The organism is Bacillus sp. DB-2 (genome assembly GCF_003315125.1).
In the GTDB taxonomy this organism is placed as follows: domain Bacteria; phylum Bacillota; class Bacilli; order Bacillales; family Bacillaceae_G; genus Bacillus_A; species Bacillus_A mycoides.
On sequence record NZ_QNRN01000025.1, the window covers coordinates 1 to 48,450 of the forward strand.

General features: G+C 36.3%; 50 protein-coding genes, 2 tRNA genes and 1 rRNA gene. 1 reads left to right on the top strand and 52 read right to left on the bottom strand.

What is annotated here, in order from left to right:
- Positions 1 to 319 precede the first annotated feature (319 nt).
- From lysS to metG, 42 genes are all read right to left on the bottom strand, one after another.
- Positions 320 to 1,819, bottom strand: a complete 1,500-nt coding sequence (gene lysS, locus DET63_RS28565) for a lysine--tRNA ligase (RefSeq protein ID WP_002009709.1) — start codon at positions 1,817 to 1,819, stop codon at positions 320 to 322.
- 160 nt (positions 1,820 to 1,979) lie between these two features.
- The gene (dusB, locus tag DET63_RS28570) at positions 1,980 to 2,978 is read right to left on the bottom strand and encodes a tRNA dihydrouridine synthase DusB (protein ID WP_113938515.1); all 999 of its coding nucleotides are present in this window, start codon (positions 2,976 to 2,978) and stop codon (positions 1,980 to 1,982) included.
- Positions 2,979 to 3,001: 23 nt separating this feature from the next.
- Complete coding sequence (locus DET63_RS28575; RefSeq protein WP_000387027.1) at positions 3,002 to 3,205, bottom strand: helix-turn-helix domain-containing protein; 204 nt, start codon at positions 3,203 to 3,205, stop codon at positions 3,002 to 3,004.
- The gene (gene folK / locus DET63_RS28580; protein WP_002138868.1) at positions 3,157 to 3,672 is read right to left on the bottom strand and encodes a 2-amino-4-hydroxy-6-hydroxymethyldihydropteridine diphosphokinase; all 516 of its coding nucleotides are present in this window, start codon (positions 3,670 to 3,672) and stop codon (positions 3,157 to 3,159) included. Before folK ends, DET63_RS28575 begins: the two co-directional genes overlap by 49 nt.
- A complete protein-coding gene (folB, locus tag DET63_RS28585; protein ID WP_000358063.1) occupies positions 3,669 to 4,031 on the bottom strand; it encodes a dihydroneopterin aldolase in 363 nt (120 codons plus the stop codon). The genes folK and folB overlap by 4 nt, the downstream gene beginning before the upstream one ends.
- Positions 4,032 to 4,892, bottom strand: a complete 861-nt coding sequence (gene folP / locus DET63_RS28590; protein WP_113938516.1) for a dihydropteroate synthase — start codon at positions 4,890 to 4,892, stop codon at positions 4,032 to 4,034. It abuts the gene before it with no gap.
- Positions 4,867 to 5,739, bottom strand: a complete 873-nt coding sequence (pabC, locus tag DET63_RS28595; RefSeq protein ID WP_113938517.1) for an aminodeoxychorismate lyase — start codon at positions 5,737 to 5,739, stop codon at positions 4,867 to 4,869. Before pabC ends, folP begins: the two co-directional genes overlap by 26 nt.
- A complete protein-coding gene (gene pabA, locus DET63_RS28600; RefSeq protein WP_002113273.1) occupies positions 5,733 to 6,320 on the bottom strand; it encodes an aminodeoxychorismate/anthranilate synthase component II in 588 nt (195 codons plus the stop codon). The genes pabC and pabA overlap by 7 nt, the downstream gene beginning before the upstream one ends.
- 5 nt (positions 6,321 to 6,325) lie before the next feature.
- Entirely contained in the window at positions 6,326 to 7,723 is a 1,398-nt protein-coding gene (trpE, locus tag DET63_RS28605; protein ID WP_113938518.1) for an anthranilate synthase component I, read from the bottom strand.
- A gap of 223 nt (positions 7,724 to 7,946) precedes the next feature.
- The gene (gene cysK / locus DET63_RS28610) at positions 7,947 to 8,870 is read right to left on the bottom strand and encodes a cysteine synthase A (protein ID WP_113938519.1); all 924 of its coding nucleotides are present in this window, start codon (positions 8,868 to 8,870) and stop codon (positions 7,947 to 7,949) included.
- A gap of 117 nt (positions 8,871 to 8,987) precedes the next feature.
- Positions 8,988 to 9,863 (bottom strand): redox-regulated molecular chaperone HslO, encoded by an 876-nt coding sequence (hslO, locus tag DET63_RS28615; protein ID WP_002091564.1) that lies wholly within the window; start codon positions 9,861 to 9,863, stop codon positions 8,988 to 8,990.
- A 6-nt stretch (positions 9,864 to 9,869) separates the two neighbouring features.
- A complete protein-coding gene (locus DET63_RS28620; protein WP_002009692.1) occupies positions 9,870 to 10,658 on the bottom strand; it encodes a type III pantothenate kinase in 789 nt (262 codons plus the stop codon).
- A gap of 222 nt (positions 10,659 to 10,880) precedes the next feature.
- The gene (gene ftsH, locus DET63_RS28625) at positions 10,881 to 12,782 is read right to left on the bottom strand and encodes an ATP-dependent zinc metalloprotease FtsH (protein WP_002091565.1); all 1,902 of its coding nucleotides are present in this window, start codon (positions 12,780 to 12,782) and stop codon (positions 10,881 to 10,883) included.
- Positions 12,783 to 12,867: 85 nt separating this feature from the next.
- Complete coding sequence (hpt, locus tag DET63_RS28630) at positions 12,868 to 13,410, bottom strand: hypoxanthine phosphoribosyltransferase (protein WP_002124550.1); 543 nt, start codon at positions 13,408 to 13,410, stop codon at positions 12,868 to 12,870.
- Complete coding sequence (gene tilS, locus DET63_RS28635) at positions 13,407 to 14,837, bottom strand: tRNA lysidine(34) synthetase TilS (protein ID WP_113938520.1); 1,431 nt, start codon at positions 14,835 to 14,837, stop codon at positions 13,407 to 13,409. The genes hpt and tilS overlap by 4 nt, the downstream gene beginning before the upstream one ends.
- A gap of 203 nt (positions 14,838 to 15,040) precedes the next feature.
- Positions 15,041 to 17,512: a stage II sporulation protein E gene (spoIIE, locus tag DET63_RS28640; RefSeq protein ID WP_113938521.1), complete on the bottom strand. Its 2,472-nt coding sequence runs from the start codon at positions 17,510 to 17,512 to the stop codon at positions 15,041 to 15,043.
- Positions 17,513 to 17,773: 261 nt separating this feature from the next.
- Positions 17,774 to 17,845 (bottom strand) — tRNA-Glu (locus DET63_RS28645).
- 13 nt (positions 17,846 to 17,858) lie between these two features.
- Positions 17,859 to 17,932, bottom strand: a tRNA-Met gene (locus tag DET63_RS28650).
- A gap of 159 nt (positions 17,933 to 18,091) precedes the next feature.
- Positions 18,092 to 18,580 (bottom strand): S1 domain-containing RNA-binding protein, encoded by a 489-nt coding sequence (locus tag DET63_RS28655; RefSeq protein ID WP_002063394.1) that lies wholly within the window; start codon positions 18,578 to 18,580, stop codon positions 18,092 to 18,094.
- Positions 18,581 to 18,667: 87 nt separating this feature from the next.
- The gene (gene divIC / locus DET63_RS28660; protein ID WP_002124547.1) at positions 18,668 to 19,027 is read right to left on the bottom strand and encodes a cell division protein DivIC; all 360 of its coding nucleotides are present in this window, start codon (positions 19,025 to 19,027) and stop codon (positions 18,668 to 18,670) included.
- Complete coding sequence (gene yabQ / locus DET63_RS28665) at positions 19,024 to 19,677, bottom strand: spore cortex biosynthesis protein YabQ (RefSeq protein WP_113938522.1); 654 nt, start codon at positions 19,675 to 19,677, stop codon at positions 19,024 to 19,026. Before yabQ ends, divIC begins: the two co-directional genes overlap by 4 nt.
- The gene (gene yabP, locus DET63_RS28670) at positions 19,674 to 19,982 is read right to left on the bottom strand and encodes a sporulation protein YabP (RefSeq protein ID WP_001059101.1); all 309 of its coding nucleotides are present in this window, start codon (positions 19,980 to 19,982) and stop codon (positions 19,674 to 19,676) included. Before yabP ends, yabQ begins: the two co-directional genes overlap by 4 nt.
- A gap of 58 nt (positions 19,983 to 20,040) precedes the next feature.
- A complete protein-coding gene (locus tag DET63_RS28675) occupies positions 20,041 to 20,316 on the bottom strand; it encodes an RNA-binding S4 domain-containing protein (protein ID WP_002009677.1) in 276 nt (91 codons plus the stop codon).
- A gap of 14 nt (positions 20,317 to 20,330) precedes the next feature.
- Positions 20,331 to 21,791: a bifunctional methyltransferase/pyrophosphohydrolase YabN gene (yabN, locus tag DET63_RS28680; RefSeq protein ID WP_113938523.1), complete on the bottom strand. Its 1,461-nt coding sequence runs from the start codon at positions 21,789 to 21,791 to the stop codon at positions 20,331 to 20,333.
- 12 nt (positions 21,792 to 21,803) lie between these two features.
- The gene (locus DET63_RS28685; protein ID WP_113938524.1) at positions 21,804 to 23,405 is read right to left on the bottom strand and encodes a putative polysaccharide biosynthesis protein; all 1,602 of its coding nucleotides are present in this window, start codon (positions 23,403 to 23,405) and stop codon (positions 21,804 to 21,806) included.
- A gap of 231 nt (positions 23,406 to 23,636) precedes the next feature.
- Positions 23,637 to 24,173 carry a stage V sporulation protein T gene (gene spoVT / locus DET63_RS28690; RefSeq protein ID WP_002009670.1) on the bottom strand — a complete coding sequence of 179 codons (537 nt, stop codon included), beginning with the start codon at positions 24,171 to 24,173 and terminating at the stop codon, positions 23,637 to 23,639.
- Between the two features lie 135 nt (positions 24,174 to 24,308).
- On the bottom strand, positions 24,309 to 27,839 hold the full coding sequence (gene mfd / locus DET63_RS28695) for a transcription-repair coupling factor (protein WP_113938525.1): 3,531 nt from the start codon (positions 27,837 to 27,839) through the stop codon (positions 24,309 to 24,311).
- A gap of 105 nt (positions 27,840 to 27,944) precedes the next feature.
- On the bottom strand, positions 27,945 to 28,169 hold the full coding sequence (locus tag DET63_RS28700; RefSeq protein WP_002091576.1) for an anti-sigma-F factor Fin family protein: 225 nt from the start codon (positions 28,167 to 28,169) through the stop codon (positions 27,945 to 27,947).
- Positions 28,170 to 28,239: 70 nt separating this feature from the next.
- Positions 28,240 to 28,800, bottom strand: a complete 561-nt coding sequence (gene pth, locus DET63_RS28705) for an aminoacyl-tRNA hydrolase (protein WP_002144538.1) — start codon at positions 28,798 to 28,800, stop codon at positions 28,240 to 28,242.
- A 72-nt stretch (positions 28,801 to 28,872) separates the two neighbouring features.
- A complete protein-coding gene (locus DET63_RS28710) occupies positions 28,873 to 29,826 on the bottom strand; it encodes a ribose-phosphate diphosphokinase (RefSeq protein WP_002091580.1) in 954 nt (317 codons plus the stop codon).
- Positions 29,827 to 29,844: 18 nt separating this feature from the next.
- Positions 29,845 to 31,224, bottom strand: a complete 1,380-nt coding sequence (gene glmU / locus DET63_RS28715) for a bifunctional UDP-N-acetylglucosamine diphosphorylase/glucosamine-1-phosphate N-acetyltransferase GlmU (RefSeq protein ID WP_002091584.1) — start codon at positions 31,222 to 31,224, stop codon at positions 29,845 to 29,847.
- A 324-nt stretch (positions 31,225 to 31,548) separates the two neighbouring features.
- Positions 31,549 to 31,842, bottom strand: a complete 294-nt coding sequence (spoVG, locus tag DET63_RS28720) for a septation regulator SpoVG (RefSeq protein ID WP_000454042.1) — start codon at positions 31,840 to 31,842, stop codon at positions 31,549 to 31,551.
- 152 nt (positions 31,843 to 31,994) lie between these two features.
- Positions 31,995 to 32,369, bottom strand: coding sequence for a RidA family protein (locus DET63_RS28725; RefSeq protein ID WP_000869819.1), 375 nt, complete (start codon positions 32,367 to 32,369; stop codon positions 31,995 to 31,997).
- Between the two features lie 123 nt (positions 32,370 to 32,492).
- Positions 32,493 to 33,341, bottom strand: coding sequence for a pur operon repressor (gene purR / locus DET63_RS28730; protein ID WP_002091587.1), 849 nt, complete (start codon positions 33,339 to 33,341; stop codon positions 32,493 to 32,495).
- A gap of 54 nt (positions 33,342 to 33,395) precedes the next feature.
- Complete coding sequence (gene ispE / locus DET63_RS28735) at positions 33,396 to 34,265, bottom strand: 4-(cytidine 5'-diphospho)-2-C-methyl-D-erythritol kinase (RefSeq protein ID WP_012260164.1); 870 nt, start codon at positions 34,263 to 34,265, stop codon at positions 33,396 to 33,398.
- Positions 34,266 to 34,461: 196 nt separating this feature from the next.
- Positions 34,462 to 34,641 (bottom strand): acid-soluble spore protein SspF, encoded by a 180-nt coding sequence (gene sspF / locus DET63_RS28740; protein ID WP_002094215.1) that lies wholly within the window; start codon positions 34,639 to 34,641, stop codon positions 34,462 to 34,464.
- Positions 34,642 to 34,733: 92 nt separating this feature from the next.
- Positions 34,734 to 34,997, bottom strand: a complete 264-nt coding sequence (gene veg / locus DET63_RS28745) for a biofilm formation stimulator Veg (RefSeq protein WP_002009653.1) — start codon at positions 34,995 to 34,997, stop codon at positions 34,734 to 34,736.
- A gap of 238 nt (positions 34,998 to 35,235) precedes the next feature.
- Complete coding sequence (yabG, locus tag DET63_RS28750) at positions 35,236 to 36,099, bottom strand: sporulation peptidase YabG (RefSeq protein WP_113938526.1); 864 nt, start codon at positions 36,097 to 36,099, stop codon at positions 35,236 to 35,238.
- Between the two features lie 117 nt (positions 36,100 to 36,216).
- On the bottom strand, positions 36,217 to 37,095 hold the full coding sequence (rsmA, locus tag DET63_RS28755; protein ID WP_002091590.1) for a 16S rRNA (adenine(1518)-N(6)/adenine(1519)-N(6))-dimethyltransferase RsmA: 879 nt from the start codon (positions 37,093 to 37,095) through the stop codon (positions 36,217 to 36,219).
- Positions 37,092 to 37,649, bottom strand: a complete 558-nt coding sequence (gene rnmV / locus DET63_RS28760; protein ID WP_002029323.1) for a ribonuclease M5 — start codon at positions 37,647 to 37,649, stop codon at positions 37,092 to 37,094. The genes rsmA and rnmV overlap by 4 nt, the downstream gene beginning before the upstream one ends.
- 260 nt (positions 37,650 to 37,909) lie before the next feature.
- Positions 37,910 to 38,677: a TatD family hydrolase gene (locus DET63_RS28765; protein ID WP_113938527.1), complete on the bottom strand. Its 768-nt coding sequence runs from the start codon at positions 38,675 to 38,677 to the stop codon at positions 37,910 to 37,912.
- A 165-nt stretch (positions 38,678 to 38,842) separates the two neighbouring features.
- On the bottom strand, positions 38,843 to 40,825 hold the full coding sequence (gene metG, locus DET63_RS28770; RefSeq protein WP_235661827.1) for a methionine--tRNA ligase: 1,983 nt from the start codon (positions 40,823 to 40,825) through the stop codon (positions 38,843 to 38,845).
- A gap of 521 nt (positions 40,826 to 41,346) precedes the next feature.
- On the opposite strand from metG, the gene DET63_RS28775 reads away from it, so the two are divergent.
- Positions 41,347 to 41,631, top strand: coding sequence for a transition state genes transcriptional regulator AbrB (locus tag DET63_RS28775; protein WP_000843037.1), 285 nt, complete (start codon positions 41,347 to 41,349; stop codon positions 41,629 to 41,631).
- Positions 41,632 to 41,651: 20 nt separating this feature from the next.
- Here the strand turns inward: DET63_RS28775 and rsmI are convergent, their stop codons facing one another.
- The 10 genes from rsmI to rrf form a co-directional block, all read right to left on the bottom strand.
- The gene (rsmI, locus tag DET63_RS28780; protein WP_113938529.1) at positions 41,652 to 42,527 is read right to left on the bottom strand and encodes a 16S rRNA (cytidine(1402)-2'-O)-methyltransferase; all 876 of its coding nucleotides are present in this window, start codon (positions 42,525 to 42,527) and stop codon (positions 41,652 to 41,654) included.
- Entirely contained in the window at positions 42,496 to 42,786 is a 291-nt protein-coding gene (locus DET63_RS28785) for a GIY-YIG nuclease family protein (RefSeq protein WP_002130207.1), read from the bottom strand. The genes rsmI and DET63_RS28785 overlap by 32 nt, the downstream gene beginning before the upstream one ends.
- The gene (locus DET63_RS28790; protein ID WP_002138893.1) at positions 42,773 to 43,513 is read right to left on the bottom strand and encodes a tRNA1(Val) (adenine(37)-N6)-methyltransferase; all 741 of its coding nucleotides are present in this window, start codon (positions 43,511 to 43,513) and stop codon (positions 42,773 to 42,775) included. The genes DET63_RS28785 and DET63_RS28790 overlap by 14 nt, the downstream gene beginning before the upstream one ends.
- Before the next feature lie 120 nt (positions 43,514 to 43,633).
- Positions 43,634 to 43,984 carry a DNA replication initiation control protein YabA gene (yabA, locus tag DET63_RS28795; RefSeq protein WP_002009639.1) on the bottom strand — a complete coding sequence of 117 codons (351 nt, stop codon included), beginning with the start codon at positions 43,982 to 43,984 and terminating at the stop codon, positions 43,634 to 43,636.
- A 14-nt stretch (positions 43,985 to 43,998) separates the two neighbouring features.
- Positions 43,999 to 44,826: a PSP1 domain-containing protein gene (locus tag DET63_RS28800; protein WP_002009637.1), complete on the bottom strand. Its 828-nt coding sequence runs from the start codon at positions 44,824 to 44,826 to the stop codon at positions 43,999 to 44,001.
- Positions 44,827 to 44,831: 5 nt separating this feature from the next.
- A complete protein-coding gene (gene holB, locus DET63_RS28805) occupies positions 44,832 to 45,815 on the bottom strand; it encodes a DNA polymerase III subunit delta' (RefSeq protein WP_113938530.1) in 984 nt (327 codons plus the stop codon).
- A gap of 35 nt (positions 45,816 to 45,850) precedes the next feature.
- Entirely contained in the window at positions 45,851 to 46,477 is a 627-nt protein-coding gene (gene tmk / locus DET63_RS28810; RefSeq protein WP_113938531.1) for a dTMP kinase, read from the bottom strand.
- 1 nt (position 46,478) lies between these two features.
- Positions 46,479 to 47,900: an aminotransferase class I/II-fold pyridoxal phosphate-dependent enzyme gene (locus DET63_RS28815; protein ID WP_113938532.1), complete on the bottom strand. Its 1,422-nt coding sequence runs from the start codon at positions 47,898 to 47,900 to the stop codon at positions 46,479 to 46,481.
- Between the two features lie 79 nt (positions 47,901 to 47,979).
- Positions 47,980 to 48,159, bottom strand: coding sequence for a sigma factor G inhibitor Gin (locus DET63_RS28820; RefSeq protein WP_002091596.1), 180 nt, complete (start codon positions 48,157 to 48,159; stop codon positions 47,980 to 47,982).
- A gap of 199 nt (positions 48,160 to 48,358) precedes the next feature.
- A 5S ribosomal RNA gene (gene rrf / locus DET63_RS28825) occupies positions 48,359 to 48,450 on the bottom strand; the annotation flags it as partial.

The window sequence follows — 48,450 nt, forward strand, 5'->3', positions numbered from 1 at the left end:
TTGCGACTTCCTTATGTTAACATCTTCATTTTTCGATGTCAACTAAGTTTTTCAATTTCTTTTTTGCCGTTTTCTGCGTTTCTGCATCAGCGACGGTTATTAATATATCATGTAGAAAAATGAAATGCAATAGTTTTTCTAATAAAATTTTTAACTTAGTAAAAAAGCATAAAAACAGCACCTTTCTTCTATATAAGTATAGTTTTTTTAATCTGGCATCCATTTAACGAGTAATAATCTCGCGTTCCTTTTAATAGAAGGTTTCTCTCCCCTCAAATAAATAAAGAAATAAAAAAAGCTTTGGAGAAATCTCCAAAGCTTAGTCTTGTTTATGGCGCATAGCTGGGAATAATAATACGTCACGAATAGATGGTGCGTTTGTTAATAACATAACAAGACGATCAATACCGATTCCTAACCCGCCCGTAGGAGGCATACCGTACTCAAGAGCTTCGATATAATCATCATCCATCATATGAGCTTCGTCATTACCTTGCTCGCGCTCTTTTAGTTGAGCTTCAAAACGTTCTTTTTGATCGATTGGATCATTTAACTCAGTGAATGCATTTGCATGTTCACGTGCAACGATAAATAACTCGAAACGATCTGTGAATCGTGGATCTTCGTCATTCTTTTTCGCAAGTGGCGAAATTTCTACCGGATGACCGTAAATAAATGTTGGTTGGATTAATTTATCTTCTACTTTTTGTTCGAAGAACTCATTAATAATATGACCAACTTCCATTGTATTCTTAATTTCCACATTATGTTCTTTTGCAAGTTCACGCGCTTCTTCTACACTCATTGGATTCCAGAAATCTGCTCCAGAGTGTTGCTTAATTGCATCTACCATATGAAGACGTGTCCATTCTGGCTCTAAATTAATTTCATAATCACCATATTGGATTGTTGTTGTACCCAATACTTTTTTCGCGATATGAGCAACCATATTTTCTGTCAGTTTCATAATATCATTATAATCAGCGTACGCTTCATATAATTCAATCATCGTAAACTCAGGGTTATGACGAGTTGATACACCCTCATTACGGAATACACGGCCGATCTCATAAACCTTTTCTAATCCACCCACAATAAGACGTTTTAAATGAAGTTCAATTGCGATACGCATATATAATTCCATATCTAACGCATTATGGTGTGTAGTGAAAGGACGAGCAGACGCTCCACCTGCAATCGCGTGCATCATAGGCGTTTCTACTTCAAGATAACCGTTGTCATCTAAATATCTTCTCATTTCACGAATGATTTTACTACGTGTAACGAACGTTTCACGGCTTTCCATACTTGTAATTAAGTCCAAGTAACGTTGACGATAGCGTTGTTCAACATCTTTTAATCCATGGTATTTATCCGGTAATGGACGAAGGGATTTCGTTAAAAGTGTAAATCCTATTGCTTTTACTGAAAGTTCTCCAACGTTTGTTTTGAACACTTTACCTTCAATACCTACTAAGTCACCTAAATCTGCTGTCGTAAATAACTCGTACTCTTCATCTCCAACAGTATCTTTACGAACATAAATTTGAACTTGCCCCTGTAAATCTTGAATATGCGCAAATCCTGCTTTTCCTTTACCGCGTTTTGTCATAATACGACCAGCGATAGAAACAGTGATTTCTTTCTCTTCTAATTCTTCTTTAGAGAATTCTCCATATAGACTTACTAAGTCAGTTGTTGAATTTGTGCGTTCAAATCGTTTACCGAACGGATCGATTCCTTGCTCACGCAAATTATGTAGCTTTTCACGACGAACAAGCAATTGGTCGTTTAATTCTTCGTGGTTCATGTTATCCATGATATTAATATCACTCCAGCTCTATTAATTTTTACAATATATACAGTATAGCATTTTCTACTCAACTAGAAAAACTGCCAGCAACTAACTGGCAGTTCTTCTTTCTTTCACGTAATTATAGGAAGTGTATAGAAGAATGTCAATCTCCTATGCCCCCTTATTAACCAACATAAATTGTTTGTTGTTTCGCTTCTACTTCTTCTACAAATGCACCTAATACATTCGCAAGGTCTTCACGTGTGTCGCAAGTATTGATACCATTACGCACACTCGCATTACCACGAACACCTTTTAAATACCAAGCTGCATGCTTTCTCATCTCTCTTACGGCAACATTTTCGTTCTTTAAATCGATAAGACGATCTAGATGCAACATACATACATCAATTTTCTCACGCACTGTTGGTTCCGGCATTAACTCACCTGTCTCTAAATACTTTACCGTACGATAAATCATCCACGGATCTCCAAGAGCAGCGCGACCAATCATAACACCATCTACACCAATTTCATCAAGCATACGCTTTGCATCTTGTGGTGTTTCGACATCACCATTTCCGATAACCGGAATATTTACAGCCTGCTTTACTTGTTTAATAATATTCCAATCTGCTTTACCTTCATACATTTGTACTCGTGTACGCCCATGAACCGCTATCGCTTGTCCACCAGCACGCTCAACAGCTCTAGCATTTTCTATTGCGAAAATATGTTCTTCATCCCAACCAATACGCATTTTAACTGTAACTGGCTTTTCAACAGCATCTACAACCGCCGCTACCATCTCATATATTTTATTTGGGTCTAAAAGCCACTTTGCTCCTGCATCACACTTAGTGATTTTCGGTACTGGGCACCCCATATTAATATCAATAATGTCTGCTGTCGTATATTTATCTACGTATTTCGCAGCATCCACAAGAGTTTCTTTCTCTCCACCAAAAATTTGTAAGCTTAATGGCTTTTCTCTCTCATCGATATATAGCATATCTAATGTTCTTTTGTTATTAAGTAATATTGCCTTATCACTTACCATTTCGGCACAAACTAAACCTGCACCAAATTCTTTTACTGTCAAACGGAATGCAGAGTTACACACTCCCGCCATCGGTGCTAATACAACCGGATTTTTCATCTGAATATTTGCAATCTTTAACACTCGATTTACTCCTTCCTTCATAGTCACTTCGGCATTAATTCATCTATCGAGACCTTTAATGCTTTAGCAACTTCTACTACAAAATCTTGGGAAGGCGATCGATTCCCTCTCTCAACTTCACCTAAAACAGATACAGATACCCCTAATTCTTTCGCAAAACCTTCTTGTGTATAGCCTTTTAGCTTTCGAAAAGCACGAATGCGTCTTCCCCATTTTTCTGCTTCCATACCGTTACTCCCTCTCGCCTTTTCATTTCTTCTACTTGTGAACGTGAAATGTCTTGTTTTATATCTTGATTGATTTCTAACAACGGAACGATAACAAAAGCTCTTTCGAACATCCGCGGATGCGGAACAATAAGATTCTCTGCTTCAATATTTTCTTGATTATATAGTAAAATGTCAAGGTCGATGGTCCTCGGGCCCCATCTAATTTCCCTTTTTCTTCCTAGGTCATTCTCTACCCTTTGTGTTACTTTCAATAATTCTTGCGGTGATAAATTGGTAGAAATTTTTATAACTAAATTTAAAAAGCAATTTTGGTCAGTATAGCCAACCGGATCGGTTTCATATACAGACGAAACATCATCAACTTGGATATGCTGGTTTTTATTTAAAAACTGAATTGCTTCAGTTAAATAAGTATAACGCTCCCCAATATTGGAACCTAATGCAATGTACGCTATATTATTCATGGACGCTCTCTCGTAATTTCTACCGCTACAGCACGATAATGTCCTGGTATCGGCGGATCCGGTTTAATTACCTTAATTGTACACCGTGAAATACTCTCATATTGTTTCAATATATCTGTAGCGATATTTTCAGCGATACTCTCTACAAGCTTATACGTTCTATCTTCAACAACTTTTCTACACAGCTCAAAAAGTTCCCCGTAATTGACAGAATGCTCTAAGTCGTCACTTTCTCCTGCGCGTTTTAAATCCAACTCCACCGTTAAATCTACTTTAAATCTCTGACCTAATTTATTCTCTTCTGGGAATACACCATGATAACCGTAAAACTCCATATCATGGATATAAATTTTATCCAATTACTTTACCCCCTTACCAATCATCGCATCCATCATCTTAGCCATACGCGCCATTTCTTTCACATCATGAACACGGATAAATTCACAGCCCTTTTCAATACCAAGACAAACGGTAGCACCCGTTCCTTCAAGACGCTCCTCCACTGGCAAATCTAATACATGACCAATAAAGGACTTTCTTGAAGTACCTAAGAGGACTGGATAACCCAGTACATTTAACTGTTCTAAATTACGCATCGCTTCTAAATTTTGTTCAGGTGTTTTCGCAAAACCGATACCTGGGTCTAAAATAATATTCTCATCTCGTACACCAGCATCTTTAGCAATTTTAATACTTTCATACAAATCAGCAATCATATCAGCCATTAAGTTGCGATAGTTCATATTATCTCGGTTATGCATTAAGATAATAGGTACATCATAATAGGCTGCAACTTCAGCAATCTTCGGTTCCGCCTTCGCTCCCCAAATATCATTAATAATATGAGCACCAGCTTCAATCGCTTGTTTTGCAACTTCAGCTTTATACGTATCGATAGAAATAGGTAATTTCGCTTCTTTCGAAACCGCCTGAATCATCGGAACGACTCGCTTTATTTCTTCTTCTACCGAAACTTTAGCAAAACCCGGGCGGGTAGATTCACCACCGATATCAATAATATGAGCACCTTCATTTTTCATTTCTTTCGCATGTCGCACCGCAGCATCTACTTCGTTGTAACTCCCACCATCAGAAAATGAATCTGGCGTTACATTTAAAATCCCCATAATTAATGTCTTTTCATTTAAGTTCAATGTATATTCGCCGCAGCGCAAATCATAATCCCACTTCAAACTACACATCTCCTCTTCGCAATTCATTTCTGCTCCACAATTTCTCTCTCTGCACTCCATAAAGATCCATAAGTCTTTTTGTAACCACTCCCACTTTACCCGGGAAATCTTTCTCCTCTATACGATAAAGGGGGACAATCTCTTGAATAGAGTTCGTTACGAACACTTCATCCGCTGAAAGCAATTCATCTTTTGTAAAGAAACCTTCCTTTACTTCTATATCTAGCTCTTCAGCAGCCTTTATAATAAACGCACGAGTGATTCCGTTTAAAATCCCTGTTTCTAATGAAGGAGTATATAAAATACCTCCTTTAACAAAAAAGAGATTCGAAACAATACCCTCTGCAACATAACCTGTTTCGGTAAGAAAAATACCTTCCTTATTCACAACATTTCCAATTTCGCGTTTCCCTAAAATATTATTTAAATAATGATGGGACTTCAAGCGAAATGCACCCTCAGGTGTATTTCTCACTTGCTTTAAAATAACTCCTTCTTTTTCCACTACATTCCCTGGAGCTGCTAAAGGTTTTATAAAAACAATAACAGACGGTTCTTCATATACTTCCGTTTGTAATCCTATTTCATCTATACCCGCCGATACATTTAAGCGCACATACGCATGCTTTAACTCATTCTTAACAAGTAGATTCTTTAAAATAAGCATCACTTCATCTTTTGTCATTGTCCATTTGATTTGCAATATATCGAGCGCATCCATTAAGCGTTCATAATGATCATCCAATAAAAAGGGATGACCATTATAAATACGAAATGTCTCAAAAACCCCAAGCCCATATAGGTAACCGTGGTCATAAGGAGAAATTTTCGCTTCACTCGCTTCTACATACGCGCCATTTACGTAAATTAACACGATGTCACACTTGGGCTATATTTGCGAATGAAATTCTGTAGCAACTCTTTCCCATGAGAAGTCATAATAGATTCCGGATGGAATTGTACCCCTTCAATCGGCAACGTTTTATGACGAAGCGCCATAATTTCACCTTCTTCAGTCCAAGATGTTATCTCTAAACAATTCGGTAACGTCTCTTTTTTAACGATAAGAGAGTGATAACGTGTCGCGGTAAATGGATTTGGGATATCAGAAAAAATCGTCTGCCCATCATGATGCATTAAAGATGTTTTTCCATGCATCAAACGCTCTGCCCTGACAACATCCCCTCCAAATACTTGTGCAATTGATTGATGTCCAAGACAGACCCCAAAAATCGGAAGCTTACCTGCAAAATATTTAATAACATCCATACTGATTCCCGCCTCATTAGGACTACATGGACCTGGCGAAATCATTAAAAAATCTGGTTTCATATTCTCAATATCCGAAATAGTCACTTCATCATTACGCTTAACAACAAGCTCTTGTCCAAGTTCTCCAAGAAATTGCACTAAATTAAATGTAAAAGAATCATAATTATCAATCATTAATATCATTTCTCTCACCTAACCGTTTCTTCGCTACTTTCTTTTGCACGCCATAAAGCGATTGCTTTTTTTAACGACTCTTTATATTCATCTTTTGGATTTGAATCAATTACAATACCCGCTCCAGCTTGCACATGCGCTTGTCCATCTTTAGCAAGTAGTGTTCGGATTACAATATTCAATTCCGTATCTCCAGAATAACCAATCCAACCAATTGAACCCGTATAAATTCCTCGGCGAACAGGTTCTAATTCCTCAATGATTTCCATCGTACGTATTTTCGGGGCACCGGTAATTGTCCCACCAGGAAATACAGCCTTCACCAAATCGAAAGCATCTTTATCTGCTTCCACCTCACCACGCACATTAGAAACAATATGCATAACGTGTGAGTATTTTTCAATTACCATAAATTCATCTACTTCAACAGTGCCATATTTACAAACCCGGCCCAAGTCATTTCGTTCTAAATCCACAAGCATTACATGCTCTGCTCTTTCCTTTTCATTTTCAATTAATTCTTTCGCTAATTCTTCATCCTCTTGCTCACTTGCTCCTCGAGAGCGCGTACCAGCAATCGGTCTTGTACTCACTTCTTTTCCTTGCTTTTTAATTAGCAATTCAGGCGAAGCACTAACAATTTGAAAATCTCCAAACTCCAAGTAACCCATATATGGAGATGGATTAATTTCACGAAGACTTGTATATATTTCTAGTGGATGTGTTTGTAATGTTCTTTCTTGTCTTGTCGACAAGTTTACTTGAAACACATCACCCGCTCCAATATATTCTTGAATACGTTCAACGGCCTTCATAAAGCCCTCTTCCGTAAAAGCGACTGCTTCATTTTTCTTTTCAGGAGATTCAAACGGCATATTCACTTCGGGGGCTTCTTTCATCCAAAGACCCTTCCATTCATTTAATCGTTCTTCTGCCTCTTCACACTCATCTACATAATGCGTAATAATCCATAATACTCTCTCCTGTTGATCATACACAAACACGTCATCAAATAACAAAAAGAATATGTCAGGTATATTAATATCATCCTTCGCAAGAGAAGAAAGTTTTTCAATATAACGGATACAATCATAACTAAAGTATCCAATTGCCCCACCCTGAAAAGGTGGGTACTCCGGATTATAATCCGTTTTCCATTTCTCCATATACACTTGCATTAAATCTAATGGATTCCCTCGCTCTATTGTTTCCTTACCACTTTCACTTATATGTAACGTCTCATTCTTACCCTGAATTACCGCTACTGGATCCAGCCCAACAATGTTATAACGACCACCACGTCCACTTTCTAACAAAATATGTTGCGGCTTATCCTGAGAAAGAAATTTATATTGCTTAAAGAAATCTAACTGATATGGAATAGAAAGCGCTAAAGATTTTCTTCGTTGCATATCAACACCCCGTCTTCTGTTATCCCACCCTCTTAAGCCAATCAACTCAAACTACATAAAATTATTTATATAGAGAATGATTATACTTGAGGGCTAGTGAAAATAAATTAATTATACTACTTCTTATTTTACATGAAGTTTTCTAGTCATTCACTCTTTTCCTTTTTCCAATCAAAAAAGAAAAAGCATCCTTTTTTAAGGATGCTTTTCAAATCACATTCAATTATGACTCAAATTGATAAAGTGGTGTACTTAAATAACGTTCACCGTTACTTGGGATAATAACAAGTACCTTTTTCCCTTTACCTAATTTCTTCGCAACTTCTGTCGCTGCGTAAACGACCGCTCCTGAAGAGATACCCACTAAAATACCTTCTTCTTTAGCCACTCTTCTCGCATACTCGAACGCTTGTTCTGTTTTCACTTGGATAATTTCATCATATACCTTTACATCCAATGTCTCCGGAACAAACCCCGCTCCAATTCCTTGGATCTTATGTGGCCCTGGCTTTCCACCAGATAATACTGGTGAATCCGCAGGTTCTACCGCGTAAATTTTGATATCTTTATAGGCTTCTTTCAGTACTTCACCGGCACCTGTAATTGTTCCACCTGTACCAATACCTGCGATAAACGCATCTAATTGATCCCCCATCTGTTCAACAATTTCTGGACCTGTTGTTATACGATGGATTTCTGGATTCGCTTGATTTTGGAACTGTTGTGGTATAAAGTACCCATGTTCTTCTGCTAATTCAGTTGCCTTTCGAATTGCTCCGCCCATTCCTTCAGGTCCTGGAGTCAATACTAATTCAGCACCGTAAGCGCGTAATAAATTACGACGCTCAATACTCATTGTTTCTGGCATTACTAAAATTGCCTTATATCCTTTAGCAGCTGCTACCATCGCTAAGCCAATACCTGTGTTACCACTTGTCGGCTCAATGATTGTATCGCCCTCTTTTAATAATCCTTTATTTTCAGCATCTTCAATCATAGCTAACGCGATACGATCTTTAACACTGCTCCCCGGATTCATAAATTCTAATTTTAAGTATACATCTGCGCTGTCTGATTCTACGATGCGGTTCAACTTAACGATCGGCGTTTTCCCGATTAATTCTGAAACTGATTGTGCCACTCGCATTCCTGTCACTCCTAACACCGAGTATTTTTATTGGTTTTATCTATATTTAGATTTTGTCAGAAAATTCCCTGTTTGTCAATCTATTCGGGCGGCTGATTCTCCGCCTAAACTTCTTTATTACAGGTTCTCAATTAGACTTGTAATATCTTCTTTAGCGAATTTATGTCGTTCATTACAGAAGTGACAGTGAACTTCCGTCTCTTCTTCTTCTGCACGAATTTGTTCTAGCTCCGCTTTCCCTAAACTAATTAGCACACTTTCAATACGCTCACGTGAACATGTACAATTAAATTGAACATCCATTGTTTCTAGCACTTTCACTTTATCTTCTCCAAGCACTTCATACAGTAATTCTTCTGGAGAAAGACCTTGTTCGATTAATTGTGATACTGGCGGGATTTGTTGAAGACGCTCTTCAATAAATGAAATTGTCTCTTCCTGCGCACCTGGCATAATTTGAAGAATGAATCCACCCGCCGCTAATACGCTATCATCTCCATTTACAAGAACACCAACACCTACAGAAGAAGGTGTCTGCTCAGAAACCGCGAAATAATATGTGAAATCTTCCCCTAGTTCTCCTGAAACAATTGGAGATTGACCAATAAACGGTTCACGCATACCGATATCTTTAATTACCGTTACAAATCCTTCTGTACCTACCGCTTGATATACACGTAATTTTCCTTGTTCCGTTCCTTCAAAATCAACATGTGGGTTCGTTACATAACCACGTACATCCCCATTTGCATGAGCATCGACTAAGATAGGACCAATCGGACCGTTACCCTCTACTTTAATCGTTAACTTCTGCTCACCTTTTAACATAGCACCCATCATTGTACCCGCAGTTAAAGAACGACCAAGTGCCGCTGAAGCTGTTCTCCATGTATCATGACGCTTTTGCGCCTCACTTACTGTATTTGTTGTACGTACACTATAAGCACGAACCTCTCCATTAAACGCTAACGCTTTTACTAAATAATCTTTCATACTTATTTATTCACCCTTCTCATGTTGTAAATTTGCATTACGCTCATATAACATATACAAACCTTTTAACGTTAAAAACGGATCTACAATATCAATTACATTCGATTCTTCTGAAATTAATTTTGCTAATCCACCTGTTGCAATAACTTTCGGTTCTTGCTTAGCTTCTTCCTTCATACGCTTAACAATACCTTCCACTTGTCCAACGTATCCATAAAGAATACCTGATTGCATTGCACTTACTGTATTCTTCCCGATAACACTACCCGGTTTTGTAATTTCAATACGAGGAAGCTTTGCTGCCCTGCTATATAAAGCCTCTGCCGAAATCATAATTCCTGGCGTAATGACGCCACCCATATAATGCTTCTCTTCGTTAATATAACAATATGTAGTAGCCGTACCAAAATCAACAATAATAAGTGGACTTCCATATAAGTGGATTCCTGCTACTGCATTTACAATTCGGTCCGCGCCTACTTCACGTGGATTTTCATATTTAATATTCAAGCCAGTTTTTATCCCAGGCCCCACTACAAGCGGTTTAATTTTAAAATACTTTTCACACATACGCTCTAAAGCGAACATAATTGGCGGTACGACTGAAGACACAATAATACCTTTCACATCTTCAAAAGAAAGACCTTCATGCTCAAGTAACTGCTTTACAAGCATCCCATACTCATCTTCTGTTTTATGACGATCTGTTTCCATGCGCCAATGCTGACGAAGTTCCCCCTCTTCAAACACACCTAGTACCGCATTTGTGTTCCCTACATCCAATACAAAAATCATATTCTCACCACTTATCTTATTTAATCTATATTTGCGCAGTATGTATAAAACTTATAAAAACATCATATCACACATACTTATATAATCAGTTTTTCTATACTCATCATTGTACAAAAAGATTACTCTCTATTTCAATTTTAAATAATAGTTTCATTCAATTTTTTTTGCCACTTAAATTCATTCCACAAAAAAAAGGAGTGACTATTGTCACTCCTTCGTTTCTTACTTATCTTCTGTATCTTCATCGTCTTTCTTCATATTGATGTTTACTTTCACATCATCTGAAGATGTTGGACGCTCGGGTAATCTGCCATAATCATATAAATGATTAATTTGCTCTGCATCTAATGTTTCTACTTCAAGTAACGTTTTCGCGATAATATCAAGCTTATCTCGTTTTTCAGTAAGAATTTGTTTCGCACGAGCATAACAGTCTTTAATAATTATTTGCATTTCCACATCAATTTCATGCGCGATTGCATCACTGTAGTTTTGTTCTGAATGGAAGTCTCTTCCTAAGAATACCTGACCACCTTGTGAGCTACCAAATTGCATCGGTCCAAGCTTATCACTCATTCCGAATTCTGTAACCATACGTCTTGCAATACCAGTCGCACGTTGGAAGTCGTTGTGAGCACCTGTACTTGCTTCACCAAATACAATCTCCTCAGCTACTCGACCACCAAGTAAACCAGTGATTTTATCAAGTAACTCTGGTTTTGTCATGAAGTAACGATCTTCCTTCGGAAGCATTACCGCATATCCACCAGCTTGACCACGAGGGACAATTGTTACTTTATGAACGATATCTGCTTCATCAAGGACAACACCAATTACAGTATGGCCAGCCTCATGGAATGCAACGATATTACGTTCTTTTTCAGAGATAACGCGACTCTTCTTAGCTGGACCTGCAATAACACGATCCGTTGCTTCATCGATGTCACTCATATCAATTTTCTTCTTATCTTGACGCGCAGCTACTAAAGCAGCTTCGTTTAATAAGTTTTCAAGATCGGCACCAGAGAATCCTGGTGTACGAGTTGCAATTGCTCTTAAGTTGACATTCTCATCAAGCGGTTTATTACGAGCGTGTACCTTAAGTACAGCTTCACGACCATTTACATCTGGACGATCTACTGTAATTTGACGGTCAAAACGACCTGGACGTAATAACGCTGGATCAAGAATATCAGGACGGTTTGTCGCAGCGATGATAATAATACCTTCGTTTGCACCGAATCCATCCATTTCAACAAGCAATTGGTTCAACGTTTGTTCACGCTCATCATGACCACCGCCAAGACCCGCGCCACGTTGACGTCCTACTGCATCAATTTCATCAATGAAAATGATACAAGGAGCATTTTTCTTTGCATTTTCAAATAAATCACGTACACGGGATGCACCGACACCGACGAACATCTCTACGAAGTCAGAACCACTAATAGAGAAGAACGGAACGCCTGCCTCACCTGCAACAGCACGTGCTAGTAAAGTTTTACCTGTACCTGGAGGTCCCACTAATAGAACACCCTTCGGAATACGGGCACCAACTTCAGCGAACTTACGAGGGTCTTTCAAGAATTCAACTACCTCAACAAGTTCTTGTTTCTCTTCATCCGCTCCAGCAACATCTCTGAAACGAATTTTTTTCTTTTCATCATTGTATAGCTTCGCCTTACTTTTCCCGAAGTTCATAACACGGCTACCGCCGCCCTGAGCTTGGTTTAATAAGAAGAAGAATAAAATGAAGATAATGACAAACGGAATGATAGAAGTAAAGAACGTTACCCAAGCACTTGTTTCTTCTGCTGGTTGATACTTAACTTCAGCCCCTTGCGCTTTATCATTAATTTTCTTTTGTAATTCCTCAGTATTTGGTGCATAAGTAACAAATTGTTCTCCTTGGCTAGAAGTCTTGAATTGTCCCTTTACCTCAAACACACCATTTTTCGGTTGAAGCTGCACATTACGCACTTCACCTTTTTCAAGTTGAGTAATGAATTTATCGTAGCTAACTGATGTCGTTTTTTGCGTCGAACCATTAAAATAGCTCACGATTCCAATTACTACTAGGAATATCAGTAAATAAAAGATGGTATTACGGAAGATACGATTCATTCCTAACCTCCTCTCACGGCATAAACACTATAGTAAATCGTAACATAAAAAAAATTTCCTATACAATTGTAACGCCTATATTTAATTAATTTGAGTAAACACTTGGTTTTAATACTCCTACATAAGGAAGATTACGGTACTGCTCTTTATAATCTAATCCATATCCTACAACAAATTCATGAGGAACAGTAAATCCAACATAATCTGCTTTCAGATCAACCTTACGGCCTGTTGGCTTATCTAATAAAGTAACAATTTTTACAGATTTCGCTTTACGATATTTAAACAGGTCCACTAAATAGCTTAGTGTAAGACCGCTATCAATAATATCTTCAACGATTAAAATATCGCGACCTTCTACCGAAGTATCAAGATCTTTTAAGATTTTTACTTCGCCTGTCGAAACTGTAGAGTGACCGTAGCTAGATACAGCCATAAAATCCATTTCAAGATATGTATCTGTTCTCTTTAATAAATCTGCCATAAATGGCATTGCACCCTTTAGTACACCAATCGCAAGAGGTACTGTATTTTTGTAATCCTCTGCAATAACTGCACCTAGTTCGTGTACCTTTTCTTGTATTTGTTCTTCAGAAATTAATACTTTTTCGATATCTTGATTCATCATTTCATTATCCTCCCGGAAGACTCCTTGCTTTTGTAGTGAATAATCATGTATTTACCCTTCTTTGCTAGCTCTTTCGAAGTAGCAAACGCAGATCGTTTCAACAAGGGTACCCAAATAATATTTCCACTTGCGTCACAAACGATCGGCCATTCTTCTCTTTTTTCTTTTGGTACTTTTGCTTCGATAAAAACAGCTTTTATCTTTTTTGTACCATCCATACCTTGCATTGACATGCGATCTCCATTTTCCCTAGACCGAATACGAAGTGGATACGATATATCATTATACTTAGCAACAAATACTGTTTCATTCATGTTACTCGGTATATCTTCGCTCACCTCTGTTACAAGTTTATCCCCATTCGGCAATATAATTGTCCCAGGTACTGATAAATCTTGCGAAAAAGGAGAAACAACTTCTTGTTTAAATCCAAAACCACATTCTTCGTATGTGCGAACAATTTTCAAACCACCTGGAAAATCTAGTGAACCTGAAGGTTGTGCCCGCTTAAAAAATTCAATCACCTTGTCAATATGTATAGAAGAAAGCGAAGATGGAATCTTATATTCATAAAGATAGTTTAATATTAGTTGAATCCCTCTTCTTTGTAAAGGCATAGACATGGATTCAAAGGCAGGAATTGATAAGCTAATTTGTTTATCGCTTTTTTTTGTAATTACTTTATTCATTTTCTCAAAAGCTAATTCCTGCAAATAAGCCTCATCCTCTTGCATCTGCACGCTAAATTTTTGAAATTTCTCATGCATTTGTGGATTTTCTTCTTTCAAATAAGGAAGGACATATTTACGTAATCGATTCCTTGTATATACTTCTTTTTTATTACTCGGATCTATACGCGGAATAACTTTTAATTTATTACAGTAATCAACAATTTCTTCCTTAGTTACCCCAAGTAACGGCCTAATTAAATATCCATTATGAAAAGATCGCTTCACTGCAATTCCTGCGTATCCTTTCGGAGTACTCCCTCGTACAAGGCGCATTAAAATCGTCTCTACTTGATCATCTCCATGGTGACCAAGAGCTACATAACTCGCATCATATTTCTTCATTATTCTTTCCAAAAATGCATATCTGCATTCTCTAGCTGCAACTTGTGCATTCATTCCATATTGCTGTTGATATTGCGACACATTAATCCTTAGCGTTTCACAAATAACTCCTAGCTCTTTGCAAAGACCCTGTACAAACTGTAAATCCTCATAAGATTCATTACCTCTAAACATATGGTCCACATGTGCTACTACAATTTCTAGCTGTTTTTCTGCCCTTTTTTCTAACAAATAATATAAAAGAGCCAAAGAGTCAGGACCACCAGAAACCCCTACAACAATTGTTGAATGTTTCTTTAATACATCATGCTGCTTTACAAAGTCATCTACTTTTTCAACAAATGCATCTTTCAACTTCGCAATCACCTTTCATTAAACAAGAACAACAACATTAGTTACCTTGTATATAATGGTACAACTTTTACAAACATTGTGCAAAAAAAAGATGTACAAAATCCATATTTTTATCTTACATCCCTCCTGTATATTTAACAAAGTAATCACATTACCTTTTTAATCAAAAAAACCTAGGCATCTACCTAGGTTTTTTGATTATTTTATTGCGCCTGCATTCCTACTATTGGAATCGTAGCCCACTTCGGCATATTTTTCTTTACTTTCGCCACCACAATAGTCATATCATCATTTATATAACCATCACCAGAGCGAATTACTTCTTCCATAATAATATCAGCGATTTCCTGTGGGTCCTCTGTTTGTAGTTCTTTAATTTTACGTTTTATCCATAATTCGTGATTCTCCACATGTTGCGCTCCCTCAAAGATGCCGTCACTCATCATGATAAGAAGATCACCCGTTTTTAATTGCTCACCAACCACATCAACTTCAACATCTTCAATGATTCCCATCGGCAAATTACTTGCCTCAATTTTCAAAATATTATTTCCGCGTTTAACAAAGCTCGGCGTCGATCCAATCTTTAAAAACTTCGCACTCGCATCCCTTAAATCTACCATAGCCAAGTCAAGCGTTGTATACATCTCCTCTGTCGTCCTTAAAGAAAGAATCGAATTGATGGACTTAATCGCTATTTCTTCATCAATACCTGATTGAAGTATCTTTTGTAATAATTTTACCGTTTCCCTGCTCTCCATATGAGCCCTTTGTCCATTTCCCATACCATCACTAATCGCAAGTGCATATTTACCAACGCTCAAATCCATCATCGCGTAGGAATCACCTGAAATAAACCCACCACCTTTTGCAGCTGTGGCCAATCCTGTATCAAGAGAATACGTCTTCGCTGAACCAAATGATATTAAACTGTGCCCATTTGGATATGAGGATTTCTCTTCATGCTTAACGACGATATTCTCTTTTAAAATATCTGAAAGCATTGGAGCAACCAACTTCTCACATTCCCCATGTTCATTAGATGCAGCCGGAATCAACATTTCAATATCAATACTTCCTCTATCTAAACAATAAATATCAACATGCTCCACTTCGACACCAAAATCACGAAACGCTTGTAAAATTTGCTCCTCCTGCGCTTGATGGTTCTCTCTTTCTCGTTGTATCTCCTTAGCGAAATCCTCCATCACTTTTGATACACCTAGTAATTGCTCCGCTACAATTCTACGATTTTCCTTCATTTGTTTTCTTAATTTCTGCCCCTCATAGAAGTGATCTAATTCACCCGCTACTAAATCCGTTACTTTCTTCCCTCTAACACAATGCTTGTCCCATTCACGAACTAACTTCCGATTATGCTGCAGCGTTCCTTCTTCTGTTTCACTCATTATTTGTTTCATATAATCGTATGTTTTATCAAAATTAACTACCCAACATTGATCCTTCTTAAAGCATGTTTGACATGTTTTTGCAGTAATTGTACTTAAAAATAAATCAGCTTCTGTTTCTTTATCTTCTTCCTCCACATACCCGTATACAGAAAAGCTATTAGACAAAGCAGCAAATACATTAGCAAATTGATTGATTTTGTTTGCTGTAACATCGCGCACTCTTCTTAAATATTGTTGTTGATCCTGTGAATGTTCCTGTGTACCCGGCATAAATTTAGCAATACGATCCATAATAAGCTTCGGTGTTAATAAGAAAAAAACAATTGCTACACCAGATTCAATTAAAGTTGTTACAATACTTGTTTGCTTGTCTACATATAATGTAATTAAGCTTGTACCAATTAATAAACCTAAACTAACTCCTATACGCTTCCCTTCTTTTAACAATCCCCCAAGCAATCCTGAAAAGGCAAGGAGACTAAGTTGAGACAAGCTCGCCACATTTGCTAAACTTAATATTAACCCAGTGACAACTCCTACCGTGGACCCTGTAGCTGCCCCTGCAATAAAGGCAAATACTAATACTAAATATCTAGTGAAAATATGTTGAATAGAAGCATCATAAACAAACCAATCCGTTGTGCCCGTTAAAACAGATGCTAGTAATATAATTAAACAAACAATTTCTTCTGTTTCTAACGCTTGTTGCTTCCCTTTCCTTTCCACTAAAAGCGGAACACTTTGTAAAAATATCATCGTTAATACGAAGCTAAGCCCCGCTTCGATCGTACTGACGAGCAGATCATACATGGTGACGGTTTGCTGTGCAAAATATACAACAACTAAATGTGCGGTTAATGCGGAGATAAATACTTGGAATGGTACAAGTCCAACAGTTTTACGTGTAAACCGACTAAAGAAGATATTATAAATAAAGAAGGTAAAGATAGATGCAAAAGTAAAAAATAAATTATCTATTGAAACTGAAAGTGCTCCCCCCATTAGGGCTAAGAACGCGAGCGGCATTTTATCTCGCTTCATAACATAAACAGCAGCAAAAAACGGCAATGCAAACGGTAAAATGTTTGTTAATATATATGCTCGTCCCAAAAGAAAACCAATAACAGCAATAATGAATCCCCATCTAAAGAAAACTTTTTCAAACTTCATTCGCAACTTACTCGCCCACTTTATTGTTCCAAGCTGACTTTCATTCATCGCCAATGCACTTGTATTCATAGTATTCCTTCCTGCTTTAGGCATATTTTTAACACCACCTGCATAGTTTAATTACTGTTATTATAAAAGATGATTATTGGTTTTTTTGTCAAAACAACAGTTTTGACTTTTATAATCGTTCGACTTTTTATTCGAAATAAATCTACATATATACATAGTATTTAAATTATTTAAAGATAGTTGAAAGAATGTTCAGAAAATATAGGGTGATTTTGTAGAAGTATTGTACGTCTTAATTTATATTTAACAAAAAAAGACCATGCAAATTTGCATGATCTTTTTAGATGACCCGTACGGGATTCGAACCCGTGTTACCGCCGTGAAAGGGCGGTGTCTTAACCACTTGACCAACGGGCCGTTAAATTAAATATAGCGGCGGAGGGGATCGAACCCCCGACCTCACGGGTATGAACCGTACGCTCTAGCCAGCTGAGCTACACCGCCATGTCGTCGTATTTAACGGACAATTAGTATATTACATCAGATATATTTTAAAGTCAATACATCTCAAAAACTTTTTTAAAAATATATCCTCTCACATAAAAAAGTACCCGAGTAATTACTCTGGGTACCTCTCTATATGTTAAGAATTAAACGGACTTATTATCCGCGACGTGCGCCACGACCACCACGTTTAGATTCTGTGTTACGCTTTAAAGAAGTTAAACGATCTTCACTATCTTTTAAAAAGCGTGCCATCTTTTGCTCAAATGTTTCTTTTGGAGCTCGTTCGTTACCGCCACCGCGGTTATCTCTGTTGGAAGAACGATTATTATTACGTTGTGGACGTCCAGAACGTTGTTGATCACCACCACGTTGGTATTCACCACGCGGACGATCTCCTTCTGTTTTTTCACGTTCTTTCGCTTTCTTAATAGATAGGCCAATTTTGCCATCTTTTTCAACATTGATAACTTTTACTTCTACTTGGTCGCCTACTTTTAAGTGATCGTTAATATCTTTCACATAATTATCAGCAACTTCACTAATATGAACAAGACCTGTTAAGCCTTCTGGCAGCTCCACAAAAGCCCCAAAATTTGTAATACCTGTTACTTTACCCTGTAACTTGCTGCCTACCTCGATTGACATAAAAAAAATGCTCCTCCTTAGTGGTTAAAAAGTCAAATTTTACTTTATTATATATAATCCTAAAATGTAGTGTCAATAAGACATACTCTACTTAGAAACAGGAAAAATTATCTCCCCTTTTCCGGAGAAGAAATAATCCCTTCTAGCAATCTTTAAAACGTACTCTTCATCATTCAACTTTTGAACTTCATCTTTTAGATTCTTTTCTTTTTTCGTTAATGAATCCAGTTCTTTTTTCATGTCCTTAACTTTTGCTTCTTTTGCTTTAATGGAACTGTTTTGTTGATAAAACGTCACACTAATACTAGCAATAATTGTAAAAGCAAAGACAAGAAAAACCGCTAAACGGCGATAAAGTCGCTTCCTGTTCTCATCCGTTTGTATTATATGTTCTTTAACAGGATTTGGACTCTGTTTTTCGATTGTTCTTTGTCTCAGTTCCCTCATTTCCGAGGTCCCCCTAACTTCTTTTTTATACGCACCCATAATTGGAAGATATGTCCCTTCAATTTTGCTACATATTGCAGGAACCCTACATGCTTCATTATAAAAAGTTTAACACGATTAGGGAGAAGTTTCCATATGAGCGAAGCAATAAACCGAACAGGCGAGAAAAAAACTTTCCATATGAAAAGTAATATCCAAATCACCATTTTCCATAACACATGTCCAATTGAAAGCAGTATACGAAATAAGAATAATATAAATGCAATAAATAGCTGTGCTATAATAATAACAGGTTTTATCATGAGTAGCTGTATAATTCGAACAAAAAATTGTGTTGTTTGTACAAAAATATAGATGAGAAAATTTAACATCTTCATGTATAGTACTTTCAATAAGCTTTGATATGCTGCAAAACCACATAGTAACGCCAAAAATACATATATACGTAGTTCGGCTTCATTTACACGCAGTAATACATAAAAAACGAATAATGCTTGGACAATCCAAAATAGTATATCATGTATAAATACAAGCCAACGTTTACGCTCTTGGCGTTTTAAAAACCGTTGGTATGTATCTAAAGAAGCACCAATCCAAGCACCCATTCCAATCATCGAAAGCATTGTATACAACTGAATTGTTAGGCTCATTTAAACAGCTTACTAAAGAAGCCTTTAGTTTTCTCCCCTTGGTTCTCATCAATATACAACATTTCATGAACTTTCCCTTTAATTGATACAACACCCTTTTCTACATCTAAATTCTTCATTTGCAAATTTTGACCACGAATTGTTAAAAAACCCATTACAGTCTCGAGTAAAAACTCTTCGCTATCAAAACTCTCTACTTGCTTTACACCAGTAATATCGATTACACGCCTGCCACGCATGATAATATCATGCTCTACAGAAACATTTTGTTGATTAGAAGACATAGGTGAGTAACCATTATTCACGAAAATCCCCCCATAGCTTTATACTAGCTAATAGTAATGTATGAAGGGCTAACCTATTTTAGAACAAGCCTTCTTCCGCTTTCACTTTTTCCTCACGAACAAGACTATACATGTTTGCTGCATCTTCTTTTTTAGTTGTTTCTTTCAATTCATTTACTTTCACAGTTACTATTTTTTGCCCGAAACGAATTGTTAATTCATCCTCTACCTTCACATCTGAACTCGCTTTTGCCACTTGGCCATTAATCGAAATTCTTCCTTGGTCAGACACTTCTTTTGCTAATGTTCTTCTTTTAATTAAACGTGATACTTTCAAAAATTTATCTAGACGCATATCAAATCCCCCTATTAACGCTCTGTTTGTTTTGCCTCTTCCCATAAAATATCTAACTGTTCTAATGATAAATCTTGCATTTCCTTATTCATTTCAGCTACTTTTGCTTCCATGTATAAAAAGCGAGCCATAAATTTCTCATTAGTTGAACGTAACGCTTCTTCTGGATCTAATTTATAATGACGAGCTATATTAACAAATGCAAATAGTAAATCACCAAATTCACCTAGCATCTTTTTCTCATCCATGTTTACAACTTCTTGTTGGAATTCTTGCCATTCTTCTAAGGCTTTCTCTATCATCGGCTGCACATCAACCCAATCAAATCCAACCTTTCCAGCTTTCTTCTGAATTTCATAAGCACGCATTAGTTGTGGCAAGCTTTTTGGAATACCCGCTAAAACAGATTCTTTCACGAATCCCTTTTCTTGTTTTTTAATTTCTTCCCAATTTGCAATCACTTCATCAGCATTATTTACATCCGTATCACCAAACACATGCGGATGACGACGAACCATTTTCTCAGCTAAAGTCCGAATAATGTCATCTATAGAGAACCAACCTTCATCCTCTCCAATTTGGGCATGAAGCATAACTTGTAATAATATATCACCTAGTTCTTCTACTAAATGATCATCATCCTCTTCATCAATTGCTTCTAGCACTTCATACGCTTCTTCAATTAAGTATTTCTTTAAAGATTGATGAGTTTGCTTTTTATCCCATGGGCAACCATTCGGTCCACGAAGATCAGCAATAATTGCTCTAAGCACATCAAACTGCTGATATAAGGACGCACGTTCCTTAACCGGCGGTACATACACACTCGTTAAATTATTTAATTCTGTTTCGTGATCTAACATGTATAACGATACCTTTTTCACTTGCTCGAATGAAGTCCCTGCAGCTGTTACGATATACACTTCGTAATCATCTGGCAAAATCTCCATTAACGTTAGCTTCACATCTGAAGCAACGAATGCATCATACACTTGGCAAAAGATTAAATGTTGACGTAATTCTAATTGCCCTCTTTCAAATGATGTAGCATCAATTAATTGGAACCCTTCAATCGGATCAATTTTTAGACTTGCAAACATCGGATCAAGGAAACTTTGTCCACCTTCAATTCGCACTTCAATATTTGCTGCTTCTCCTTTTTCCAAAAGTAGCTGAACTGTTCTTTCTGCTACAAGCGGATGACCTGGAACAGCATAAATAATTTCTGCACCTTTAGCTTGTTCTAGCAATGTATTCGCAATTGTTTCATATACGATTTCAAATGTATCATGTGCCTCATATACATTATCAAAGGCCGTATACTTTATAGCTTCTTTCTCCAATTCTTCTATAACTGGGTGTTCCTTCGTTCTAACAAACATATGGTCTGCTTCTTTTATCTTTCGATATACACCCATCGTTAACTGATCTAACTCACCAGCACCTAATCCTAAAACAGTAATGATTCCACTCACAACCAGTCACCTCTATCCACTCTTCTTCAATGAACCTTCTTTTTTCTCTTGTTTCATAACGGTTCCTAATTCTTCTTTTGTAAATACACGTAATTTTAAAATTAAAAACATATATGCTAATCCGCCGATAGCTACACCTAGCAGCGCTTCAAGCGTCGCAATTCCTCTATGTCCTGTATCAATTACTAATCCAGACATTCGCAACACACGCATAAAGATTATTAATACAAACCCCATACAGATACCACTAATAACTACACCTAACATATTCCGCTTATCAATAAGCGGATCTGATACAGCTCGCATAAGCAACACACTATTTAGCAAGGCAATTACAATAAGCGCAACTAAAGTTGCAATTGCAGCTCCCTTCACACCAAAATAAGGCATTAATATATAGTTTAAAGCTAGCTTCAAACAACCTCCAAATACAACGAATATTGCTGGTTTTAATGTTTGTCCCAACCCTTGCAAAATAGAAGCAGTTGTAATTGACAATGAGCTAAATAAAATAGATAAAGATAAAATCGATAACACATCTGATCCATCACTATTTTCAAACAACATAATATTTGCAGGTTGAATAATACAAGTTAATCCAATAGCAGCTGCAAATCCAATAACGAATGTTATTTTCATTGCTAACTTTACCTTTTCTTGAATAAAAGAAAGATCTCCTCTTTCTTTCGCCGCTGTAATAATAGGAATAAGTGACAATGAGAAAGAAGTTGTCACAACAGTACCTAATTGCATAAGCGGGATACTTCTATCATAAACACCTTTTAGTACCTTTGCATTTTCAACTTGCTCTCCCGCACGAATAAGCAAAGTATACAAGGAAATAGAATCCGCCATTTGTATAAAAATAAGGACTAAATTACTAACACAAATCGCTAATCCCTGCCAAAAAAGGATTCGAACAATCCCTTTTTTATTTCTAATTCCCTTCCATCCTTTGAAGAAAATAGCATGGAAATCATGACGCATATAAAGTAAAAGTACGATAATCCCAATAAGCCCGCCTGCAATTGAACCTAGCATGGCACCCGCACCAACTGTATATAAATCAAATCCATGAGCAATAAGGAATAGTGATAAAAATACAATAATAGAAACACGAATCGTTTGTTCAATTACTTGCGAAACAGCCGTCGGCATCATATTATTGAAACCTTGAAAATATCCTCTCGCTACAGATAAAAATGGCATTAGTAGGAATGAAAACGAAATAACACGTAATAATTTATCTAAATGTATATCGCCCATAACCGATGCAATTGTTTTGGCCCCAAAGAATAATGTGAAAAATCCTATAAAGCCAATTCCTAATAAAAACCAAAAAGATACACAAATAATTTCTTCTGCTTCTTTTTGTTTTCCTCGTTCTAATCTTTCTGCGACCATTTTTGAAATAATAATGGGAAACCCATAAGTAGCTAAAATCAAACAAAATCCATAAAACGGATAAATTTGTTGGTAAATATAAAAACCAACATCACCCGCTATATTTTGATATGGAATACGGTAAAAAGCGCTTAATACCTTCGTAACAAAACTTGCGATTGTTAATATAATAGCCCCACGCCAAAAGGCTTGGTACTTCTTCGCTTCCATACAAGAAAACTCCTTTTTCTATTCTCACCCCTCGTATTATATCACAAAGAAAAACTGGCTCTCCTTCATATTCCTTACATTCACTGACTTCTTTCAACAGCAAAAATATTCAATGAAAAAAGGTAGCAAAGCGCTACCTTCGTTCAATATACTTATATCTCCAAATAGTTAATTTCTCAAATAGAAATATCATAATTAGGAAAGATTGCTACTTATAGAAATTACACTTCGCTACTGCTCCATTTGTTTCGCTAAAAAGCTTGCAGCTGTATTTACTGATTTATGCTCTACTTCACTTATAATAGCCTCTTTAGAGAAGATAACGACAGCTCCGATTGGATCTCCATTTGCAATAATCGAGCCAATTGTATAAGAGCTCACTTTTTCTGTTACTCCATCAATAATTGAAATTTCGCTTTCATCTGTCATAATTACAGACTTACGCTCTTCCATTGTCTTCTCAATTAAATCGCCAACACTTTTATTTAAGTATTCTTTTTTAGATGCGCCTGCTACTGCGATAATAGAATCACGATCGCATACAAGCACATTATGTCCTAAGCTATCGTATAAAGCTTCCGTATATTCCTTTGCAAAATTACCTAGTTCACTAATTGGAGAATATTTTTTCAAAATCACTTCTCCATCGCGATCAACAAATATTTCTAGTGGATCTCCCTCACGAATACGTAAAGTTCTACGAATTTCCTTCGGAATTACTACCCTGCCTAAATCATCAATTCGACGTACGATTCCAGTTGCTTTCATTCTAATGCTGCCTCACTTTCTACTGATGATCAAAGTGGTGAATTTACCTGTTCATGTAAAAATCACCAACTATTAAACATAGTATTTTACACATTAGTTCTTCTATGCACGTCGAATTGTATTTTTTATCTTATATTAGGCATTTATTACTTCTTTTTTTACATCTGGCAAGCCTTTTAATAAATTTTCAGCAATTGTTAACCATTTCGACGTCTCTAATCCATTCGTTTTCATCACAATTTTCAATTGTGACCCCTCCATACCAAGACCGATCATACGGCCAAAACTACTTCCTAGCATGAATAATTTTCCACCATCTATATTTTGGCTCGCTTGTTCAGAAAACAGGAATGTTACTTCAAATTTATTTTGCTTAATTAACTCAATTTGTTCTTTCATTGCCAACACTTTAATGTTTGCAATTTGTAATAAATAACCAACTTCTTGTGGATAATCACCAAATCTGTCGATCATCTCTTCCTGCAACTCTTCAATATCTTCAATTGCAGAAATACCTCTAAATTGTTTATACATCATAATTTTTTGTTTACTATCTGAAATGTACGCATCCGGTAAATATGCATCTACTTCTAAATCAATTTCAACATTAACGGTATTTTCAACTCCGTCTGTTCCTCTACGTTGCTCAATTGCATCTTTTAACATTTGAGAATATAGATCAAATCCAACAGAATCAATAAATCCATGTTGTTCTGCCCCTAACAAATTACCCGCACCACGAATTGATAAGTCTCTCATCGCAATTTTGAAACCAGATCCAAGCTCTGTAAACTCTTTAATTGCTTGCAGACGCCTCTCTGCAACTTCCGATAACACTTTATCACGTTTGTATGCAAAGTATGCATACGCGACGCGATTAGAACGTCCAACACGACCACGAAGCTGATACAACTGTGATAATCCCATACGATCTGCATCAAATACAATTAATGTATTTACATTCGGAATATCTACACCCGTCTCAATAATTGTTGTACTTACAAGAACATCATGCTGCCCTTCTAAAAACGATAGCATAACAGACTCTAATTCACCTTCATTCATTTTCCCATGTGCGTATGTTACACGAGCATCTGGAACCAACATCGAAATTTCATCTGCTTTTCTTTCAATATCCTCCACACGGTTATATAGGAAGTAAATTTGACCGCCTCTTGCCAACTCTCGCTCTATCGCTTCTCGCATTAACGCCGGATTATACTCTACTACATATGTTTGTACTGGGAAACGATTCTCTGGTGGTGTCTCAATAACAGATAAATCGCGCACACCAAGCATAGACATATGAAGTGTACGTGGAATCGGAGTTGCCGTTAATGTTAACACGTCAACATTTGCTTTCAATTGTTTAATTTTTTCTTTATGTGTAACGCCGAATCTCTGTTCTTCATCAATAATAAGAAGTCCTAAATCTTTATAAGTAACATCTTTAGATAAAATACGATGCGTTCCGATTACAATATCCACCGTTCCATCTTTTAAACCTTTAATCGTTTCATTTTGTTGTTTTCGTGTGCGGAATCTACTTAGTAACCCTATATTAATCGGGTAATCTTGAAAACGCTCTCGAATTGTTTCATAGTGTTGTTGTGCAAGGATTGTTGTTGGTACTAAAATCGCAACTTGTTTTTCATCCATAATTGCTTTAAATGCCGCACGAATAGCTACTTCAGTCTTTCCATATCCTACGTCACCACAAAGAAGCCTATCCATCGGACGTCCGCGTTCCATATCTTTCTTAATCTCTTCAATAGAACGTAATTGATCCTCTGTCTCTTGATATGGAAATAAAGATTCAAACTCTTGTTGCTCTGCCGTATCTGGTGTATATGCATAACCTTTTGAGGCTTCACGCTCGGCATATAATTTAATTAGGTCATCTGCAATGTCTTGTACAGATTTTTCAACTTTCGTTTTGACCTTCTTCCAATCATTTCCGCCTAATTTATAAACTTTTGGTTCCTTACCTTCAGACCCTACGTATTTTTGCACTTGATCAATTTGTTCAATTGGAACGTATAACTTATCATTACCTTGATATTTAATATTTAAATAATCTTTATGAACACCATTAATCTCTAATGTCTCAATACCTAAAAATTTACCTATACCATGATTTACATGAACTACATGGTCTCCAACTTTTAATTCCGAATAACTTTTAATACGTTCAGCGTTAGATAACTTTTGCTTACGTTGTGATTTTTTAACCTTCTTATGAAAAAGCTCCTTTTCAGTAATGACAACAAACTTTTGCATCGGCATTTCAAAGCCTGCATGTAAATCACCTACAGCAATTTGTAACCTTCCAGGCAATAAGATATCTGTCGCCTCTACAATGTCTGCATCAATATCATAATCACTTAAAATATGTTGTAGTTTTTTTACACGTTCATCATCTGTTCCAAGCACAACGGTCGTAAAATTACCTTCATTCCATCTATCAATTTCAGTTTTTAACAAATGCATCTGTCCGTGGAAATCTTGCATCGTTTTACATGTCACATTCACAATATTTTGAGGATGTGTGTGTGCTATATGGCGTAAGAATAACGTTAAATATACAAAACTTCTTTTTTTATTATGAAGAAACTCCTCAAACGAGTGGGAGAAAGATAAATCCTGAATAATTGTTCCTTCGCCAAGAAGTGAGATATACCATTCCGCTTCTTCTGTTTCAAGATGTGATGCTGTTTCTTGAATACGGGAAATCTCATCTAAAATCACAACACCATTTTCTGGTAAATAATCTATCAGACTAGCAGGTTCTTTATAGAAAATAGATAAATATTTAAACATTTGTTCTATACTTTGCCCGTTTTTCAACATTTCAAGTTCATGACTAACCGTCTCAAGCACAGTAGTCTTTAATTTATCATCGGAAAGCTTTTGCATCGTCTTAGTCAAACCTTCTTCAAGATGCTTAATTCCCGATTTCAATTCTTCCTGTGAAAATAAAAACTCTGTTGCCGGACCAAAACGAACACTTTCCCTTTTATCTTGAGAGCGCTGTTCTTCCACATCAAATAATCGAATAGAATCAACCTGTGTATCAAAGAATTCAATACGAAATGGTAATTCTTCAGTTAATGGGTAAATATCTAATATTCCCCCGCGTAGACTAAAATCTCCTGGAGCTTCTACCATCGACTTACGCTCATAACCAATATGATGTAAGGTATGCAAGAGTGCATCTAAATCAATCTCTTGCCCTAGATTGATTTCAATTTGCCTTTGCTTCCATAATTCTTTTATTGGTAAAAACCTACGCAGCCCTGCAACTGGCGCTACAATAATCCCATTCTCTCCTGCAGCTAAGCGATTTAACACTTCAATACGCTGTGCCTTCAATTCTGGACTTGCAACACCAACCTCCGATGCTATCAATTCATTTACCGGATATAGCCAAACATCTTTTTCACCAAGTAACGCCACTAAATCTTCATGTACTTTTTGTGCTTGGTATAAATTGTGCGTCACGATAAGTTGTGATTGCTTTGTCTTTTTATATAAAGCTGCCATTAATAAAGAACGAGAGGATGTTGCCATACCCGATACAAGTTGTTCTTTCAACCCATTTTCTAGCCCATTAATAACCGATTGTATTTCTTCATTTTTATAAAATTGCTCTAATAAACCTATCATTTTCAAAACTCCTCTCAACATAAAGAGCAAGTTACTATATTTTATGCAAATATTTTGGAAAAAGAAAACAGAAAAATGCTTTGGACACGCCAAAGCGACAACATTTTATTGCAGAAATTTTTCATATTCATAATACTCAGGATAAGATGCGAGCGTTTCTTGACACGATTCACAAATCGTTTTTATATATATATTTCCATTCTCATGAAAATGAATCATATCCACTACTTCTTGCTCTGTTAGTTGAAACAAAACGTCGCTATATACTTTTTCTGCGATAATGGAGCCCACATTACTTCCACAATGTCTACAGTAATAATAACCTTCCATACTAGCCTCCTAAATATCCAATTGCTACTAGTATGGGATAAAACAAAATAAAATATTCCAGATTGTGCGCTTAACTATTAAAAGTATTCATGATTTGGAGAAAAGGTTTATTTAACCATTCCTCACATGCATCTGCTGCATTTTCAATGGATTGATTAACGCCAGATATTTCTTCAGATGTAAAGCGTCCTAATACGTAATCCACTACTTTCATCCCATTTTTCGGACGATCGATTCCCATGCGGATACGTTGAAATTCTTGTGTTCCTAAATGTGAAATTGTTGATTTCACACCATTATGTCCACCCGCACTACCTTTCATGCGAAGGCGTAATTTACCTACAGGAATATCTAAATCATCGTACATAACAATGAAGTCCTCGACATCAATTTTATAATAATCCATGAGTGGACGGATACTTTCCCCAGATAAATTCATATATGTAAGTGGCTTTAGTAAGATTACTTTTTCCCCATTAACAAAGCCTGCGCCAAATACCCCTTTAAACTTTTGTTCATTCAAAGAAATACTCCAACGTTTTGCAAGTTCATCGATTGCCATAAATCCAATATTATGCCTTGTTAATTCATATTCTCTACCTGGGTTCCCAAGTCCTACTATTAATTTCATTCTTGTACCACTACTTTCTTTTTTCGATACGAAAAGACGTAACCAAGCTTGGTTACGTCTCATTCTATCCAATTAATTGAATAATACACTTACAGATTCTTCTTCGTATACACGAATGATTGCTTCTCCGATTAATGGAGCAACTGAAAGTTCATGTACTTTATCAATTTTCTTCTCTTCTGGTAATACGATAGAGTTCGTTACAACTAACTCTTTAATATTCGAATTTTGAATACGCTCAATTGCTGGACCAGATAATACTGGGTGTGTACAGCAAGCATATACTTCAGAAGCACCGTTCTCAACAAGAGCGTTTGCCGCTAATGTAATTGTACCAGCTGTATCAATGATGTCATCAATTAAAATTGCTGTTTTGCCTTCGATGTTACCGATAATGTTCATTACCTCAGATACATTCGGACGAGGGCGACGCTTATCAATAATAGCGATTGGCGCTTTTAGGCGATCCGCCATTTTTCTAGCACGCGTTACACCACCGTGATCAGGAGATACGATTACGATATCTTTAAGGCCTTTTGCTTCAAAGTAGTCTGAAAGAATCGGTACACCCATTAAGTGGTCAATCGGGATATCAAAGAATCCTTGAATTTGCGGAGCATGTAAATCTAGAGTGATTACACGAGTTGCACCTGCTGTTTCAAGCAAGTTTGCTACAAGTTTCGATGTAATTGGTTCACGAGAACGCGCTTTACGGTCTTGACGCGCATAACCATAGTAAGGAATAACAATATTAATTGTTTTTGCAGATGCACGTTTTAATGCATCAATCATAATAAGTAATTCCATGATATGTTCGTTTACTGGGAAGCTTGTAGATTGAATAATGAATACATCGCAACCACGGATACTTTCTTCAATGTTAATTTGAACTTCTCCATCACTAAAACGATCAACAGAACATTTTCCTAGTCCTACTCCAATATGCTTTGCGATTTGCTCAGCAAGTTCCTTATTAGAGTTTAAAGAGAATACTTTCAAATTAGAATTTAGATATTGAGTCGACATCTAGATTAACCCTCCACATTATGATTTTTTCTTATTCAGCAATTGATCAACATAGTCTTCTTTGTTAACTTGACGTGCACGTGCTACTGATAATGCTTTTGATGGAACATTCTCTGTTATTGTAGAGCCTGCTGCCACATAAGCACCATCTTCAACTGTTACAGGAGCAACAAGGTTTGAATTACATCCAATAAATACCCCGTTACCAATTACAGTTTTAAATTTATTCTTGCCGTCGTAGTTCACCGTAATTGAACCACAACCAAGATTCACGTCTTCTCCAACTTGTGCATCCCCGATATAACTTAAGTGTGAAGCTTTACTTCTATTACCAAAAACAGTTTTTTTGATTTCTACGAAGTTTCCAACGCGCACTTCATCTCCAATAACTGAATCTGGGCGAATATGTGCAAATGGACCAACTGATACTTCTGTACCAAGCTTGCTGTCATGTACAGTAGATTGACGAATTACCGTACGATCTCCAATTTCACTATCGCGAATTACTGTATGCGGTCCAATTTCACAATCAGAACCAATTACAGTGTTCCCCTCAATAACCGTTCCTGGGTGAAGAACTGTATCACTACCAATAATTGCATCCGCAGAAATGTATGTGTTACTTGGATCAATAATTGTAACACCATTTACCATGTTCTTTCTGTTGATACGATTTTTCATAATAATTTCCGCTTGCGATAGAGCGACTCTGTCGTTAACACCTAACGTTTCATCGAAGTGCTCTGTTTGATAAGCTGATACAATATGACCTTCATTTTTTAAAATTTCAATAACGTCCGGAAGGTAATATTCGCCCTGTACATTATCATTTGAAACTTTAGAAAGTGAAGCAAATAAAGCTTTATTATCAAAACAATACGTACCTGTATTGATTTCTTTAATAGCTAATTCTTTTTCATTCGCATCCTTATGCTCAACAATCTTTTCAACATGACCATTCTCATTACGAACGATACGGCCATATCCAGCAGGCTCTTCTATGTACGCTGTTAGTACCGTCGCCATTGCTCCCGCTTCTTCGTGTTGCTGAAGTAATGCTTCCATCGTTTCAGCAGTTATTAGAGGTGTATCACCACAAATAACTAAAGTTGTTCCCTCTTCATTTGCAAGTACACTTGCAGCTTGATCGACAGCATGAGCTGTACCAAGTTGTTCTGCTTGTAATGCAAACTCACTTACGTTTCCTAGCTGTTCTTGTACCTTTTCAGCACCATGTCCAACGACTGTTACAAGTTTCTGCAATCCTAATTGAGATACTTCATTGACTACATGTTGCACCATTGGTTTTCCACATACAGGATGCAGCACTTTGTATAGCTTGGACTTCATACGTGTGCCTTTACCTGCAGCTAGAATCACTGCAAATCTGTTTGACATATAGACCCTCCATCGCAACCTATTTATCCATTAACGATATTATCCTAAATCATCATATATTTCAAGAAACACATTATAACTATTAAATTTTACCATAATTCTTATAAGATGTTTTACTCTTTAGTATCTTTTTTAAGGAATAAGCTATACTATTTTAAATAAAGATGAAAAAATTAGAAGTTTTTCATCTTTATTTTTTCAAAATATGAATTTTTATAATTAGAAACGTGTATTATTCAAAAAAAAACAAACTCCTGTAAATGCTTACAGGAGTTTGCTACAAAATTATAAGACTTTCTTTCAAAAGCCCTTTTCATTCGAATTTTACGAAGCGCCTGCTTCTTCAAACTCAACCTCTTCTAACTCGCCTAAACGATGATACTCTGTTAAAACCGCATCTTGAATTTTAGAGCGTGTATTAGAATTAATTGGATGTGCAATGTCACGGAATTCTCCATCTGGAGTACGTTTACTTGGCATTGCTACAAATAATCCATTATTACCATCAATTACACGAATATCATGAACAACAAATTCATGGTCTAGAGTAATAGAGGCAATTGCTCTCATGCGGCCTTCTGTGTTTACGCGGCGTAATCTTACGTCAGTCACTTCCATCTTGTGTTCACCACCCTTTTCTAAATAAGCGATATATTTGTATAAATTCCACAAATTTTCTATTTTCCCTTTAATTTTTTAAAAATTTTTAAGATAAAAATTTTTATTGTAGTTGAATATAAGGATTAGTAGAGGTTATCGCTTACAAAGAGTTACTTAACTAGGGCAATTACTTCGATTTCAACAGAAACATCTTTCGGTAATTTTGCTACTTGTACACAAGAACGCGCTGGTTTATGAGTAGAAAAATAAGAACCGTATACTTCATTAACAGCATTAAAATCATCCATATCCTTCAAGAATACTGTTGTTTTTACCACTGTATCAAATGAAGCACCTGCTTCTGCTAATACCGCTTGTAAATTTTCAAATACTTGCTCTGTTTGTACTGTTACATCTCCTGTTACAAGTTCTCCACTTGCCGTTAACGGAATTTGTCCTGAACTATAGAACATATTATTTACAATAATCCCTTGTGAATATGGTCCGATTGCCTGTGGTGCTTTGCTTGTTTGAACAACTTTCATACTTTTCACCCTTTTATTATTTATTTTTACTCTTTAAAAATAGTGTACCAAAGGCAGTTTGTCCATCTATTTTGTAATTTATAAATAGGAATAAAAAAAGGTAAAGCTATCTGCTTTACCTTTTTACTCAGCCTCTACAAGCCCTTTATCAAATGGTGCAAGTGCATAATTCCCCTTTTCCACTTGAATCGCTTTTTCTTTCACATCAACTTCTGACAAACGAATTAATGATACAAAGTTATTAATAAGTCTTTCTTCAATATCCGTAGACTCTACTAATACGCCAATCCCAACAACATTAGCTTTAAACTCTTCTAGCATGCTCATCATACCTTGAATGGTTCCGCCAGCTTTCATAAAGTCATCAATAATTAAAACATTGGACCCTTCTGGAAGGCTACGCTTTGCTAAAGTCATCGTTTGGATTCGCTTAGAGGAACCTGATACATAGTTAATACTAACAGTGGGTCCTTCTGTTACCTTATTATCTTTTCTCGCAATTACTACCGGTACATCTAAGTAGTTCGCTACTGCATAAGCAAGCGGAATTCCTTTTGTCGCTACCGTCATAACCGCATCAATTGGTTGCCTAGCAAAAACAGAAGCAAATAAACGACCTGCGCCATTAATCTGGCGAGGATTACTTAAAAGATCCGTCATATATAAGTAACCGCCAGGCAAAATACGGTCTGGGTTTTCAAATAAGCTACAAAGCTCGTTAATAATCAGATTTGCCTCTTCTTCACTTATATAGGGAATATATTTCACTCCTCCTGCTGCTCCTGGTACCGTTTGCAATGTGCCGACACCTTGTTGTTCAAACGTTTGCTTAATTATAACCAAATCTTCACTAATGGAAGATTTAGCCGATTGATACCTTTCAGCAAAAAAAGTGAGAGAAACTAGCTGACGAGGATTTTGTAACAAGTAATACGTCAGATCGACCAATCTTGTACTTCGTCTAATTTTCATACCCTCACCTCAAATCACGAATATTCTAAACAAATCATAACGTATTATACGTCTTTATTCAAGCGTTTCTCGCTCTCCTAATAAACGCACTGCATATACTTGCTCGCAAAATCCTTTTAACCCGTTATATATGCGGTGCATTCGCGAATCATGGTGTACAAGACCAAATACAGTTGGGCCACTTCCACTCATTAATACGGCATCTGCCCCAAAGCGTTTCATCTGTGATTTAATACGTGCAACCTCGGGATGCATCGCAAACGTCACATCTTCTAAAACGTTACCAACAGTATCACAAATTCCTTTATAATCGCCATGGTTAATGACTTCAACCATTTTATCTACATTTGGATGAGTAACACGATTTAATTTTAAATTTCCGTACACGTCAGCAGTAGATACACCAATGTGGGGCTTTGCTAAAACAACCCAACAAGAAGGCGGAGTCTTTATATGTTCAATTTCTTCTCCTCTTCCAGTGGCAATAGCAGTTCCACCATATACACAGAACGATACATCTGACCCAATTTCTGCGCCAAGCTTTGCTAATTCATCGATTGTTAGCCCTAAATTCCATAACTTATTAAGGCCACGTAATGTCGCTGCTGCATCACTACTTCCACCTGCTAATCCAGCGGCTACTGGAATCGTTTTTTCAATAGTAATAGACACGCCTTTTTTTACATTAAACTTCACTTTTAATAATTTCGCTGCTTGATAAGCTAAATTGCGTTGGTCGTCTGGGACATACCGATTATGGGACAAAATTTCAATACGGTCTTCTGCTAATTCCGTTAGCTCTAAACGATCTGCCAAGTCGATTGTTGTCATAATCATTTTCACTTCATGATATCCATCTTGTCTTTTTCCCAGTACATCTAACGACAGATTAATCTTTGCTGGTGCTTTCACTAGTAGCTTCAATCTATTCACCCACTCTATGTACTCAATCTTTTATCGTTTATTTTACCATAAATTTATAGTAAGACGATGACACTTCCCTAATTATATCGAAAAGCATTCAGAATGAAACTACTTATGTCAAATGATGGCACCTTTTAGCGTGCAAAAAGCCGAGGAATCTCTCCTCGGCTACCGTAGCATAGAAAGTATCTTACAACTACTGGTTTCGTTTCATTAATTGCTGTTCTGCAATTTCTATAGCACGTTTCACCATATTACCAGCATCTTTCGCACGAATTCCGCCCCATCCTTCTTTCTGAACAACATCATAAAAGCCAAGCTCTTTTGCAAGCTCTTCTTTAAATTGATTTGACATGACTCCTCTTCGTCTACTCAATGCAGAGTCCCTCCTTATTTTGCTACGGTATAATTAGTATGCAAAATAATATAGCTTTTCATTTATGGGAATATATGTAACAAAAAAATACATTAATTATAAAATACTTCATTTTGAGATTCATCGTAAAATGTTAGCTCTACTGTCTCTGTTAAAACATCTGCATAACTATAAGATACACGTTGCAATGCATCTTCTTGCTGGTCTAATTGTACAACAAACACAGAACGATACGTTTCTGCAAGTACACCTGATTGCTCCACAGTTTTTCTTCTCCCACTATTTGCCTTTAACATAAGTCGCTGTCCAAGATGGTGATCTAATTCGCTTTTAATTTCATCTAAACGTTTTGACATATACTTTGCTACACCTCGCTGTAATTTAGATTGAACACTTAAAACACGATATATCTATCCCAATTATTAACCGCAATTCACAGACAATATCATTATAAAAGCATCATGCGTTCAAATAGATAGAAGAAATACTATATTCTAAAAGTATCATTGTATAGTCTGCACGTTCTTGACGCTTTTTATCCAGACTCATTTAAATCATTTCCACATAAAAAAGCAAGATACGTATGTACCTTGCTCATTCGTCATAATGTTGAAAGGGCAATCCTGTTCGTAAAATCCCTCTTGTTTCAATTCCGCCTAGTCCCTTTTCGCCAGTAATTGTATTACGCACAACGTCCCATACATTTACTCTTTCCATAAATGAAGTGAAACTAATTTTGCCAACTACATATACAGGATCTAGAGCATGAATGTTAATTCTAGACGGTGAACTAGCAAAATTAGCACCTGCCCGAATCAACGCCTCAAAGTGTGATTGACAAGCCCCAGCAAAAATAACGAGTTGATCCAATGATGGATATTTTTTTCGCACTTCTCGAACAGCCTGTACAAAATGTCTAGAATGTCTATATGCTGCTAAATCTCCCATAACTCCTTTTGACTTTGTATATGCATCATGTCCTGTAATAACTAAAATGTCTGGGCGAAAATGATCTATTAAGTCTACTACCTTTTCATGCATCTCCGTTTCCTTACAATGAATACCTTGAACAGGAACGCCTATTTTATTATATAAATCTAAGCACTTGCGCAAATATAAAGGATCTCCATCTATATGCAATACACGTCCTGGCATTTGAAAATAATTCACTTCACTTGTATATCCACCAGTTGAAGTATGTTCATGTCTTTGTTTCATCAACACGTAATCTTGCTGAAACAACCGGTAAGTACGCTCCATCGTTTCTGTTTCACGCTTCACTCTATTTTTATGTTCTCGTTGATCTATACTAACTAAATCTGCAAGTGGTGCATCCGCCACAAGTCTAATTTCCTCTCCAAATAATATTGCCATATCGCCTTTTATTTCTATAATACGAAAAAGAATATCCCTATTATGAGAATATCGTTCAACTAATTCTCCAACATGTAAAGCCATTCTCCTACCTCCAAACTCCAAACTCGTTAGGCCATCTTACCTGTTTTTAAAGTATGAATTTAGGAACGGAAAGGTGACAAAAGGGACAGCTCAAGTTGAACTGTCCCTTTCATATTCTTATGACAATTTATGAAGAATTAATGCATTACTTAATGTTGCAAACTCTTCGATAGATAGCGTTTCGCCTCTTCGCTTCGGATCAATTCCTACTTCTGTCAAAATTCGATCCAACAGCTCTTTATCTTTCGGGAAACCATTTAAATTATTTGATAAATTATTCATTAAAGTTTTACGACGCTGTGCGAAACTTGCTCGTACTACTTCAAAGAAGAAAGTTTCATCTGTCACTTCTACAACTGGTTTAGGACGCTTTAGAAGACGGATAATCGCAGAATCAACATTTGGTTGTGGCACAAACACTGTACGCGGTACAGTCATAACTGTTTCTACCTCTGTATAATACTGAATGGCAATTGATAAAGAACCATACTCTTTCGTTCCTGGTTTAGCAGCTAAACGATCCCCAACTTCTTTTTGCATCATAACAACAAATCCACGAACCGGTAATTTTTCTTCGAGCAATTTAAATAAAATTGGCGTTGTAATATAGTATGGTAAGTTAGCTACTACCATTACATCTTGTCCTTCTTCAAATTGCTCACTAAACACTTCATGTACATCTGCTTTTAGTACATCTTTATTTATAACTGTAACGTTGCTATATGGAGCTAACGTCTCGTCTAAAATTGGTAATAATCTCTGATCAATTTCAAAAGCCACTACTTTTTTAGCACGCTTTGCCAATTGCTCTGTTAACGCACCGATACCTGGTCCAATTTCAATTGCGCCACTTTCTGAACCGATTTCTGCGTGATCAACGATACGATTTAATACATTCGTATCAATTAAAAAATTTTGTCCTAAACTTTTTTTAAATGAAAATCCATACTTTTCAACAATGTCTTTCGTACGATTTGGCGTTGCGATATCCTTCATTTTTTTTCCTCCTGTATTACTTGCTTATAAGCTTCTGCAAATGATTCCTTTGAAACCTGAAACATTTGTAAACGTTTATGTAACTGTTTTGCGTTTGTATAACCAATCTTTAATAGCTTACCCACTCTTTCTCTGCGACTCTTTGCCATTTCTCCGCCCACTAAGCCCGCATCGACTAGATCACTCCAACTAATTTCACTTGTGTAAGCTTCCATTTCTTCATGTATATTCTCTAAAGCACGGCGAATCGACTCATTAGAAGCATGTTCGATTCCAACACCTTTTTTCCTTTTAGCAAGTGCTTCTTCCTTCGTTAAAAAAGCATGCTTACATCCAGGAACCTTGTCAGAAATAATTTTTCGAATACGCTCTCCAGGATAATCCGGATCTGTGAAAATAATAACGCCTCGTTTTTGCTGCGCTAATTTAACTTGCTCAATAACGTGATCACCGATTGCTGAACCGTTCGTTTCGATTGTATCCGCATCAACAGCACGTTTAATCGCAACTGTATCATCTTTACCTTCTACAACGATAATCTCTTTAATTTTCATGCTTGCCTCCACACTCTTTTCATCTCTACTTAGTAAAACAAAAAAATGACGACTTTTCCATTATTATTTTCCCAATCTTACATTTTAAAAAGTAGAAGAGAAAAATCTTTGTTCACTATCCTTATTGTAACACTTCTATCTCCATCTTAATTTATCCGCAGTATTTCTACACTTATGTTATGCGTAAATAGTGGGTTCTTATCACTTCTATTATCTCTCTTCTCAAAAAACAAAAAAAGAATGGGACTCCCCATTCTTTTTTATTCAACACCAAATAAGGCCTTGGCATTCTTTGTTGTTACTTGTGCTACTTCGTCATAAGAAATTCCTTTTAAATTCGCAATTTCTTCTGCTACCAGTTTTACATAACTAGGTTCATTTCGTTTCCCTCGAAATGGATGTGGTGTTAAATACGGGCAATCTGTCTCTATCAATAATTTTTCTAACGGAATCTCCATAGCAACTTCTTTCGGTTTCTTGGCATTTTTAAATGTTACTGGCCCACCTAATGAAATTAAAAAGTTCATATCGATACATCGCTGCGCTACTTCTACACTACCGCTAAAGCAATGCATAATGCCCCCTACTTCAGCTGCATTCTCTTCCTCTAGGATATCAACAATATCTTGAGTTGCATCGCGGTTATGTATAATAATCGGTAATTTCACCTTTTTCGCTAATGCAATTTGTTTACGGAATACTTCCTTCTGTATTTCTTTTGGAGACTTATCCCAGTGATAATCTAATCCCATTTCCCCAATTGCAACTACTTTAGGATGAGCCGCTAATTCTTCTAACCAAGCTAAATGTTCTTCTTTCATATCAATTGCATCAACAGGATGCCATCCAACTGCAGCGTAAATAAAATCATAAGCCTCTGCTAATTCAATTGCTTTCTTTATCGTTACTTCATCAAATCCAACAACAACTGTATATGTAACTCCCGCTTCTTTCATTCTCGCGATAACTTCTTGTAAATCTTCTTCAAATTGCTCTGCATTTAAATGTGAATGTGTATCAAACAACATAATAAATAACTCCTTTTATATTGAAATCAATTCTCTCATAGAAAAACTACACTCTTTCTAACTTAACGATAACAATACTTCAATTTTAATGCAAAAAACGGAATGTAAAAAGAAAAAAGACGCTTCACCAATGTTACACGTGAAACATCTCTTTTCTTGTCTCAATTACTTGATTTTTGTACCATTTGGTAAATTCTGGTCAATTGATGCTAATGACAATACGCCATTCTCTTCACCTGCTAAAATCATACCTTGTGATAATTCACCACGTAATTTTACAGGTTTTAAATTCGTTACACAAATAACCTTTTTACCTTTTAGTTCTTCTGGGGAATAGAATTTAGCAATCCCAGAAACCACTTGGCGCTTCTCTGTACCTAAATCAAGCTGAATTTTTAACAACTTATCTGCTTTTTTCACAGGTTCAGCGGATATTACTTCAGCTACTCGTAATTCTACTTTAAAGAAATCATCAATTGTAATTTCTTCTGCCTTTGGTTCTTCTGCTTTTTTCTCTTCTACTTTAGGAGCAGAACCTTGCATTTGTTCTTTAATATATCCCACTTCTACTTCCATTTCCAAACGAGGGAAAATTGGGTTTCCTTTTTCTACTTTTGTTCCAGCTGGAATACATCCAATTGTAGATAGGCTTTCCCAAGATTTATGCGCCTCTTCAGTAAGTCCAAGTTGAGCAAACATCTTACTTGGTGCTACTGTTAGGAATGGCATAAGCATAATACCTGTTTGACGAAGTACCTCAGCTAAGTGGGACATTACAGACGCAAGTTTTTCACGATCATTCTCATCCTTCGCTAATACCCACGGCTGCGTTTCATCAATATATTTGTTCGTACGGCTAACTAATTGCCAAATGGAACTTAGCGCTACAGAGAATTCCATATTCTCCATTGCCTCTTCTACTTTTTTCAATGTATCTTCGGCAAATGTCACTAACGTTTCATCGAACTCAGTTACATTTGCTTTAAATGCAGGGATTTCCCCGTTAAAGTATTTATCAATCATAGCTACTGTACGATTTAATAAGTTACCTAAATCATTCGCTAAATCAAAGTTGATTCGTTCAACAAATCCTTCTGGTGTGAATACTCCATCAGATCCAAATGGAACTTCGCGAAGTAAGTAGTAACGCAATGCATCTAATCCGTAACGATCAATTAATGTAACTGGATCTACTACGTTTCCTTTTGACTTACTCATTTTTCCATCCTTCATTAAAATCCAGCCATGAGCAAAGACTTTCTTCGGAAGTGGTAAATCTAAAGCCATTAAAATAATTGGCCAATAAATTGTGTGGAAACGAACGATTTCTTTCCCAACTAAATGGACATCTGCTGGCCAGAATTTTTTATACTTCTCTTCATTTTCTGTTCCATATCCTAATGCAGTAATGTAATTAGACAACGCATCTACCCATACGTAAATAACGTGTTTTGGGTTACCTGGAACACGAACTCCCCAGTCAAATGAAGTACGAGAAACCGCTAAATCTTCTAATCCTGGTTTAATGAAGTTATTAATCATTTCATTTTTACGGGACTCCGGCTGAATGAAATGAGGGTTATCTTCATAGAACTTTAATAGTCGGTCTACATATTTACCCATTCTAAAGAAATAAGACTCTTCGCGAACAAGTTCTACAGCGTGACCACTATCTGGGCTTTTTCCACCAACTACTTTGTCACCTTCCATAATTGGATCTACTAATTGATGCGCTGTATAGAATGTTTCATCTTGTACAGAATACCAACCTTCATATTCATCAAGATAAATATCGCCTTGATCTACTAGCTGCTTGAAGATTTTCTCAACAACATCTTTATGACGATCTTCAGTTGTACGAATAAAATCATCATAAGAGATATCCATCTTCTCCCAAAGTTCTTTAATCCCTGATACAATGTTATCCACATATGCCTGTGGTGTAACATTTAGTTCTTCTGCTTTCTTTTGGATCTTCTGTCCATGCTCATCAGTTCCTGTTAAATAATGAACATTGTATCCTTGCATACGCTTATATCGTGCCATCGCATCTCCTGCTACTGTCGTATAAGCATGTCCAATGTGTAACTTTCCACTTGGATAATAAATTGGGGTAGTAATATAAAAGGACTTATTTTCCTCTTTCATCGTTTTGGACCTCCCGAATAACCTCATATGTATTTATAAACAGTATATCAAAAACTCATATATAAAGTGAAACTTTAATCCGTGGAGAGGGTTCATCCCCCATGGATTATTAGCCCACACCAATCGGGCTTTTACGAGCAGCCCGACTCCCACTTAACTTCTTTGCTCCGGCTAAATTTTGAAGTGGGAGTCTTACTGCTCGCAAATAGCGGGATAAAAACGAGTTAATGCTCGATATCTTTATCATCTATTACTCATATTCAAAAAAATATACAATATATTTCCCGAAAAGTATAAACATTACAAAAAACAATACAAAACAATTGTAGAAATGACTTACATTCTATCATATATAAGAAGTATAAAAATCTATAAATCTTTTTTTAAAATATAGAATTTAATAATTGACGGAAATGTAAATGATTGGTATCATATGTCCATAGGGTATTTTGTCGAAAAATGACGAATCAAAAAAAATAGACTCGAAACTTATAAACTATTTATTTAGGAGGAAAAGAATTATGAAATCTACTGGTATCGTTCGTAAAGTTGATGAATTGGGTCGTGTAGTAATTCCAATCGAATTACGCCGTACTTTAGGTATTGCAGAAAAGGATGCTCTTGAAATCTACGTTGATGATGAAAAAATCATCTTAAAGAAATATAAACCAAACATGACTTGCCAAGTAACTGGTGAAGTATCTGATGGTAACCTATCTTTAGCTGAAGGTAAAATTATCTTAAGTAAAGAAGGCGCTGAACAAGTCTTAAACGAACTTCAAGATTATATCGAAACAGCAAAATAAGCTTCTCAATTATGAGAAGCTTATTTTTTATCCACATGATAGATTTGATATACGTCTCGTTTCGACAAATCTCGGTCTTTAGCGACTGTTTTTATCGCTTCTTTTGAATTCATACCTTCTTCATTTATATAATGTTCAATATGATTATATACTGAAATAGCTTCCCACCATTTTTCTTCTGGAGTAGGTTCTTCTGTTGAACCTGCTACTAAAATACAAAATTCACCACGAACTTCATTTTGCTTCGTCCACTCAATCGCTTCTTCAATTGTTCCACGAATAAACTCTTCAAATTTTTTCGTTAGCTCACGACATAATACGATTTCCCTATTTCCTAATACTTCTTGCATAGAGATTAAAGTATCATCTAAACGATGTGGCGCCTCATAAAACATCATTGTAGTTGGAATATAGCGTAGTTTTTCTAATTCAAGCTTACGTCCCTTTTTATTTCTTTGCAGGAAACCATAGAAATAAAAATGTTTTGTCTCAAGTCCTGATGCAATCAATGCTGTAAGGGCTGCATTTGCCCCAGGAAGCGGGATAACATGATATTGTTCTGCTACAGCCTCTACAACGATATCATAACCAGGATCTGAAATACATGGCATACCTGCATCGCTCACAATGGCTACAGTCTTACCTTCTTCCAACTTATCTAAAATTTTCCGTCCACTTACTCCTTTATTATGCTCATGATAACTCATAACTGGTGTTTCAATTTCAAAGTAATTACAAAGTTTCTTCGTTTGCCTTGTATCTTCCGCTGCAATAATGTCTGCCTCTTTTAAAATTCGGATTGCACGAAATGTCATATCCTCTAAATTTCCGATTGGAGTCGGTACTAAATATAAAACTCCCTTTTCATTTTGCTGAAAGCTTTTTTGCTGCCACATAGCGTTCTCCTTTTTGCATATATTCTTCTTTTTTTTTCCTCGTTAACTGCTTAAAGTGATACTCAGCTTGCATAGCCGTTCGTTTATCCTCGTGATCCTCTACATATTTTAAAACAACTGGAAGTCTAGCGCGTGTATATCTAGCACCTTTTCCACTATTATGGGTCTGAATCCGTTTTTCTATATGATTCGTGTATCCAGCATAATAACTTCCATCAGAACACTCCACCACATAAAAACAATGCTTATTCTTCTCCATATAAAATTGAACGAAGCTCCTTTGTATATTCATTGTTTTCTTCATATACAAAAAGAGGTGGTAAGATTTTTAAATCAGCATTCCCATCCTTAATTCCTTCAATTAACAATGTATTCGCTTCTTTACCAGCCTTAGGATAAACAAATCGCACACGTTTCGGTTCAATTTTGTATTTACGCATTAATGTGACGATGTCGAGCAAACGACCTGGACGATGTACAAATGCTACTTTCCCACCCTGTTTCACTAGCTGGCTACTTGCGTATACAACATCTTCTAGTGTGCACATAATTTCATGACGAGCTATCGCTAAATGTTCATTCATATTCTTCTCAGAAGTTTGTGGTGTTTGAAAATAAGGAGGATTACATGTTACAACATCATATTGATGACGTCCAAGTTTCTCCGGCATATCTTTCAAATCTCCATGGATTAAATGAATTCTTTCTTCTAAATTATTGTATTGAACGCTTCTTATTCCCATATCATATAAGCGCTCTTGAATTTCTACACCTGTAATTTTCCCTTTTGTCCTTGTACTTAATAAAAGAGGGATAACTGCGTTACCTGTACACAAATCAAGTAAATTACCTTTTTGAATTGGCACCCAAGCAAAATCTGCAAGTAAAACAGCATCCAAAGAAAAATTAAATACTGATGGACTTTGTACAATCTTCATATCTTGCGCTAATAAGTAATCTAAACGCTCATCTTCATATAAATTCATATATTGCTCCCTTTCTTACACTTAACCTATCCTATTTCATCTTCTATTAATGTAAAAATAAATTTCATTCTACTCTCATGTATAAAAAATTACCTTTCCAATTATATTGGAAAGGTAATCTCACTTTTTATTTAAAAATGACAGACAGAATAAACAATCTCCCTCTTTACGTACACTTCCATAATGTAGATTGCAAATATGAAAACCTTCTTGATATAGTCTCGCTAGATTATCGTAGCCTTCACCAATATCTGTCTTCGCCTTCATTTCTTTGCGTTTTTGAGTTTTTTGTTTTTCCTTGTTCTGCACTTCTTCAAAACGATGTCGCAAATTTTCATTTTCCATTTTTATATGTTGGTTTTCTTCCAATAATTCTGCAAGATGTTGTTTTAATTCCCCCAACTGTTTGTATAAATGTCCAATTTGCTCTTCCATACTAGAAACCGATGCAAAAATATCCTTTTTCTCCACAAGCACCCACCTCATTAATCTGTGGTTTGACTCGAAACGACCCCTTTATTCATTAATTCATCTAACGTATATTCTACTATCCGTTCCTTGTCTACTAGTTCCACTTGAATTAATCTTTCTAAAATATTTAATCCGATAACACGGCCAGTACCGTGCGGTGTTTGTATACGTTGATCTAAATCAGGAAGTTGTTCCTTTGCTGCCTCATATTCATCATTCTCATATTTTAAGCAACACATTAAGCGACCACATAAACCAGAGATTTTTGCAGGATTTAATGATAAATTTTGATCCTTTGCCATTTTAATGGATACAGGTTCAAAATCTCCTAAAAAAGTAGAACAACAAAGCATACGACCACATGGACCAATACCACCAAGCATTTTTGCTTCGTCACGAACGCCGATCTGTCTCAGCTCAATTCTTGTCCTAAAAATTGCCGCTAAGTCTTTCACTAGTTCCCGGAAATCAATCCGGCCATCCGCAGTAAAGTAAAAAATAATCTTATTACGATCGAACGTATACTCTACATCTACAAGCTTCATATCAAGATTATGTTCTCCTACCTTTTGTTGACAAACTTGATATGCTTCTTTCGCAGCATGCCTATTCTCTTCAACAATGGTACGATCATTTTCATTTGCAATACGAATAACTTTTTTTAGCGGTAATACAACGTCATTTTCATCAACTTGCTTTTTGGTAATAACTACTTTTCCGTACTCAATACCTCTTACCGTTTCTACAATTACAAACTCATTTTCTGAGATATCGAACTGATTTGGATCAAAGTAATATACCTTTCCGGCCTTCTTAAAGCGAACACCTACTACATCATACAAAACGGTCATCCCTCCTGCAACCGCAACACTAACTGTTCGAACACAAGCTGCGCATTTACATTAGCGTTGATTCTATTTTTTGCCTCTAATATATTAAAGAGAGCTGATACAATGCGCTTCTGAGCATAAGAAAAGGATTCAAACATCTCTTTCTGCTCATGAAAAACAAGACGATCTTCTTCTCCAAGTTGAACATATAATAAATCCTTATAAATAAGGAGTAACATATCTAAGCCTTGCTGTAATTGTTCTTTCTCTCCAAAGTGCTTCCCCCATTTTTCTTGTACAAAAAAAATAGAGGCCTTATCTTTTTCGAGCGCTTCACATAATTTTATCACTAAAGCTCTCGCTTGTGCAAACCATTCATCATTACACATTAATAAAGCTTCTTCAAAACTATTTGTAAGCTGCGCAGCAAGTGTAGATAAAGAAACTGTAATACCTTCTTCCTCTAACCTCTTAATTAAAGATTCTGTAGGCAACGGCCTAAACGTAACAACTTGACAACGAGATAAGATTGTATTTAAAATCTGATGACTTTGTTCAGTAAGTAAAATAGCTGTTGTATCACTACTTGGTTCTTCTAAAAACTTTAAGAGCGTATTCGCTGCATTTGCTGTCATACGATCTGCATGCTCAATAATATATACTTTTTTATTTGCTTCTAATCCTGTTTTTGAAAACTCTTCTTGTAAATCATGAATTTGCTGTTTTTTAATAGATAATCCATCTGGTTTTACAATATGTAAGTTTGGGTAGTTACCTGAATCAATTCGGCGACAATTCGTACATACATGACAAGGCTCTACACCATTTCTTTGTGAACAGAGAAAACTTTTTGCCATTTGAATTGCTGTGGCGAACTTCCCAGTCCCTTTCCCTCCCTCTAACAAGTAAGCGTGGGATATACGCTCTTTTGCAATGCTATTCATCAACATTTTGACACCGATGGGCTGTATAACAGAAAGCTGCTCCCACGTATTTATCATACTGCATACCTCACTTATTTCATTCTTTCCTTCTATTATAACAATTTATCTTCTATAATCTGAACAACTTCTTCTATAAGTTTTTTCATTGGTTGATCAGCATTTACTAATACAATGCGATTAGAGAAACGCTCTACAACTTGTAAATACCCTTCACGCACACGTTTATGGAAAGAGATATCTTCCATATCTAGTCGATTTACTTCACGTCCTGCATCTTTTCCAATTCGTGCTAAACCTACCTCTGGCTCAATATCTAAATAGATTGTTAAACTAGGCATACAATCTTCCGTTGCGAAACGATTAATTTCAAATACTTTATCCATACCTAAGCCCCTTGCATATCCTTGATATGCTAAAGAGCTATCTATAAAACGATCACATAGTACAAGATAGTTTTCCTCAAGTGCTGGCATAACTTTTTCCACTAAATGTTGTCTACGTGCAGCAGCATATAAGAGCGCCTCTGTACGTGCTTCCATCATCGTATACTCTTGTTTATGTAAAATTGTTCTAATATCTTCAGAAATTGCAATACCACCCGGTTCTCTGGTCACCATTACCTTTTGTTCCTTTTGCTCAAAATATGGTAATAAACTTTTAATTAATGTTGTTTTACCCGAACCTTCTGGCCCTTCAATTGTTACAAATAATCCCTTCATCCTAAAACCTACTTTCTATATCATACACGTTCATATATTTCGTGCTACCTTGAAAACGAGCCCCTGTTTTCTCTAAATGAGTAATTTGCTTTGTATGTTCTTGAGTAATTCTCTCTCCATACATGATCAATGGAATTCCAGGTGGATACGGAATCACCATTTCTGCAGCTATCATACCAACGGCTTCTTCTATAGATACTAACTTCGTTTCGTATCTCTCTAATTGTTTATACGTATACGGTAAAGAGGAAATCTCCCCTTTATAAGTATAACGAATTGATGCTGTCTTGTCTTTTACCTTATATTGCTGCATAGCTAATCGAATGATCTCTATGGCTTTCATATACCCCTCATTTACTTGTAACGGCAATATAAGTAGGACGTTATATGGATCTGCCATTTCCGTATATATACCGACTTTTTCAAATACAGACTGTAATTCATACCCCGATAACTGACAGCGAGTTTGCACCGTAACTTTTAATTCATCTTGCGATGGATATTGCAAAATGGCTATTTGTGGGATAGATCGCAATCCTTCTTTAAATCGGCGTAAAAACTCAACGATTTCATCATGACCCTCTTCCTTTATAACTGCTATTGCAAAACGTGCTATATCAAGAGAAGCCATAATTGGATACGATGGGCTACTAGATTGTAGCATACTTAAATAGGAGGAAACTTTTTCTTCGCTCACCAAACGGCTATTTATATGTAAATAAGATCCCATTGTCATCGCAGGTAATGTTTTATGTGCGGAATGAACCACAATATCCGCACCATAAACTAATGCTGACTTCGGGAAGGGGTCCCCTATACAAAAATGCGCCCCATGGGCTTCATCTACTAGAACAGGAATTTTATGTGCATGTGCGTAAGCGATACTTGCCTCTAAATCAATGCCCATACCATAGTAATTAGGATGTGTTAAAATAAGTGCTTTTGCATTTGGATACTTTGTAATTGCCTCCTTAATAACTTCATCACGAACACCTACTGGTACGTTATATACTTCATCAATCCATGGATTTAAAAAGACCGGATTCGCCCCTGCTAATTTCAAACCATTAATGATCGATTTATGACAATTTCTTTGTACGAGGACAATATCATGTTCGCCGCAGCAAGATAAAATCATTGCTAAATTTCCAACTGTTGAACCATTAATTAAAAAATAACTTTTGTGCACGCCGTATACTTCAGCTAATAATTGCTGTGCTTCATCTATACATTCAAACGGGCTATGTAAATCATCTAATCCTGTTAACTCTGTTACATCAATTGATAATATGTCCTTAAACCCCCCTGAAGCTTTCTGAGGGAAGTTTAAACCATTCTTATGACCCGGAACATGAAAAGATAGTAGTCGCCTTTCTTTAAATTCTATTAGCGCCTCATATAAAGGCATACGATTTTGATTCATATATATCTCTTCCTTATTATTCATTGTGTATCTATTATACAGATATTAGGGCAAAAAAAATAATAGGCATAATGCCTATTTAAAAATATGATACTTCTAATTTTCGCAGTTGTTTTAAATAATGTATATACTTCGGGTCATTTGTCTCAGTATTCACCAGATTTCTTTCGCACTCGTAACATATTAAATTATTATATACATATATTCCTTCCCCTCTTTTTGTCTCACAAACGATGCAAATTTCACTTGGTAATTTCATAATCTTTCCTCCCTTTTTAAATAAACATATTATATACCTCTATTCCTTAACAAATTTCTGGAAAATATACATCAATTTCTTATATAATATGATTTATTCTTGGGCAACGTGTTTGTATTACTTATGTATTCCCTTTACTTCTTTCATGTACCGTTTAAAAACAAAAAAACACAAGTCAAAAGACTTGTGTTTTTATCTTGCTTGGCGACGTCCTACTCTCACAGGGACAAGGTCCCAACTACCATCGGCGCTAGAGAGCTTAACTTCCGTGTTCGGTATGGGAACGGGTGT

Coding starts and splice junctions, on each gene's coding strand:
- DET63_RS28700 (WP_002091576.1), bottom strand. CDS start 28,169: ATGGAAGGTTATTATTACTGTAGACATTGTGGAAGTAATGTGGGCTCC.
- DET63_RS28775 (WP_000843037.1), top strand. CDS start 41,347: ATGAAATCTACTGGTATCGTTCGTAAAGTTGATGAATTGGGTCGTGTA.
- DET63_RS28725 (WP_000869819.1), bottom strand. CDS start 32,369: ATGAAAGTTGTTCAAACAAGCAAAGCACCACAGGCAATCGGACCATAT.
- DET63_RS28790 (WP_002138893.1), bottom strand. CDS start 43,513: ATGAATTTATATGAAGATGAGCGTTTAGATTACTTATTAGCGCAAGAT.
- pth (WP_002144538.1), bottom strand. CDS start 28,800: ATGAAATTAATAGTAGGACTTGGGAACCCAGGTAGAGAATATGAATTA.
- DET63_RS28710 (WP_002091580.1), bottom strand. CDS start 29,826: ATGTCGACTCAATATCTAAATTCTAATTTGAAAGTATTCTCTTTAAAC.
- hpt (WP_002124550.1), bottom strand. CDS start 13,410: ATGATGAATCAAGATATCGAAAAAGTATTAATTTCTGAAGAACAAATA.
- DET63_RS28785 (WP_002130207.1), bottom strand. CDS start 42,786: ATGGAGAAGAATAAGCATTGTTTTTATGTGGTGGAGTGTTCTGATGGA.
- DET63_RS28575 (WP_000387027.1), bottom strand. CDS start 3,205: ATGGAAGCAGAAAAATGGGGAAGACGCATTCGTGCTTTTCGAAAGCTA.
- veg (WP_002009653.1), bottom strand. CDS start 34,997: ATGTCAAAACGTTTAGATGAAATTAAAAGCGAATTAGATCACCATCTT.
- mfd (WP_113938525.1), bottom strand. CDS start 27,839: ATGATAGGTTTATTAGAGCAATTTTATAAAAATGAAGAAATACAATCG.
- rsmA (WP_002091590.1), bottom strand. CDS start 37,095: ATGAAGGATATCGCAACGCCAAATCGTACGAAAGACATTGTTGAAAAG.
- DET63_RS28620 (WP_002009692.1), bottom strand. CDS start 10,658: ATGATTTTTGTATTGGATGTAGGGAACACAAATGCGGTACTAGGTGTG.
- yabG (WP_113938526.1), bottom strand. CDS start 36,099: ATGGCTTTACATGTTGGAGAATTAGTTGAACGATATTCTCATAATAGG.
- purR (WP_002091587.1), bottom strand. CDS start 33,341: ATGAAAATTAGACGAAGTACAAGATTGGTCGATCTGACGTATTACTTG.
- pabA (WP_002113273.1), bottom strand. CDS start 6,320: ATGATATTAATGATTGATAATTATGATTCTTTTACATTTAATTTAGTG.
- DET63_RS28765 (WP_113938527.1), bottom strand. CDS start 38,677: ATGTTGTTTGATACACATTCACATTTAAATGCAGAGCAATTTGAAGAA.
- tmk (WP_113938531.1), bottom strand. CDS start 46,477: ATGAAGGGATTATTTGTAACAATTGAAGGGCCAGAAGGTTCGGGTAAA.
- spoIIE (WP_113938521.1), bottom strand. CDS start 17,512: ATGCCTAAAGCAGGAAGGAATACTATGAATACAAGTGCATTGGCGATG.
- rnmV (WP_002029323.1), bottom strand. CDS start 37,649: ATGAAAATTAAAGAGATTATCGTTGTAGAAGGTAAAGATGATACAGTT.
- spoVT (WP_002009670.1), bottom strand. CDS start 24,173: ATGAAAGCAACTGGAATCGTACGTCGAATTGATGATTTAGGCAGGGTA.
- folP (WP_113938516.1), bottom strand. CDS start 4,892: ATGAATTGCGAAGAGGAGATGTGTAGTTTGAAGTGGGATTATGATTTG.
- DET63_RS28815 (WP_113938532.1), bottom strand. CDS start 47,900: ATGAATCAAAATCGTATGCCTTTATATGAGGCGCTAATAGAATTTAAA.
- lysS (WP_002009709.1), bottom strand. CDS start 1,819: ATGGATAACATGAACCACGAAGAATTAAACGACCAATTGCTTGTTCGT.
- cysK (WP_113938519.1), bottom strand. CDS start 8,870: ATGCGAGTGGCACAATCAGTTTCAGAATTAATCGGGAAAACGCCGATC.
- trpE (WP_113938518.1), bottom strand. CDS start 7,723: ATGCAACGAAGAAAATCTTTAGCGCTTTCTATTCCATATCAGTTAGAT.
- DET63_RS28820 (WP_002091596.1), bottom strand. CDS start 48,159: ATGAAATTACCAAGTGAAATTTGCATCGTTTGTGAGACAAAAAGAGGG.
- metG (WP_235661827.1), bottom strand. CDS start 40,825: ATGAAAGAGGAAAATAAGTCCTTTTATATTACTACCCCAATTTATTAT.
- divIC (WP_002124547.1), bottom strand. CDS start 19,027: ATGAGGGAACTGAGACAAAGAACAATCGAAAAACAGAGTCCAAATCCT.
- folK (WP_002138868.1), bottom strand. CDS start 3,672: ATGAATAATATAGCGTACATTGCATTAGGTTCCAATATTGGGGAGCGT.
- glmU (WP_002091584.1), bottom strand. CDS start 31,224: ATGTCAAACAGATTTGCAGTGATTCTAGCTGCAGGTAAAGGCACACGT.
- ftsH (WP_002091565.1), bottom strand. CDS start 12,782: ATGAATCGTATCTTCCGTAATACCATCTTTTATTTACTGATATTCCTA.
- DET63_RS28655 (WP_002063394.1), bottom strand. CDS start 18,580: ATGTCAATCGAGGTAGGCAGCAAGTTACAGGGTAAAGTAACAGGTATT.
- yabQ (WP_113938522.1), bottom strand. CDS start 19,677: ATGAGCCTAACAATTCAGTTGTATACAATGCTTTCGATGATTGGAATG.
- hslO (WP_002091564.1), bottom strand. CDS start 9,863: ATGAAAGATTATTTAGTAAAAGCGTTAGCGTTTAATGGAGAGGTTCGT.
- holB (WP_113938530.1), bottom strand. CDS start 45,815: ATGATAAATACGTGGGAGCAGCTTTCTGTTATACAGCCCATCGGTGTC.
- DET63_RS28675 (WP_002009677.1), bottom strand. CDS start 20,316: ATGCGTCTAGATAAATTTTTGAAAGTATCACGTTTAATTAAAAGAAGA.
- DET63_RS28685 (WP_113938524.1), bottom strand. CDS start 23,405: ATGGAAGCGAAGAAGTACCAAGCCTTTTGGCGTGGGGCTATTATATTA.
- rsmI (WP_113938529.1), bottom strand. CDS start 42,527: ATGTGGCAGCAAAAAAGCTTTCAGCAAAATGAAAAGGGAGTTTTATAT.
- spoVG (WP_000454042.1), bottom strand. CDS start 31,842: ATGGAAGTGACTGACGTAAGATTACGCCGCGTAAACACAGAAGGCCGC.